General features: G+C 66.0%; 47 protein-coding genes and 1 other RNA gene (1 of these 48 running past the window's edge). 16 read left to right on the forward strand and 32 right to left on the reverse strand.

Annotated features, from left to right (window positions below; translation table 11 throughout):
- Positions 1 to 62 precede the first annotated feature (62 nt).
- Positions 63 to 1,673 (forward strand): phytoene desaturase family protein, encoded by a 1,611-nt coding sequence (locus BMY71_RS07065; protein WP_092682696.1) that lies wholly within the window; start codon positions 63 to 65, stop codon positions 1,671 to 1,673.
- A gap of 176 nt (positions 1,674 to 1,849) precedes the next feature.
- Here BMY71_RS07065 and BMY71_RS07070 read toward each other — a convergent pair whose 3' ends face one another.
- The gene (locus BMY71_RS07070) at positions 1,850 to 2,119 is read right to left on the reverse strand and encodes a hypothetical protein (protein ID WP_139202611.1); all 270 of its coding nucleotides are present in this window, start codon (positions 2,117 to 2,119) and stop codon (positions 1,850 to 1,852) included.
- A 377-nt stretch (positions 2,120 to 2,496) separates the two neighbouring features.
- Between BMY71_RS07070 and BMY71_RS07075 the strand changes: the two genes are divergently transcribed.
- Positions 2,497 to 3,384, forward strand: coding sequence for a 50S ribosomal protein L11 methyltransferase (locus BMY71_RS07075; protein WP_011503768.1), 888 nt, complete (start codon positions 2,497 to 2,499; stop codon positions 3,382 to 3,384).
- Between the two features lie 3 nt (positions 3,385 to 3,387).
- Here the strand turns inward: BMY71_RS07075 and BMY71_RS25210 are convergent, their stop codons facing one another.
- Positions 3,388 to 3,795 (reverse strand): hypothetical protein, encoded by a 408-nt coding sequence (locus tag BMY71_RS25210; protein ID WP_244526003.1) that lies wholly within the window; start codon positions 3,793 to 3,795, stop codon positions 3,388 to 3,390.
- Here BMY71_RS25210 and BMY71_RS07085 point away from each other — a divergent pair.
- Both BMY71_RS07085 and BMY71_RS07090 read left to right on the forward strand, forming a co-directional pair.
- Complete coding sequence (locus BMY71_RS07085) at positions 3,754 to 5,583, forward strand: aminopeptidase P family protein (RefSeq protein ID WP_092682698.1); 1,830 nt, start codon at positions 3,754 to 3,756, stop codon at positions 5,581 to 5,583. The genes BMY71_RS25210 and BMY71_RS07085 overlap by 42 nt on opposite strands.
- A gap of 301 nt (positions 5,584 to 5,884) precedes the next feature.
- Entirely contained in the window at positions 5,885 to 7,174 is a 1,290-nt protein-coding gene (locus tag BMY71_RS07090) for a multidrug effflux MFS transporter (protein ID WP_092682700.1), read from the forward strand.
- A gap of 228 nt (positions 7,175 to 7,402) precedes the next feature.
- Here BMY71_RS07090 and ligA read toward each other — a convergent pair whose 3' ends face one another.
- Positions 7,403 to 9,550 (reverse strand): NAD-dependent DNA ligase LigA, encoded by a 2,148-nt coding sequence (ligA, locus tag BMY71_RS07095; protein ID WP_092682702.1) that lies wholly within the window; start codon positions 9,548 to 9,550, stop codon positions 7,403 to 7,405.
- Positions 9,551 to 9,694: 144 nt separating this feature from the next.
- On the opposite strand from ligA, the gene BMY71_RS07100 reads away from it, so the two are divergent.
- Positions 9,695 to 9,982, forward strand: a complete 288-nt coding sequence (locus BMY71_RS07100) for a GIY-YIG nuclease family protein (RefSeq protein WP_092683129.1) — start codon at positions 9,695 to 9,697, stop codon at positions 9,980 to 9,982.
- Positions 9,983 to 10,153: 171 nt separating this feature from the next.
- Here BMY71_RS07100 and recN read toward each other — a convergent pair whose 3' ends face one another.
- The 8 genes from recN to BMY71_RS07140 form a co-directional block, all read right to left on the reverse strand.
- On the reverse strand, positions 10,154 to 11,839 hold the full coding sequence (gene recN / locus BMY71_RS07105; RefSeq protein ID WP_092682704.1) for a DNA repair protein RecN: 1,686 nt from the start codon (positions 11,837 to 11,839) through the stop codon (positions 10,154 to 10,156).
- 12 nt (positions 11,840 to 11,851) lie between these two features.
- Complete coding sequence (locus BMY71_RS07110) at positions 11,852 to 12,757, reverse strand: outer membrane protein assembly factor BamD (RefSeq protein ID WP_011503775.1); 906 nt, start codon at positions 12,755 to 12,757, stop codon at positions 11,852 to 11,854.
- 245 nt (positions 12,758 to 13,002) lie between these two features.
- The gene (lpxC, locus tag BMY71_RS07115) at positions 13,003 to 13,965 is read right to left on the reverse strand and encodes a UDP-3-O-acyl-N-acetylglucosamine deacetylase (protein ID WP_092682706.1); all 963 of its coding nucleotides are present in this window, start codon (positions 13,963 to 13,965) and stop codon (positions 13,003 to 13,005) included.
- Positions 13,966 to 14,311: 346 nt separating this feature from the next.
- Positions 14,312 to 16,099 carry a cell division protein FtsZ gene (ftsZ, locus tag BMY71_RS07120; protein ID WP_011503777.1) on the reverse strand — a complete coding sequence of 596 codons (1,788 nt, stop codon included), beginning with the start codon at positions 16,097 to 16,099 and terminating at the stop codon, positions 14,312 to 14,314.
- Between the two features lie 93 nt (positions 16,100 to 16,192).
- A complete protein-coding gene (gene ftsA / locus BMY71_RS07125; RefSeq protein WP_041805398.1) occupies positions 16,193 to 17,518 on the reverse strand; it encodes a cell division protein FtsA in 1,326 nt (441 codons plus the stop codon).
- A complete protein-coding gene (locus tag BMY71_RS07130) occupies positions 17,515 to 18,507 on the reverse strand; it encodes a cell division protein FtsQ/DivIB (RefSeq protein WP_092682708.1) in 993 nt (330 codons plus the stop codon). The genes ftsA and BMY71_RS07130 overlap by 4 nt, the downstream gene beginning before the upstream one ends.
- Before the next feature lie 279 nt (positions 18,508 to 18,786).
- Positions 18,787 to 19,776, reverse strand: coding sequence for a D-alanine--D-alanine ligase family protein (locus BMY71_RS07135; RefSeq protein ID WP_092682710.1), 990 nt, complete (start codon positions 19,774 to 19,776; stop codon positions 18,787 to 18,789).
- 170 nt (positions 19,777 to 19,946) lie between these two features.
- On the reverse strand, positions 19,947 to 21,266 hold the full coding sequence (locus tag BMY71_RS07140; protein WP_092682712.1) for a glycosyltransferase family 87 protein: 1,320 nt from the start codon (positions 21,264 to 21,266) through the stop codon (positions 19,947 to 19,949).
- Positions 21,267 to 21,559: 293 nt separating this feature from the next.
- Here BMY71_RS07140 and BMY71_RS07145 point away from each other — a divergent pair, with 293 nt between their 5' ends.
- Positions 21,560 to 22,396 carry a bestrophin-like domain gene (locus tag BMY71_RS07145; RefSeq protein ID WP_011503782.1) on the forward strand — a complete coding sequence of 279 codons (837 nt, stop codon included), beginning with the start codon at positions 21,560 to 21,562 and terminating at the stop codon, positions 22,394 to 22,396.
- A 57-nt stretch (positions 22,397 to 22,453) separates the two neighbouring features.
- On the opposite strand, the gene murB is transcribed toward BMY71_RS07145, so the two are convergent.
- The 11 genes from murB to rsmH form a co-directional block, all read right to left on the reverse strand.
- Positions 22,454 to 23,386 carry a UDP-N-acetylmuramate dehydrogenase gene (murB, locus tag BMY71_RS07150; protein ID WP_011503783.1) on the reverse strand — a complete coding sequence of 311 codons (933 nt, stop codon included), beginning with the start codon at positions 23,384 to 23,386 and terminating at the stop codon, positions 22,454 to 22,456.
- 37 nt (positions 23,387 to 23,423) lie between these two features.
- On the reverse strand, positions 23,424 to 24,827 hold the full coding sequence (gene murC, locus BMY71_RS07155; protein WP_011503784.1) for a UDP-N-acetylmuramate--L-alanine ligase: 1,404 nt from the start codon (positions 24,825 to 24,827) through the stop codon (positions 23,424 to 23,426).
- 132 nt (positions 24,828 to 24,959) lie between these two features.
- Entirely contained in the window at positions 24,960 to 26,060 is a 1,101-nt protein-coding gene (gene murG, locus BMY71_RS07160; protein WP_092682714.1) for an undecaprenyldiphospho-muramoylpentapeptide beta-N-acetylglucosaminyltransferase, read from the reverse strand.
- Positions 26,061 to 26,064: 4 nt separating this feature from the next.
- Entirely contained in the window at positions 26,065 to 27,210 is a 1,146-nt protein-coding gene (ftsW, locus tag BMY71_RS07165) for a putative lipid II flippase FtsW (RefSeq protein ID WP_011503786.1), read from the reverse strand.
- A 150-nt stretch (positions 27,211 to 27,360) separates the two neighbouring features.
- Positions 27,361 to 28,773, reverse strand: coding sequence for a UDP-N-acetylmuramoyl-L-alanine--D-glutamate ligase (murD, locus tag BMY71_RS07170; protein ID WP_092682716.1), 1,413 nt, complete (start codon positions 28,771 to 28,773; stop codon positions 27,361 to 27,363).
- Positions 28,774 to 28,930: 157 nt separating this feature from the next.
- Entirely contained in the window at positions 28,931 to 30,016 is a 1,086-nt protein-coding gene (gene mraY / locus BMY71_RS07175; RefSeq protein WP_011503788.1) for a phospho-N-acetylmuramoyl-pentapeptide-transferase, read from the reverse strand.
- Between the two features lie 10 nt (positions 30,017 to 30,026).
- Positions 30,027 to 31,466, reverse strand: coding sequence for a UDP-N-acetylmuramoylalanyl-D-glutamyl-2,6-diaminopimelate--D-alanyl-D-alanine ligase (locus BMY71_RS07180; protein WP_092682718.1), 1,440 nt, complete (start codon positions 31,464 to 31,466; stop codon positions 30,027 to 30,029).
- Positions 31,463 to 32,935 (reverse strand): UDP-N-acetylmuramoyl-L-alanyl-D-glutamate--2,6-diaminopimelate ligase, encoded by a 1,473-nt coding sequence (locus BMY71_RS07185; protein WP_092682720.1) that lies wholly within the window; start codon positions 32,933 to 32,935, stop codon positions 31,463 to 31,465. Before BMY71_RS07185 ends, BMY71_RS07180 begins: the two co-directional genes overlap by 4 nt.
- A gap of 115 nt (positions 32,936 to 33,050) precedes the next feature.
- Positions 33,051 to 34,805: a peptidoglycan D,D-transpeptidase FtsI family protein gene (locus BMY71_RS07190; RefSeq protein WP_011503791.1), complete on the reverse strand. Its 1,755-nt coding sequence runs from the start codon at positions 34,803 to 34,805 to the stop codon at positions 33,051 to 33,053.
- Positions 34,802 to 35,182: a cell division protein FtsL gene (ftsL, locus tag BMY71_RS07195; RefSeq protein ID WP_041806048.1), complete on the reverse strand. Its 381-nt coding sequence runs from the start codon at positions 35,180 to 35,182 to the stop codon at positions 34,802 to 34,804. The genes BMY71_RS07190 and ftsL overlap by 4 nt, the downstream gene beginning before the upstream one ends.
- Complete coding sequence (gene rsmH / locus BMY71_RS07200; protein WP_092683131.1) at positions 35,182 to 36,180, reverse strand: 16S rRNA (cytosine(1402)-N(4))-methyltransferase RsmH; 999 nt, start codon at positions 36,178 to 36,180, stop codon at positions 35,182 to 35,184. Before rsmH ends, ftsL begins: the two co-directional genes overlap by 1 nt.
- Positions 36,181 to 36,680: 500 nt before the next feature.
- On the opposite strand from rsmH, the gene BMY71_RS07205 reads away from it, so the two are divergent.
- Complete coding sequence (locus BMY71_RS07205) at positions 36,681 to 37,547, forward strand: N-acetylmuramoyl-L-alanine amidase (protein ID WP_092682722.1); 867 nt, start codon at positions 36,681 to 36,683, stop codon at positions 37,545 to 37,547.
- A gap of 73 nt (positions 37,548 to 37,620) precedes the next feature.
- An RNA gene (gene rnpB, locus BMY71_RS07210) (RNase P RNA component class A) lies at positions 37,621 to 38,050 on the forward strand.
- A 117-nt stretch (positions 38,051 to 38,167) separates the two neighbouring features.
- On the opposite strand, the gene BMY71_RS07215 is transcribed toward rnpB, so the two are convergent.
- The 3 genes from BMY71_RS07215 to BMY71_RS07225 form a co-directional block, all read right to left on the reverse strand.
- Positions 38,168 to 39,970 (reverse strand): ABC transporter ATP-binding protein, encoded by a 1,803-nt coding sequence (locus BMY71_RS07215; RefSeq protein ID WP_092683133.1) that lies wholly within the window; start codon positions 39,968 to 39,970, stop codon positions 38,168 to 38,170.
- Positions 39,971 to 40,301: 331 nt separating this feature from the next.
- A complete protein-coding gene (locus BMY71_RS07220; protein WP_092682724.1) occupies positions 40,302 to 41,888 on the reverse strand; it encodes a DHA2 family efflux MFS transporter permease subunit in 1,587 nt (528 codons plus the stop codon).
- A 26-nt stretch (positions 41,889 to 41,914) separates the two neighbouring features.
- Positions 41,915 to 43,174 (reverse strand): HlyD family secretion protein, encoded by a 1,260-nt coding sequence (locus BMY71_RS07225; RefSeq protein ID WP_092683135.1) that lies wholly within the window; start codon positions 43,172 to 43,174, stop codon positions 41,915 to 41,917.
- 172 nt (positions 43,175 to 43,346) lie between these two features.
- Between BMY71_RS07225 and BMY71_RS07230 the strand changes: the two genes are divergently transcribed.
- Complete coding sequence (locus BMY71_RS07230; protein ID WP_092682726.1) at positions 43,347 to 44,003, forward strand: TetR/AcrR family transcriptional regulator; 657 nt, start codon at positions 43,347 to 43,349, stop codon at positions 44,001 to 44,003.
- Positions 44,004 to 44,042: 39 nt separating this feature from the next.
- On the opposite strand, the gene BMY71_RS07235 is transcribed toward BMY71_RS07230, so the two are convergent.
- Complete coding sequence (locus BMY71_RS07235; protein WP_092682728.1) at positions 44,043 to 45,257, reverse strand: extensin-like domain-containing protein; 1,215 nt, start codon at positions 45,255 to 45,257, stop codon at positions 44,043 to 44,045.
- Between the two features lie 109 nt (positions 45,258 to 45,366).
- Positions 45,367 to 47,322: a methyl-accepting chemotaxis protein gene (locus BMY71_RS07240; RefSeq protein WP_092682730.1), complete on the reverse strand. Its 1,956-nt coding sequence runs from the start codon at positions 47,320 to 47,322 to the stop codon at positions 45,367 to 45,369.
- Positions 47,323 to 47,532: 210 nt separating this feature from the next.
- Here BMY71_RS07240 and BMY71_RS07245 point away from each other — a divergent pair, with 210 nt between their 5' ends.
- Complete coding sequence (locus tag BMY71_RS07245) at positions 47,533 to 47,769, forward strand: hypothetical protein (RefSeq protein WP_011503801.1); 237 nt, start codon at positions 47,533 to 47,535, stop codon at positions 47,767 to 47,769.
- Positions 47,770 to 47,794: 25 nt separating this feature from the next.
- Here the strand turns inward: BMY71_RS07245 and BMY71_RS07250 are convergent, their stop codons facing one another.
- Complete coding sequence (locus BMY71_RS07250) at positions 47,795 to 51,169, reverse strand: autotransporter outer membrane beta-barrel domain-containing protein (protein ID WP_092682732.1); 3,375 nt, start codon at positions 51,167 to 51,169, stop codon at positions 47,795 to 47,797.
- Between the two features lie 348 nt (positions 51,170 to 51,517).
- Between BMY71_RS07250 and BMY71_RS07255 the strand changes: the two genes are divergently transcribed.
- The 5 genes from BMY71_RS07255 to BMY71_RS07275 all read left to right on the forward strand — a co-directional run bounded on the left by BMY71_RS07255 (position 51,518) and on the right by BMY71_RS07275 (position 54,965).
- A complete protein-coding gene (locus tag BMY71_RS07255) occupies positions 51,518 to 52,471 on the forward strand; it encodes a LysR family transcriptional regulator (protein ID WP_011503803.1) in 954 nt (317 codons plus the stop codon).
- A 36-nt stretch (positions 52,472 to 52,507) separates the two neighbouring features.
- A complete protein-coding gene (locus tag BMY71_RS07260; protein WP_092682734.1) occupies positions 52,508 to 53,140 on the forward strand; it encodes an HAD-IA family hydrolase in 633 nt (210 codons plus the stop codon).
- Between the two features lie 167 nt (positions 53,141 to 53,307).
- A complete protein-coding gene (locus BMY71_RS07265; protein ID WP_092683137.1) occupies positions 53,308 to 53,601 on the forward strand; it encodes an ArsR/SmtB family transcription factor in 294 nt (97 codons plus the stop codon).
- Complete coding sequence (locus tag BMY71_RS07270) at positions 53,598 to 54,653, forward strand: permease (protein ID WP_092682736.1); 1,056 nt, start codon at positions 53,598 to 53,600, stop codon at positions 54,651 to 54,653. Before BMY71_RS07265 ends, BMY71_RS07270 begins: the two co-directional genes overlap by 4 nt.
- 75 nt (positions 54,654 to 54,728) lie before the next feature.
- On the forward strand, positions 54,729 to 54,965 hold the full coding sequence (locus BMY71_RS07275) for a thioredoxin family protein (protein ID WP_011503807.1): 237 nt from the start codon (positions 54,729 to 54,731) through the stop codon (positions 54,963 to 54,965).
- Here BMY71_RS07275 and arsB read toward each other — a convergent pair.
- The 4 genes from arsB to BMY71_RS07295 all read right to left on the reverse strand — a co-directional run bounded on the left by arsB (position 54,962) and on the right by BMY71_RS07295 (position 57,503).
- The gene (gene arsB, locus BMY71_RS07280) at positions 54,962 to 56,005 is read right to left on the reverse strand and encodes an ACR3 family arsenite efflux transporter (protein WP_092683139.1); all 1,044 of its coding nucleotides are present in this window, start codon (positions 56,003 to 56,005) and stop codon (positions 54,962 to 54,964) included. The two genes, BMY71_RS07275 and arsB, sit on opposite strands and share 4 nt — an antisense overlap.
- 196 nt (positions 56,006 to 56,201) lie before the next feature.
- Positions 56,202 to 56,627, reverse strand: a complete 426-nt coding sequence (gene arsC, locus BMY71_RS07285; protein ID WP_092682738.1) for an arsenate reductase (glutaredoxin) — start codon at positions 56,625 to 56,627, stop codon at positions 56,202 to 56,204.
- Positions 56,627 to 57,154: an arsenate reductase ArsC gene (locus tag BMY71_RS07290; RefSeq protein WP_092682740.1), complete on the reverse strand. Its 528-nt coding sequence runs from the start codon at positions 57,152 to 57,154 to the stop codon at positions 56,627 to 56,629. The genes arsC and BMY71_RS07290 overlap by 1 nt, the downstream gene beginning before the upstream one ends.
- Positions 57,147 to 57,503 carry an ArsR/SmtB family transcription factor gene (locus BMY71_RS07295; RefSeq protein WP_041805402.1) on the reverse strand — a complete coding sequence of 119 codons (357 nt, stop codon included), beginning with the start codon at positions 57,501 to 57,503 and terminating at the stop codon, positions 57,147 to 57,149. The genes BMY71_RS07290 and BMY71_RS07295 overlap by 8 nt, the downstream gene beginning before the upstream one ends.
- 113 nt (positions 57,504 to 57,616) lie before the next feature.
- Here BMY71_RS07295 and BMY71_RS07300 point away from each other — a divergent pair, with 113 nt between their 5' ends.
- Positions 57,617 to 57,671: the 5' end (the start) of an ArsR/SmtB family transcription factor gene (locus BMY71_RS07300; RefSeq protein WP_011503812.1), read on the forward strand. It continues 263 nt past the right edge of the window; only the first 55 of its 318 coding nucleotides appear in the window; it begins with the start codon at positions 57,617 to 57,619; its stop codon lies off the right edge, out of view.

The following is a 57,671-nucleotide window of genomic DNA, read 5'->3' on the forward strand; positions in this document are numbered from 1 at the left end:
GTGTGGACACCTTGTGGCCGGCGGCGACGCCGGGGCCATTTCTCGACCATTCTGGAACACCAATGTCCGATCCCGACGTGCTGATCATCGGCGCCGGCCATAACGGCCTCACCTGCGCCGCCTATCTGGCGCAGGCCGGGCTCAAGGTGAAGGTGGTCGAGCGCCGCAGTGTGGTCGGCGGCGCTGCGGTGACGCAGGAGTTTCATCCTGGCTTTCGCAACTCGGTTGCGGCCTATACGGTCAGCCTGCTCAACCCTCAGGTGATCGCCGATCTCCGATTGCACCAGCACGGGCTGCGCATCGTCGAGCGCCGAGCGCAGAACTTCCTGCCTGCGCCGGGCGGCAAATATCTGCTGACGGGCTCGAAATACACCGCGAAATCGGTGGCGCATCTGAGCCGCCACGACGCCGGCAAAATCGACGGCTTCACCGCCGAACTGGAAACGATCGCCGACGTGCTGCGGCATTTCGTGCTGCGCGCGCCGCCCAATCTGGTCGAGCGTTTCGGCGTCGGCGCGATCCGCGAAGGCGTCGCGGCGCTGGGAACAGCCAACCGCCTGCGCGCGCTGTCGCTGGAACAGCAACGGCTGCTGCTCGACCTTTTCACCTGTTCGGCCGGCGAGATGCTCGACGCGCGGTTCGAGAACGATCTGGTCAAGGCGCTGTTTGGCTTCGACGCGATCGTCGGCAATTACGCAAGCCCCTACGCCGCCGGTTCCGCCTATGTGATGTTGCATCACGCCTTCGGTGAAGTGAACGGCAAGAAGGGCGTCTGGGGCCACGCAATCGGCGGCATGGGCGCGATCACCCAGGCGATGGCGGCTGCGGCCCGCGCCGCGGGGGCCGAGATCGAAACCGGCGCCGGCGTGCGCGAGGTGCTGGTCGAGCGCGGGCGCGTCGTCGGCGTCACCCTCGACGACGGCCGCAGCCTGCGCGCCAAATACGTCGCCGCTAACATCAATCCGAAACTGCTCTACACCCGGCTGCTACCGAAGGACGCGCTGCCGGTCGATTTCCTCCGCCGTATGCAGGCGTGGAAGAACGGCTCCGGCACTTTCCGGATGAATGTTGCGCTATCCGGCCTGCCCTCGTTCGAGGCGCTGCCCGGTGCGGGCGACCATCTCACCGCCGGCATCATTATCGCCCCCAGCCTCGACTACATGGACCGGGCTTACATCGACGCCCGTCAGCACGGCTGGAGCCGCGAACCGGTGGTCGAAATGCTGATCCCCTCGACGCTGGACGACTCGCTGGCGCCACCCGGCCAGCACGTCGCCAGCCTGTTCTGCCAGCACGTCGCGCCGCAATTGCCCGACGGCGTCTCCTGGGATGATCGCCGCGAGGAGGTCGCTGATCTGATGATCGCGACCGTCGATCGCTACGCCCCCGGCTTCGCCGCCAGCGTGCTCGGGCGACAGATCCTGTCGCCGCTCGATCTCGAGCGCGACTTCGGCCTGCTCGGCGGCGACATCTTCCACGGCGCGCTGAGCCTGAACCAGCTGTTCTCCGCCCGCCCGATGCTCGGCCATGCCGACTATCGCGGCCCGCTGAAAGGGCTCTATCACTGCGGCTCCGGCGCCCATCCCGGCGGCGGCGTCACCGGCGCGCCCGGCCACAACGCCGCGGCAACGATCCTCAACGACCACCGCAGCCTGTTCAAAGCGCGTGGATAAATCTGTGCGTAACGCTGTGGATATGCTGTGGAAAAGCTGAGCTTAAAGCTGTGCGCGAAGCTGTTGATAGGGTGTGGGCGCCCTGGGGATAAGCTCGGACACTACAAGTCCTGATCAACGAGACGGACGGCTGATCGAGAGCTGATCCGTCTCGCGTGACGGCGCGCCCCTCTCGATCACCCTTTCAGGCACCGCCGCGCTGCGGCAATCTGGGCCCAGGAAAATCCGTTCTTGACGGCCCAGGTGATCGACTTGGCGCGGCCGTGTTCGGCGACGTGGTGGCGAATAGTTGCGCAATCGATCGCAGGCGGATCGGAGGGTTGCACCTCCTTGGCAAATGCCGCTTGCGAGCCGGCCAGCACGACGCACGCACCGACGGCAAATGTCGCTAGCATGCGACTGGAACGGGCGCGGCGGCCCGAGAAAATTCTGCTGGTGTTAGTCATTCCGCCTTCCCTGTTGCATCCGCTCATCTCGAGCATTGGGGCGGCGCCGTTGCTCGGATCGATGCATCGGCGGCGGACAAACGACCGCAGCCGCGATCCATTCCACACACTCCTCCCGTGCTTCAACGCCGGAACGGTCCCAATGGATCCAGAACGCGGCTTGGCAGCATCGCAATGCTGGCATGCAGGCGCCTATTGCTGCCGCCGGGGCCGTGCGTCGGCGCCGCCAATTAATCGTTACCGACGCCGAATCCCTGGTCTTCACCCCTGTGCATAAGTCATGGACAAACCCTGCCTTTCCGGCGCAGAAGCTGGGGACGCCGCGTTGCGAAATCACTTCATCGGCGGCCACCCGGCCACCAAACATCGGACCCGACATGACCGAAACCGCTTCCACCCGCGCCAGCTTCGTGATCGGCGACGAGGCCGCTGCACGCCGGGTCACCGACCTGCTCGGCGAGAGCTTCGACGATGGCGAGCTGGCGATTGCGGCTTTCGAGCGGCCAGACCGGAGCTGGGAGGTCAGCCTGCATTTCGGCGAGATGCCGAACCTCGACGGTGTCCGCGCTTTGGTCGCGCAGGCCGCCGGCGACGCCGCGGCGGCGGCCATGACGGTCGAGAGCATCGCAGCCAAGGATTGGGTGGCGGCGAGCCTCGAGGGGCTCGTCCCCGTCCCCGCCGGCCGCTTCGTGGTGCACGGCAGCCACGACCGCGCGCGCATCCCGTCCAACAAGCTCGGCATCGAGATCGAGGCCGCACTCGCCTTCGGCACCGGACATCACGGCACCACCCGCGGCTGCCTGACGCTGCTCGATCTGGTGCTACGCGCCGGCCCGCCGCGCAGCGTGCTTGATCTCGGCACCGGCACCGGCGTGCTGGCGATCGCGGCCGCCAAGGCGCTGCGCCAGCCGGTGCTGGCGACGGATATCGACCGGCAATCGGTTGCGGTCGCGAAGGAGAACGCCCGTCTGAACGGCGTCGGCAATCTGGTTGAGGCAGTGCATGCCACCGGATTCTCGGCGCCGGTTTTTGCCGCATGGGGGCCGTTCGACCTGGTGCTGGCGAACATCCTCGCCAACCCGCTGCGCCAGCTCAGCACCCCGATGTCGCAGCATCTCGCGCCGTCTGCGCTGGTGATCCTGTCCGGCCTGCTGCAACCGCAGGCGCAGAGCGTGATCGCGGCCTATCGCGCACGCGGATGCGTGCTGTTGCGGCAGATCGTGATCGAGGGTTGGAGCAGTCTGTTGCTGGCGAAGACGTTCTGAGGACTATTCAGCCGGCTTCTTTTGGAAGCGGACGTCGGTGCTGTTTTTCGGCGGCGCGCGCTTGACCCGCGCCTCGACAAACCGGCCCAGCATCTGAATGATCACACCGCGCTGCTTCTTTTCGACGTGTTCGACATTCGCAATCGGGTTCGGACGAACGGGCGCGGCGATCTTCTCGAATGAAAAAACAGGCATGTGCATCCCCTCATCGTTGAGTTGAGACACTCCCGGGTTTCTCCCGGACGCGCTATCAGAGTGCATATGCACCCGCGCCTGTCGCTGCAGGCCCGATAAATCAAGCATAATTCGTGCCAAAAGCAACGCTTTTCTCGGCATGATCGTGTGGCGCACCAGTGAGGAACAGGGACAATGTTCGAAGCGCATTTCCAGACCTTCGATGAGCCGGAACATGGCGTCGCCCTGAGCGCTCGGCTGGCCGCGTTCCGCGAGGAGCTGGCGCGCCGGACGCTCAATGGATTCATCGTTCCGCGCGCCGATCAGCAGCAAAACGAGTATGTTCCGCCGTCTGAAGAGCGGCTGGCCTGGCTCACCGGCTTCACCGGATCGGCTGGTCTCGCAGTGGTGTTGGCCCATCAGGCCGCTGTGTTCGTCGATGGACGCTACACGCTGCAGGCGGCCAAGCAGGTCGACGGCGAGGCGTGGACGATCGAGTCGCTTGTCGAACCGCCGCCGGAACGCTGGCTGGAGCAGCATCTGAAGCCGGGCGACCGCCTCGGATTTGATCCGTGGCTGCACACTTCTTCGGCAGTGGAGCGAATGCAGGCGGCCTGCGCCAAGGCCGGCGCGGAGCTGATCGCGATCGACGGCAATCCTGTCGACGCGGTGTGGACCGAACGACCGGCCCCGCCGCTCGGCCAGGTCAGCGTCCACGGCGTGGAGTTTTCCGGCGAGAGCGAAGCCGCCAAGCTCGACCGGATCCGCAGCGAACTCGACCGGCTGAAGGCCGACGCGCTGGTTCTGTCGGATTCGCACGCGGTGGCCTGGACCTTCAACATCCGCGGCGCTGACGTCGCCCATACGCCACTGCCGCTGTCCTACGCGCTGGTGCCGACGCAGGGACGGCCGACCATCTTCATCGATGCGCGCAAGCTGTCGAACAGCGCCCGCGACCATCTCGAACAGACCGCGCAGGTGGCGGAGCCCTCGGCGCTGGCGCCGGCGCTGCAGGCGCTCGCCGCCAGCGGCGGCGCGATCGCGCTCGACAGCGCCACCGCTGCAGACGCGCTGACGCGGCTGATTACCGAGGCCGGCGGCAAGCCGCTGCGCGGCGCCGATCCGGTCGCGCTGCTGAAAGCGGTGAAGAACGTCACCGAAATCGAGGGCACGCGCACCGCGCATCGCCGCGACGCCGTGGCGCTGGCGCGCTTCCTGGCTTTCATCGACCGCGAGGCGCCGAAAGGCACGCTCACCGAAATCGACGCCGTCGAAGCGCTGGAGAGCTTCCGCCGCGACACCGGCGCGCTGAAGGACGTCTCCTTCCCGACCATCTCGGGCACCGGGCCGAACGGCGCGATCGTGCACTATCGCGTCACCCGCGCCAGCAACCGCCGCATCCATCCCGGTGATCTGCTGCTGATCGATTCCGGCGCGCAGTATCAGGACGGCACCACCGACGTCACCCGCACCATCGCGATCGGCGAGCCGAGCGATGAGATGCGCGACCGCTTCACCCGGGTGCTGCGCGGCCATATCGCGATCGCGCGTGCGGTGTTTCCCGACGGCGCCACCGGCGCGCAACTCGACACGCTGGCGCGGCAGTTCCTGTGGCAGGCCGGAATCGATTTCGACCACGGCACCGGCCACGGCGTCGGCAGCTATCTGTCGGTGCACGAAGGCCCGGCGCGAATCTCCAAGCTCGGCACGACGCCGCTGAAGCGCGGCATGATCCTGTCGAACGAACCCGGCTACTACAAGACCGACGGCTTCGGCATCCGGATCGAAAATCTCGAGCTGGTGGTCGAGGCGACGATCGACGGCGCCGAGAAGCCGATGAACGCATTCGAGACGTTGACGCTGGCGCCGATCGACCGCCGCCTGATCGACCTCGAACTGATCAGCGCCAAGGAATTGGCCTGGCTGAACGACTACCACGCCCGCGTCCGGCGCGAGGTTCGCCCGCATCTCGACGGCCCGACGCAGCTATGGCTCGACGAAGCGACGGCGCCGCTGGAGCGGTGATCGCTGCCACGCGCACCGTCATTCCGGGGCGCTCGCGCCAGCGAGCGAACCCGGAATCGAGAGGTTGTAGCAGCGCCTCCGTCACCAGGTCGGGATTCCGGGGTCGCGCTACACACGCCCCGGAATGACGAATGAGAGGACGGCGGCGCGCATCCCGGAATAACGCCCCTCGTTGCGCAATGCACCCGATCGCACCCGCCTTTCGCATGGCCGTATGCCGAAAACGGCCTGTTAGCGATCCCGCGGCAGGGTACAGTTGCTTCTCTCCGCACAACCGCACCCCGGTCGGAACCAACACTGCATGCACGGAATGACCGGCAACAGCCGCACGATCGACGCAGGTCGCCTCGACCTGCCGCCGTCGAAGCTGCTGCTGTTGCTGCTCGTGCTGATGAACGGCGCTGCGCCGATCGCGCTGTACATCTTCGTGCCGGCGCTGCCGATCCTCGCCAGCGATCTCGGCAGCGACATCTCGGTCGCGCAGATGACGGTGTCGCTCTACATGGTCGGGCTGGCGTGCTCGCAACTGATCATGGGGCCGCTGTCGGACCGGTTCGGCCGCCGTCCGGTGCTGCTCGGCGGGCTGATGCTGATGGTCGCGGCGAGCATCGGCTGCATCTTCGCGCAGACGCTGCCGCAACTGATCGCCGCGCGGTTCCTGCAGGCGCTCGGCGGCGCCTCGGGCATGGTGATCAGCCGCGCCATCATCCGGGATCTGTACAGCCGCGACCGCGTCGGCGGCATGATCAGCCTGGTGATCGCGGTCATGATGATCGCGCAGATGCTGAGCCCGCTGTTCGGCGGCGTGATCGAGACCGCGCTCGGCTGGCGCGCCATCTTCTACGTCGTCACCGCCGGCGCGATCATCGTGACCGTCGCGATCGCCCTGGCGCTGCCGGAAACGCGCCGACGCGGCGGCCCGACTGCGCCGGGCGGCTTTCGCGGCGATGTCGGCAGCCTGTTCAGGAGCCGCGCCTTCATCGGCTATGTGCTGTGCCAGGTGCTGGCGTCGGCGATCATCTTCACCTTTGCGGGCGGCGGACCCTACGTCGTGGTGACGCAGATGGGCCGCAGCAGCGCCGAATACGGCGCGTGGTTCGCGAGTTCGGGCTTCGCCTATCTGATCGGCAATCTGTTCTGCGTCAGGTTCTCGCCGCGATACTCGCTCGACAGGCTGATCTGGTTCGGGCTCGCGCTGCAGATCGGCGGCGCGCTGCTCAACGTGCTGTGGGGCGTGCTCGGATACAATCAGGTCCCGAGCTGGCTGTTCATCACCCACATGGTGATCATGTTCGGCAACGCCAGCGTGATGGCGAACGCCTCCGCCGGCGCGATCAGCGTTCGGCCGCAGGCGGCCGGCACCGCGTCGGGGCTGATGGGTTTCACCCAGATGGGCTTCGGCGCGCTGTGCTCGCAATTCGGCGCCTGGCTCGGCGGCCATTTCGCCACGCCGCTGCCGCTGAACATCGCCGTCATGGGCCTGGCGATCGCCTGCGCATCGGCGATGATCTTCCTGGTCCCGCGCGGCAATCTCGTCGCCACCGAGGAGCTGATCGAACGGGCGGAAGGCGAAGAGCCACCGGTGATGTGAGGCCGATTCCTATCCCTGAGCCATTCCGGGGCGCTCGCGCAGCGAGCGAAACCGGAATCTGATACGCGCACGGCCTCGGCAAGATTCCGGGTTCGCGCTGCGCGCGCCCCGGAATGACTCGCGGTGGCCGAGACCTCCACAAACAGCTCTGGGATACTGGGTCGCCCGCCTGCGCGGGCGATGATGTGGGAGGATGGGCGACGGTGGGAGGATGCGCGCAGAGCCGCGCTATCCCCCGATCAGCGCCAGCCACTCGTCTTCGGTCAGCACCGCGACGCCGAGGTCGCGCGCCTTGGTCAGCTTGGAGCCGGCGTCTTCGCCGGCGACGACGTAGTCGGTCTTCTTCGACACCGAGCCGGCGACCTTCGCACCCAGCCGCTCAGCCGCCGCCTTGGCCTCGTCGCGGGTGAATTTCGTGAGCGCACCAGTGAACACCACAGTCTTGCCGGCGACGGCAGTGTCCTGCTTGGCCTGTTCGACCGGCAGCACCTCGATCTCCCTTAGCAAGGCGTCGAGCGCCCCGACATTGCGCGGCTCGGCGAAGAACTCGACCACGGCCTCGGCGACGACGTCGCCGATCCCGGCGATGTTGTCGAGGTCCTGATAGGCTTCCGACGTATTGCCCTCTGGCGTCTGGCCTTCCGCGGCGGCGCGCATCGCGGCGAGGAACACATCGATCGAGCCATAGTGCCGCGCCAGCAGCTTGGCGTTGCCCTCGCCGACGTGGCGGATGCCGAGCGCGAAGATCAGGCGGTTCAGTTCGATGTTGCGCCGCGCGTCGATCGCCGCGAACAGATTGCGCACCGAAGTCTCGCCGTAGCCTTCGAGGTTCTCAAGCTTGAGCTCAGCGTTGCGCGCCTTCAGCGTAAAGATGTCGGCCGGCGCCTTGACCCAGCCGCGCTCGTGAAACAGCACGATCTGTTTCTCGCCGAGCCCGTCGATATCGAAGGCGAGCCGTGAGACGAAATGCTTCAGCCGCTCCACCGCCTGCGCCGGGCAGATCAGCGCGCCGGTGCAGCGCCACACCGCCTCGCCCTCCTCGCGCGCGGCATGACTGCCGCAGACCGGGCATTTGTGAGGGAATTTGTACGCGGGCAAATCCGCCGGCCGCTTGTCGAGCACGACAGTGACGATCTGCGGAATCACGTCGCCGGCGCGTTGCACGACGACGGTGTCGCCCTCGCGGATGTCGACGCCGTCGCGCAGCGGCGAGCCGTCGCTGCCGACGCCCTTGATGTAGTCCTCGTTATGCAGCGTGGCGTTCTGCACCACCACGCCGCCGACGGTGACCGGCTGCAGCCGCGCCACCGGCGTCATCGCGCCGGTGCGGCCGACCTGGATGTCGATCTTCTCCAGCACCGTGGTCGCCTGCTCCGCCGCGAATTTATGCGCGATCGCCCAGCGCGGACTACGCGACACAAAGCCGAGCCGCGCCTGATAGTCGAGCCGGTCGACCTTGTAGACCACGCCGTCGATGTCATAGGGCAGCGCCGCGCGTCGCTCGCCGATCCGGCGATAGAACGCCAGCGCATCGTCGACGCTGTGACACAGCGTGATCTCGGGATTGACCGTGAAACCTACTTCTCCAAGCCAAGCCAGCATGGCGTGTTGGGTCGGCGATTCCATCGGATAGTCGCTCATCTCGCCCCAGGCATAGGCGAAGAACTTCAGCGGTCGCGACCGGGTGACCTCCACGTCCTTCTGCCGCAGCGAACCGGCGGCGGAGTTGCGCGGATTGGCGAACACGGTGTCGCCGGCCTCTTCCTGCCGCTTGTTGAGCGCGAGGAAGTCGTGCTTCAGCATATAAACTTCGCCGCGCAGCTCGCAGGCGGCGGGGATTGTCTTCGCCTTCAGCGTGGTCGGAATGTCCGCGATGGTGCGGACATTGGCGGTGACGTCCTCGCCGGTGAAGCCGTCGCCGCGCGTCGCCGCGCGCACCAGCGTTCCATTCTCGTAGCGCAGCGACAGCGACAGCCCGTCGATCTTCGGCTCGGCGACGATCGCCGGAATGTCCTCGAGCTTGAGGAAGCGCTGCACGCGCTCGACGAACTCCCCGACCTCATCGTCCGAAAACGCGTTGCCGAGCGACAGCATCGGCACCGCGTGCTGCACCTTGGAAAAGCCGCGCGCCGGCGCCGCGCCGACCGTCTGGCTCGGCGAGGATGCGCTGAGCAGTTCGGGAAATTTCGCCTCGATCGCCTCCAGCCTACGCCGCAACGCGTCGTAGTCGGCGTCCGGAATTTTCGGCGCGTCGTCCTGATAGTACGCTTTGTCGTGCCCTTCGATCGCCAGCCGCAAACGCATCAGCTCCACCTTCGCCTTTGGCTTGGTGAGCTTGTCGATGTCGGGGGCGGCAGTCTTCGACTTTGAGATCATCTGCTGGCACTTGAGATCCGGGTCCGCAAGCTCACGCTTGCGCCCCGGAATGACGTCGGGGGTTAGGCATTGAGTTTACCGCGAGTCATTCCGGGGCGCTTGCAAAGCAAGCGAACCCGGAATCTCGCCGCGCACGAGGCGCCGATGGCCTATTATGTCTATCTCCTCGCCAGTCGGAAAGACGGTCCGCTGTATCTTGGCGTCACCAACAACCTCGTCCGCAGGGTCTACGAGCATCGCACCAAGGCGGTCCCAAGCTTCACGTCGCGATACAACATCACGAAGCTGGTGTGGTTCGAAATCTACGACGACCCGATCTCCGCGATCACGCGCGAGAAGGAGATCAAGAAGTGGCGGCGGGCGTGGAAGGTGGCGTTGATCGAACGAGAGAATCCGGGGTGGGAGGATCTGTACGACGGCATCGCGCAATGACGCAAAGCTGGGTGCCCTGAACCTCGGGATTCCGGGTTCGCGCCTATCGGCGCACCCCGGAATGACGGTGCGTGGGGCAACACCTGTCAACGAGTCATTCCGGGGCGGCCGCCGCGGGAGCGGCGGGCGAACCCGGAATCTCGACCGTCGTGGCACTGCGGTTGAAGAATCTTACCCCGCCGCCTTGATCAGCCGGTCCGCCGCGGCCCTTGCCTCGGCGGTGATCTCGGCGCCGGCGAGCATCCGGGCGATTTCTTCGCGGCGGTGATCTTGCTCCAGCGCATTGACGCGGGTGGCGACGCGCTTGCCCTTGTCGAGTGCGTCCTTGGAAATCAGAAGATGCTGGTCGGCGCGGGCGGCGACCTGCGGGGCGTGCGTCACCGCCATCACTTGTACCTTGGACGCCAGCCGCGCCAGCCGGCCGCCGATCGCATCGGCGACCGCGCCGCCGACCCCCGTATCGATCTCGTCGAACACCAGCGTCGGCGCCGACCCCTTGTCCGACAGCACCACCTTCAGCGCCAGCAGGAACCGCGACAGCTCGCCGCCGGAAGCGACCTTCATCAGCGGACCGGGGCGCGTGCCGGGATTGGTCTGCACCCAGAATTCAACGCGATCGATGCCCTGCGGGCCGGGCGTCGCCGGATCGGCCTCGACCTGGGTCATGAATTTGGCCCGTTCGAGCTTCAGCGGCGCGAGTTCGCCGCTCACCGCCTTGTTGAGCTTCTCGGCGGCCTTGGCGCGCGCCGCGGACAGCTTGGCCGCGGCGGCGCTGTAGCGCCCGTCGGCCTCGGCCGCCGCCTTCTCCAGCGCCGTCAGCTTGCCCGCACCGGCGTCGATCAGCGCCACGTCGGCGGCGTATTGCGCGGCCAGCGCCGCGAGACCATCGACCGGCGTCGAGTATTTGCGCGCCGCGGCGCGCAACGCGAACAGCCGCTCCTCGATCCGCTCCAGTTCCAGCGGATCGAAATCGGCGGCGGCGAGCGCAGCGTTGAGATGCTGGTCGGCTTCTTCCAGCGCGTTGATCGCGGCGTCGATCGCCCGCACCGCCGGCTCGATCAGCTGCGGCGCGCTGCCGGCGCGGCGCTCCAGCCTCCGCACCGCGGCGGCGAGGGCTGCGACCGGCGAATGATGGCCGCCGACCGCCTCCTGCGCTTCGCGCAGATCGGAAGCGATCTTCTCGCCCTGCATCATCACCGTGCGGCGGTCCGCCAACGCGGTCTCCTCGCCGTCCTGCGGCGCGAGCTGTTTCAGTTCATCGGAGGCGTGGCGCAGATAGTCGGCCTCGCGCGCGGCGCGCTCCATGCCGGCGCGGTGCTCGTCGAGCGCGGCGCGAGCGCTGCGCCGCCCCTCCCACAGCGTCTCCAGCGTGGCGACGTCTTTCTCCAGCCCGGCGAAAGCATCGAGCAGCCGGCGGTGGGTGGCGGCGTCGACCAGCGCGCGTTCGTCATGCTGGCCGTGGATCTCGACCAGCGTCGCGCCGACCGATTTCAGCGTTTGCACGCTGACCGCCTGATCATTGATGAAAGCGCGGGTGCGGCCGTCGGCGAGCTGGACCCGACGCAGGATCATCTCGCCGGAATCTTCAACATCGCGGTCGTCGAGGCCGTTGGCGGCGAGGATTGTGAAAGCCGGGTGGCCCTTGGCGAGGTCGAAGGTCGCGGTGACCTGACCGTGTTCGGCACCATGGCGGACCAGAGCGGCATCGCCGCGGCCGCCCAGCGCCAGCGCAAAGGCATCGAGCAGGATCGACTTGCCCGCGCCGGTCTCGCCGGTCAGCACCGCGAGGCCGCGGGAGAACTCGATATCGAGCCGCTCGATCAACACGATATCGCGGATCGACAGGCGCGAAAGCATGACAGACAGGTCCTATCCGAGACCGAGCTTCTTGAAGGACTTGCTGATCCAGGAGCCCTTGTTCTCGGTTGGTTCGAGTCCACCGGACTTTACAAGATTATAGGCGTCTTTGTACCAGCGGCTGTCAGGAAAGTTGTGGCCAAGCACCGCGGCGGCGGTCTGCGCCTCGCCGACGATGCCGATCGTCATATAGGCCTCGGTCAGCCGCGCCAGCGCCTCCTCGACGTGACGCGTGGTCTGATAGCGGGTGACCACGGTCTTGAAGCGGTTGATCGCCGCGGTGTAGTCGCGCTTTTGCATGTAATAGCGGCCGACATCCATCTCCTTGCCGGCGAGCTGGTCGCGAGCGCCTTCCAGCTTCTGTTTGGCCTGGTTGGCGTATTCGGAGGTCGGATATTTGCGGATCACCTCCTCGAGGGCGGCGATCGCCTTCTCGGTGCGGCCCTGGTCGCGGGAGACGTCCGGAATCTGGTCGTAATGCGAGGCCGCGATCAGATACTGCGCATAGGCGGCGTCCGGGCTGCCGGGATGCAGGGTGACGTAACGGGTGGCGGAGCCGATGCAGCTGTCATAGTCGCCGGCCTGATAGAACGAATAGGCCGACATCAGCAGCGATTTGCGGGCCCAGTCGGAATAGGGATGCTGGCGGTCGACTTCCTCGAATTTCTTGGACGCCGCTTTCAGGTCCTTTTCCTTGTTCATCAGGTACAAGCCCTCATTATAGAGCTTGTCCGCCGGCTCGTCGTTGAACTTGTCCTCGTCTTTCGCCAGGAACTTGTCCCAGATCGCGCCGGTGCCGCAGCCGCCGAGCGGCAGCGCCAGCATGGCCAGACTGGCCATCAGGGGAAGGCTGCGCCAAAACCGATCGCTTCCGCGAGAGACCAGCCTGTTTCGCAGTCCGAGCCGCTGTGCCGACATCAATTCCAACCTGACAAACTGGAGAACGGTGCGCCCCGGCATTCGATCAAGCCGCAATGGCAAGAGCCACCAACCTGCTCCCGAAGCATGAAGTCAACAGCCGGCTGTGTAGCCGAAAACGGTGACTTGACCAACCGGTTACGCAGGCATTCCGCCGGGAATAAGGCGACCTGGAGGCGGTGACCGGCAAGCGGCGAACGGGTCGGGCTGGAGTGTCGAGGCAGTGAACGGTCCGATCCAGCGGATCAGGACATGTCCGGTCCATAGGCCGGGGCCACCATGCCGCCGGCCAGGCGGGTGACGGCCTCGGCGTGCCCGCGCACCGAGCGGCGCGTCGTCTCGGCCTCGATCACCCGGAAATTGGTGCGATCGGCCAGGAGCGCGGTCAGCACCGAATGGTTCAGCTTGTGGCCGCCCCGCATCGAGCGATAGGCTCCCAAAATCGGCAAACCAGCCAGCGCCAGATCGCCGATCGCGTCGAGCAGCTTGTGGCGGGCGCATTCGTCGGCATAGCGCAGGCCTTCGGCATTCAGCAGCCGCTCGTCGTCGAACACCACCGAGTTTTCGAACGACGCGCCGAGCGCGTAACCCATCTCCCACAGCCGGGCGACGTCGCTCATGCAGCCGAAGGTGCGGGCGCGGGCGATTTCGCGGCGGAAGGCCTCCGGCTCGACGCCGAGGGTATAATTCTGCCGGCCGATGACCGGATTGGCGAAGTCGATCTCGACCTCGACGCGGAAGCCGCCGGCATAGGGCCGAAGCTCGCCGAACGAATCGCCGTGCGATACGCGGACCGGTTTGAGAATCTGGATGAAGCGGCGCGGCGCAGACTGTTCGCGGACGCCGGCCTGATCGATCGCGGCGACGAAGGGAGCGGCGCTGCCGTCCATGATCGGAACTTCGGGACCATCGACCTCGATCGTGGCGTTGTCGACGCCCATGCCGCGCAGCGCGGCGAGAACGTGCTCGGCCGTCGAAACCAGCGGGCCGTCGCTATCGCCCAGCACGGTGGCGAGTTCGGTGGCGACCACCGATTTGGCGTTGGCCTGGATTTCGCGGTCGCCGCCGTCGAGACCGGTGCGGACAAAAATATAACCCGCGTCGATCGATGCGGGCCCGATGGTGAGATTGACGGGACGACCGGAATGTACACCTACGCCCGTCACCGTGGCTTGCGAACGCAGCGTTGTCTGCCGGCTGAACTTCATGCGTAAACTGCCCACCAATGACCACCTGTCAGCCTATGCCGGACAATGTGTCCGGCCGACTCGACCGTGTGTCCCCAAGTCCCGGAAACCATAGCACTGCCTCAAAGAGCGCCAACTCACGCTTTTTTACGGATTGTTACCCCAACTTCGCCGCATTACCGCCGCCGCTTCCTCGATCTCCGACCAATTCCGTGGCAGGTCCGCTTCAGTTCCGATCCCGAATAAACGTCATTTAACAAATATAAACAGCAACTTACACAAATTCGAACGACTTCGCAGCGCACAAAATAATGACCCCGGAGGCTGCCCTCCGGGGTCATGTCATCGTTACAAATGAGGCACCGGCTCAGTTCGCCTGCCGCCGCAAGAAGGCGGGGATATCCAGATGGTCGTCACCCTGTGGCGCTTGGGCCACAGGCGCCGGGCGGCCATGCATGTCGAGACCCTGCGGCGCCGAACGCTTGGCATATTCCGAAACCGGGTCGAGGCCGGCCATCTGATCGGCGATGCTGCGCTGCGGGCGACGCTCCGGTAGCGGCGGCATTTGCGGCGCCGCGGGAGCTGCGGCAGCGCGAATCGGGGCCGCCGGGTCCGCTTCGTCATCACGTCGGCTGAGCCCGTTGGCCAGACGCTGCAACAATGACAGGCGAGTCTTCTGCGGCTCGTCATCGGCCTCGCTGCGGGCGGCCTGCCGGATCTCGTTCTGGGCCGGAACCGGGAGTTCGTCGAACCGCGGCATCCGCGGAGCGCGAAGCGCGGCGCGTTCGGCCTGCTGCGGGATGAAGGAGTCCGGAGCGTCCTGCTCGTCGGCGACCGACCGGGACTGGTCGAAATCCGGGAACAGCGACGGCTTCTGCGGGATCGCGCGAACGGTGACGTCGCCATAGGACGCCGGCTGAACCGGAGCCTGGGCGATTTCCGCAGCCGGCATCTGCTCGTTGCTGACGGCGGCGGCAATCGCGGCGAGCGCAGCCCGTTCGACGTTGGCGGCGCGCGGCGCTGCCGGGGCAGCCGAGACCGGCGCGGCAGCCTGCCCTGCACGGGCGGCGGCGGCTTCGGCAATGCGCTGGTTGTCGGCGCGCAGCTTGGCGGTCAGTTCAGCCAGACGGCTGTCAGCCGGCGCAGCGTTAGCCGCCGCGCCGGCCGCGGCTGCGTTACGCGACAACTGCGCCTGCTCGATGCCGGTCGCCACGACCGAGACGCGGATGATGCCGTCGAGGCTCTCGTCGAAGGTGGCGCCGACGATGATGTTGGCGTCCTGATCGACCTCCTCGCGGATGCGGGTGGCGGCTTCGTCGACCTCGAACAGCGTCAGATCCTTGCCGCCGGTGATCGAGATCAGCAGGCCGCGGGCGCCCTTCATCGAGGAATCGTCGATCAAGGGGTTGGCGATCGCGGCTTCCGCGGCGGTCAGCGCGCGCTTCTCGCCGGAGGCTTCGCCGGTGCCCATCATCGCCTTGCCCATCTCGCGCATCACGGCGCGGACGTCGGCGAAGTCGAGATTGATCAGACCTTCCTTGACCATCAGGTCGGTGATGCAGGCGACGCCGGAATACAGCACCTGGTCGGCCATCGAGAAGGCGTCGGCGAAGGTGGTCTTCTCGTTGGCGACCCGGAACAGATTCTGGTTCGGGATGATCAGCAAGGTGTCGACCACCTTGTGCAATTCGGTGATGCCGGACTCAGCGGTCCGCATCCGGCGCGCGCCTTCGAAATGGAACGGCTTGGTCACGACGCCGACGGTGAGGATGCCCATCTCGCGCGCGGCTTTGGCGATCACTGGGGCTGCGCCGGTGCCGGTGCCACCGCCCATGCCGGCGGTGACGAATACCATGTTCGCGCCGGTGAGATGATCGCGAATCTCGTCAATGACTTCCTGCGCTGCAGCAGAACCGACATCGGGCTGCGAACCGGCGCCGAGGCCCTGCGTGACCTGGGTGCCCATCTGCACCAGCCGCTGCGCCTTCGACATCGTCAACGCCTGCGCGTCGGTGTTGGCGACGACGAAATCCACGCCGTCGAGGCCGGCGGTGATCATGTTGTTGACCGCGTTGCCGCCGGCGCCGCCGACGCCGAACACGGTGATCCGGGGCCGCAGCTCGCGAATGTCAGGAACGTTGAGATTGATGGTCATGGTTGCCTCTCGATTACGCGCGCGTTGGTTCGTGAAGTCCCGGGCTATCGGCCAGGGTGATCTTTGAAAGCGGAAGGGGGCGGAAAAGAGTCATCAGAAGCCCTCGCGTAGCCAGCGGCCGACCTTGCCGAAGTAACCGGCGCGACCAGCGGTCCGGACGTGTCGGGAGTACCGAGGCTCGATATGCTCGAGATGGGCGTATTGCGGATACACCAGCAGGCCCGAGGGAACCGCGAAGGATGCGCTCTTGGCTTCGGTGGGAAGCCGGCCGAAGCCGAGCGGACGGCCAACCCGCACCGGGCGGCCTAGAATGCGCGTGGCGAGTTCGGGGATGCCGGTGAGCTGAGACGCGCCGCCGCTCAGAACCACGCGCGCCCGCGGTTCTGCAGCAAACGGCGAATCCGCAAGCCGGTCCCTGACCATCTCAAAAATCTCCTCGGCGCGATGCCGGATGATGTTCGCGATCGTCGCGCGGGAGATCACCTGCGGGGTATCCCGCTCATTGTCCCCGGCGGCAGGGATCGACATCAGCTCGCGCGCATCAGAACCGCCAGTTAGCACCGTGCCATATAACGTCTTGATTCGCTCGGCATCCGCAATGCATGCGCCTAGTCCACGCGCGAGATCCATCGTGATGTGGTGACCGCCGAGTGCAAACCCGCTGGCGTGGACGAAGCGACCGGCCGAGTAGATCGCCATCGTCGTCGTGCCCGCCCCCATCTCGATCAACGCGGCGCCGATATCGGCCTCGTCGTCGGTCAGCACTGACAGGCCGGCGACATAGGGGCTTGCCGCCATCGCCTCGACATTGAGATGACAGCGCTCCACAGCAAGCATCAAATTCTTGGCGACGGTGGCGTCTGCGGTGACGACATTCATGTCGACGCCGAACTGCCGCGCGACCATGCCGCGCGGATCGCGAATGCCTTTGACTCCGTCGAGCGTGTAGCCGACCGGCAGCGCGTGCAGCACGGCGCGGCCCGGCGCGGTCGCGTGATGCATCCCGGTCGACGTCACGCGGCTGACGTCGTCGGCGGTGACCGCACCGCCCTTGATATCGGCGGCGGCTTCGATCAGCTGGCCCTGCAGCCGGCCGGCCGACACCGACAGCAAAACGGACTCGACACGCACCTTCGCCATCCGCTCCGCGAGCGCGACGGCGTGGCGGATCGCCTTCTCGCATTCGACCATATCGACGACAGCGCCGGCCTTGACGCCGCGCGACTGGATCTGGCTGTAGCCGACCAGCTCGATGGCGTGGCTGCGGCCGCGCAACGCGTCCTTCGGCGGGGTCGGTTTGAGCCGCGCGATCATGCAGGCGATCTTGCTGGTGCCGATGTCGAGCGACGCCACCATCGCAGTCCGATGCGGCGGCATCGGGCGGGTTTTCGGCGTCTGAGTGCGATCGAAGCCGGTCACGCGTCACCAGCCTTCTTTTTGGACTTCTTGTCTTTGAACAGTTCTTCGCGCGCTTTCGCAGCGTTGTCCGACAGCCGCACGGTCAATCGATCGGGCAGCCGCATGTCGATCGCGGTGATGTCGCGCGAGAACAGCTTGTCGTCCTGGTCGAGCTTGGTCAGCATCGCCAGCGAATTGCCGACGTCGTGCTCCGGCAATCGGATCACCAGCCCGTTGGTCAGCCAGATATTCCAGCGCCGCTCGCCGATCAGGGCGGCGGCGCGGGTCTGTGCTTGCACCTGCGGATAACGTGCGAGCAGCGCAAGGAAATCTTTCGCGCGGTTGCCTGCTCCGCTGCCCACCACCAGCGGCAGCGACATGAAGCGTCGCGCCACATAGGGCTCCAGCACGGCGCCGTCATCGGCGATCACCGCGGCGCGGCCGTCGAGCTGCCAGCGCGCGAACGCCGTGCGCTCGACGATATCGATCTGCAGTTCGCCGGGATAGAATTTCAGCACCGTGGCTTCGGCAATCCACGGATTGCCCTTGAGCTTGTCGCGCACCGCCGCAGCGTCGAGGAACAACAGCGACGAGCGGCCGTTGACCCCGCCGATCGCCAGGATTTCGTCCTGCGTGAGCTGCTTGCGACCGCTGATCGCGACCTGCTCGATACGGAATCCCGCGATGTTGGCGACCGCGTTGCGGGCGTCGTCCATGGCCTGGACGAATTCATCGATATGGCCGCCCTTGACGATGCCGAGCCCGGCGCTGCCGAGCAGGATCACGGCGGTGGCGACGACGCCGATCCGGCGCGGGGTGTATTTCTCGAGCAGCGCGATGACGCCGCTTGGCTGTTCCGGGCGGGCGAGGTGAGACGGGCGCGGCGGCGGCGGCCTGCGTCGGGACAGCTTGTGACGCAGCAATGCGACGGCCGCAATGGCGACCGCTTTCAGGTCAGACTGAAACCCCGACAGTCGCGACGACCAGGCGAGGCGCCCTCCACCATGCATTGCTAACGCTCGTACATGTTATGCCCGCAACCAACCGGGCTCAGGCGCAAGTGGCGTCTCGGCTCTGCACGGAAGTCTGATCGCGAAACGGAAAGTCCGCCCGGTCACGCCTCGGCAGCCGAGCGCCATGATGCGCGGCCAGCGTTAACCTTCGACCCTCCTGGTAAACAAAAAGTAAAGGCGCCCGGCCCAGGCCAGGATTTGTTATGTTTCATGAGGGATTTGGGCCATCGCGGTGATATTTTGCAGCGGGTTCCAGCGGAACCCGCACCGCAGGAGTTAACGTCGGACGCTTCGTTCGGCGATCGCGATCTGGCCGCGCAGGAAGTCGTCGAATGAGATCCCCTGAGCCTTCAGCGCTTTGGGGTAGAGCGACGCTTTGGTCAGGCCCGGCAAAGTGTTGGTCTCGAGAAAGATCGGGCCGTCGGCGGCGACGATGAAGTCCGATCGCGAATAGCCGCGGCAGCCCATCACCCGGTGCGCCTTCACGGCATAATCCATGATCACCGCGGAAACCTCGGGCGTGAACCGGCCCGGACAGATCTCCTGGGTCGATTTGGCGAGATATTTCGCTTTGTAATCGAAGCCGCCGTCGGCCGGCACGATCTCGACCGGCGGCAGCGCCAGCAGCGCGCCGTCAGCCTGTTCGAGCACACCGCAAGTCGCCTCGACGCCGCAGACGAACGGCTCGATCAGATAGTCCTCGGTCTTGGCCGCGTTGCGCACCGCGACCAGGTCCTGTTTCGCGTCGATGAAGAACAGGCCGTAGCTGGACCCGTCGCGGGTCGGCTTGGCGATCAGGCGGCCATACGTCGCGAGCGCTCTCTCCGCATGGTCGAGCGTGATGCCGGCCGGCGCGCGGATGCCGGCGATCGCGGCGAAGCGCTTGGCGGCGATCTTGTCGAAAGCGACGTGAGAGGCCGCGGCCCCGGAACCGGTAAACGGCACGCCGCGCATTTCGCACATCGCCTGCAGTTCGCCGTTCTCGGCGACGCCACCGTGGAGACCGAGCACCAGCAGGCGCTGTTCCGTCGCCGCGCGATCCAGCGCGCGTTCGAGCGGGCCGATGCCCTCACCCGCCGGATGAAACGACTCCTCGAAGGGCCGCGTATGCGCGAGCAGCGCATCGGCTGACACGACGTGCACAAGGTCGTCGTCGTTCCAGAACCACAGCTCGGCGTCGGGCAACGCCGCGTGCAGCGCCTGCGCCGAAGCCACCGACACCAGCCGCTCTTTGCTGGTGCCGCCGAATAGAATTGTCTGTCGCATCGATCGGTCCGCCGCGCGGTCCCTGTTGGATCAGAATGGTCCGTGAATTTCCGCGGGCCGGCGCCGGCGCAATGTCCTCGATTTGTCTGATTCGGAGAAGCCGCGACCCGAGGTTTTCGAGCGACGTGGGCGCCGGTTTACGTCAGCTCAGCCATGCGTCGCACGAGAATCTATCGCGCACGTCGCAGGCAGACCATGCCCCAGCCGAGCAGCGCCACGATCGCGAGCGTCGCCAGCCCGATCACGCGCAACGGCTGCCACACCCCGCCTTCGGTGCCGACCATGCCGAGCCACATCAGGCCAGCCCACGTGATCAGCAGCGGCACGACCTTCACTGCTCCGCTACGCCGCCACGCGTCGAACTGCACCACCGCCACCAGCGGCGCGACGAACGCGACGTAGTTCGGTTGCGACACCGAGAGCATCACCGGCAACGCCGCGCACAGGATCGCGCCGCCGATCAGCAGCGCCTCGGACGCCGGCGGCTGCGGACCGGTCAGCCGCCAGAACCGGCCATGTCCGATCCACAGCAGCGCCCCGGCGAAGGCGACGTTGAAAACCAACTGCCCGGCTGTTGCGAAGGCCGGCAGCGTGTCCGCCCCGGGCAGACCGCCCGCGCCGATCCGCGCCAGCATCGCGCCGATGCTCAGCATGTCATAGGACGTGAACGTGATCTCGGCGGCGATCTTGTCGTTGGGCACGCCGGTGAAGATGCCGCTGAGATGCTGCGTCCACATCGCTGTGTAGAGCTTCACCACTTCGGCGGGACCAAGGCACAGCATCGGCACCACGAACAGGAACACCAGACTGAAGCCGGCGGTGGCGAGCACCGTCTTCACATCCCGCCGCAGCAACGGAAACAGCAGCAGCGCCAACGGGAACAGCTTGATGGTGAAACCGATCGCCAATGCGCAGGCGGCCGCATAGATCCGGCCCTGAACATAGAGCACGAGGAAACCCACCATCGTCAGCAACACCAACGCGCTCGGCTGACCACGGCCGAGCCCGTCGCCGAAGAACGGCAACAGCATCGCCAGCGGTCCGATCCGCAGCATCCACCACGCATTCCAGTTACGCTGTTCGAATGGCGGCGTTGCGCCCCGTTCGAGCGCCCTCGCCCACCAGTCGATCGCGAGCAACAGCGCGAGCGCACTGATCGCGTACCAGACCGCCACCGCCATCTTCAGCGGCAGCGCCCAGGCCGGTTGCGGAAAGCCGTCGAGCGGATACGCGAACGGCCCCATCAACAGCGCGAAGGTCGGCGGGTAGTGATAGGTCCAGCCGTGATGATCGGCAACTTCATATAACGGATAGCCGGTCCACACCGCCCATCCGGCGCGGAAGAACACCTGAACGTCGCCGAGCCCCTGAACCGCCGAGCGCTGCACCACGATCGGCAGATAGATGCACAGCGCCAGAGCGACGCCGGCGATCAGCGCGATCTCATACCAGTGCAATTGCCGCAAGCGCGGCGCGAACTGTCTTTGCAACGAGATCGCTCCAGTGAAAGCCCCGGTGCGGATGCCACACCGGCTTGGCGGAACCGTGGCGGTCCGGTGTGGCAGCCTGTGCGGAACTCACCAGAGGGGACGGTAAAGACTGACACGGCGTTCTTGCACCTGTCTATCGCCTCGAAGCTGCGCAGCCAGCCGGGCGGAGTTCCACTCGATGGACGGAACGCGCGGAAACCGCCAATGTCCGACGCGCAAAGCTGGACCCGCCGCCGATTCGGCAGCGATGCCGTGAAGCCGGCAATGCGACGATCTATGCTACGGGAACCAAGATGATCAGGGCCTGGCTCGACCTACCCACCATCGGCACCTTCGTGACGCTGGCGCTGCTGTATTACGGCATCGCCGGTTTGCTCGTCATCGTGACTTTCGTTTCGCCGCTGCGCGGACCGATCTCCAGGCTGAACGGCGTGGTCGGGCCGTTCTTCTCGTCGGTGGCGGTGCTGTTCGGATTGCTCACCGGCTTTCTCGGCTACGACGTCACCGAGCGCAATCGCCAGGCCGCTCGCGCGGTGCAGAGCGAGGCCGGCGAACTACAAAACGTCTATACGCTCAGCATCGCATCTGTCACCGACATGCGCGCGATCCGGATTGCGCTCAAGGGTTACGCTGCATCCGTGCTCGACGACGAATGGCCGGCGACCCGCGGCGAGAGCGCGCCGCGCACCAATGCGGCCTACGATAGCTTTTTGAGCTCACTCAGCGAGCCCGCGATCAGCCGCGACGCCAGCGCCGTGGTGCATGCAGCCATGCTCAACGCCGCGGTGCGGGTCGGCACCGCGCGCAACGCACGGCTCAGCCTGTCGACCGATCGCACCAGCGATCTGAAATGGATCTCGGTGCTGATCCTCGGCGTGATCACGCAGGTGGCGCTGACGCTGGTACACCTCGATAAGCCGCGCGCGATGCTCGCGGCGCTGACGGTGTTCGCCACCGGCGCAATCGTCGCACTCGGATTGATCGCGCTTCAGGAAGATCCGTTCAGCGGCGTTTTCCGGGTGTCGTCGGTGCCGATCGAGCGCCTGTTGTTACTGCCCGACACCCCGCAGACGCCAGGAGGCCCGCTACCTCTGACGCCGCCGACGTCACCTCCGGCACCGGCGAAATAGAGCCTGATCCCGAACTGGACGCCGGTTATCGGAAGAGATCAGGCCCGATCAACAAGCTCAGCGCGCCGCGTCGACGGCCACGCCGATCCGCTTGATTTCCCACTGCAACTCGATGCCCGACTGCGCCTTGACGCGTTCACGAACGGTTTCGCCCAGCGTCTCGATGTCTGCTGCGGTCGCGTCGCTGGTGTTGATCAGGAAGTTGCAATGCATCTCGGAGACCTGCGCGCCGCCGACCCGCAGTCCACGGCAGCCAGCGGCGTCGATCAGTTTCCACGCGCTGTTGTCGGGCGGATTCTTGAAGGTCGAGCCGCCGGTCTTCTCGCGCACCGGCTGCGCCAATTCGCGATGCGCCTGCACCTCGTTCATCTTGGCGCGGATCGCATCGGGGGACGCAGGCGTACCGCGAAACCGCGCCGAGGTGAAGATCAGCGCCGGATCCGCACCGCTGTGGCGATAGCTGAACTGCATGTCGGCGTTGCCCAGCACGCGCCGGTTGCCGCTGCGGTCGAACGCGGTGGCGTCGATCAGCGCGTCTTTGGTTTCGCGGCCATTGGCGCCGGCGTTCATCCGCAACGCGCCGCCGACCGTGCCGGGAATTCCAAAATAGAATTCGAGTCCGCCGAGTTTGGCGGCCGCCGCCGTCTCGGCGACGCGCTTGTCGAGCGCGGCCGCGCCGGCATATACGATCTCGCCATCGGCACGCGTGTCTCCGAAGCCGCGCGGCGCGAGCCGGATCACCACACCCGGCAGTCCGCCGTCGCGCACGATCAGATTGGAGCCGACGCCGATACACAGCATCGGCACCTCCGTCGGCAATCGCGACAGGAAGTAACCGAGATCGTCCTCGTCCGCCGGCGTGAACAGCGCCTGCGCCGGGCCGCCGACGCGAAACCAGGTCAGCGGCGCCAGCGGCTCGTTGCCGAGCAGCCGGCCGCGCAACGACGGCATCGCCGCTTTGAGGTCGGGCGTGATGTCGGGAAAGCTCATTGGCGCCGTCGCCGTCGACGCATGAGAACGCTCGCCATCACCCCAGCGCCTTCAATTCGCCGGGCAGCGCATAGGCCCATTGGGTGATGTTGCCGGCGCCGAGGCAGACCACATAGTCGCCGCTCCTGGCGACGCCGGCGACCACGCCCGCCAGCGACGCGGAATCCTGCAACGGGATCACTTCGCGATGGCCGTGGGCGCGCAGGCCGAGCACGAAATGATCGCGGTCGATGCCGGCGATCGGCGCCTCGCCGGCCGGATAGACGTCGGCGACGATCACGGTGTCGGCGTCGTTGAAACAGGTGCAGAATTCCTCGAACAACGACTGCAGGCGCGTGAAGCGATGCGGCTGCACCACGGCGATCACCTTCGCCGAGGTCGATTGTCGCGCCGCCTTCAGCACCGCCGCGATCTCGACCGGGTGGTGGCCGTAATCGTCGATGATGGTGACGCCGTTCCATTCGCCGGTCTTGGTGAAGCGTCGCCGCACGCCGCCGAACGCCGCCAGCGCCTTGCGGATGGTGTCGTCGGACAGGCCGAGTTCATGCGCCACGGCAATCGCAGCCACGGCATTCAGCGCGTTGTGCGGCCCCGGCATCGGCAGCATCAGATCGGTGATCTCATGCGCGGTGCCGGCCTTGCGGTCGCGGAACGCGACCTTGAAGGTCGAGCCCGCGCCCGAGGGTTTGAGATCGAGCAGCCGTGCGTCGGCCTGCGGATTCTCGCCATAGGTGATGATGCGGCGATCCTCGATCTTGCCGACCAGCGCCTGCACCACCGGATGGTCGATGCACATCACCGCGAAGCCATAGAACGGCACGTTCTCGACAAAGATCCGAAACGCGTCCTGCACCGCATCGAACGTCTTGAAGTGATCGAGATGTTCGGGATCGACATTGGTGACGACGGCGACGTCGGCCGGCAGCTTCAGGAAGGTGCCGTCGCTCTCGTCGGCCTCGACCACCATCCAGTCGCCGGCGCCAAGCCGCGCATTGGTGCCATAGGCGTTGATGATGCCGCCGTTGATCACGGTCGGATCGACGTCGCCGGCGTCGAGCAACGCGGCGACCATCGAGGTCGTCGTGGTCTTGCCGTGGGTGCCGGCGATCGCGATGCAGCTCTTCAGCCGCATTAGTTCGGCCAGCATCTCGGCGCGGCGCACCACCGGAATGCGCTGCGCACGCGCCGCCAACAGCTCCGGATTGTCACGCTTGATCGCGGTCGACACGACGAGCACGTCGGCGCCGGCGATGTTGTCGGCCTTGTGGCCGACGCTGATGGCAATGCCTTTCTCGCGCAGCCGATTGACGTTGGCGCTCTCGGATGCGTCGGACCCCTGCACGGTGTAGCCGAGATTGCACAGCACCTCGGCGATGCCGCTCATGCCGATACCGCCGATCCCGACGAAATGAATGGGTCCGATCTCGCGCGGCAGTCTCATGGGCGGTTCCCTGGAATCATCGTCCGATCCGGACGGCAGAACAGCGCGGGCGGCCCGAGTCGGGCCGGTGCGCCCCCCTTGGATGCCCCGCTTCCGCCGGGCGTGACAAGCGTAAATTGGGCTTGAAAAACGCTAAATTCGTGCCACTCGCATCACCAGATCGGCGAGCCGGTCGGCCGCGTCGAGCCGGCCGACCGTGCGGGCCACCGTCGCCATGGCCGTGAGCTTCTGCGGATCGGCGGCGAGCGCGGTGATCTCGGCCGCCAGCCGCTCGGAAGTGAAATCGCCCTGCACGATCCGGATCGCGCCGCCGGCATCGGCCAACACCCCGGCATTGGCGAACTGGTCCTGATCGAGCGCGCCGGGCAGCGGCACCAGGATCGACGGCCGGCCGATCGCGCCGAGTTCGGCCACGGTGCCGGCGCCGGAGCGCGACACCACGAGCTGGCTCGCGGCCAGCCGCGCCGGCAGGTCGGAGAAAAACGGCGCGAGTTCGCACGCGATCTTCAACCGGTCGTAGACCGCGCGGACCCGGGACATGTCTTCGTCGCGGACCTGCTGGGTCAGCGCCAGCCGCCGGAGCAGCGCCGGATCGAGTTTGTCCAGCGCTCCCGGCACGATATCGGCCATCACCCGCGCGCCCTGACTGCCGCCGACCACGAGCAGCCGCAGTGGCCCCTCTGCATCGAGCGGCGCAAACGGCACCGCGGCGGCGGCGAGGATGGCCGGACGCATCGGCGTGCCGGTGGTGGTGGTCTTGGCGGCGAGTTCGGGATCGCGATCGAGCACGCCGGGCAGCGAGGTCGCGATCGCGCTGACCCGGCGCGACAGCAGCCGGTTGGCGCGGCCCATTACCGCATTGGCGTCGTGGATCAGGGTCGGGATGCGCAACGCGCGCGCCGCGAACAACGGCGGCAGCGTCGGATAGCCGCCGAAGCCGATCACGGCGGCCGGCCTCAGGCGCATCATCAGGCCGATCGCCAGCGCCGTGCCGGCGCCGAGCATCACGCCGGTGCGCGCCAGCGCCCATGGCGTCCTGCCGCGCACGGTCTCGCTCGGCACCACGTCGATCATGTCGGCGGAAAACAGGCCGCTGTAGCGCATCGCGCGGCTGTCTGTGACCAGGCGCACGCGCAGGCCACGCTTCATCAGCACGACACCGAGCGCTTCGGCGGGGAACAGATGCCCGCCGGTGCCGCCCGCCGCCAGAAGGATGAGAGGCGCTTCGCTCATGGCGTCACGCGTAGCCCGCCGCCGCGGCGCCCATGGCATTGACCTCGGTCTTGGGCCGCTGCCGCGTCAGCGCCAGCATCATGCCGACACTATAGGCCAGCGACACCATCGACGAGCCGCCATAGGAAATGAATGGAAGCGTCATCCCCTTGGCCGGGATCAGCTGCAGATTGACCGACATGTTGATCGCGGCCTGGATGCCGAACAGGATCGCCAGCCCGGACGCGGCGAAGCGCGCGAACAGATCGTCGGACCGATAGGCCCGCGACAACGTCCGCATCACGATGAAAGTGAACAGCGCCAGCAGCGCCAGGCACAGGATGATGCCGAACTCCTCGGCCGCGACCGCGAACACGAAGTCGGTGTGACTGTCCGGCAGGCTGCGCTTGGCAATGCCCTCGCCCGGCCCAAGCCCGAGCCAACCGCCATTGCTGAACGCTTCACTGGCCATGTCGACCTGGAAAGTATCGCCCGACGCCGGGTTCATGAACCGCTTGATGCGACCAGCGACGTGCGGAACGAACAGATAGGCGGCAAACAGCCCGCCTGCTGCGACGCCGGCCAAGCCGAACACCCAGACGATCCGCATCCCGGCGATGAAGAACAGCGCGCCCCACACCATCAGCACCAGCATGGTCTGGCCGAAATCCGGCTCCAGAATCAGAAGCGTCACCAGCGTCAGCAGCAGCACCAGCGACATCGACGTCGCCGGCATTTCCGGCCGCCGCGCTGCTTCCGAGAACAGCCACGCCGCCAGCACCACGAAGGCCGGCTTGGCGATTTCCGAGGCCTGGATGTTGACGCCGAGCAGGGTGATCCAGCGCCGCGAGCCCTTCACTTCCGGGCCGAACATCAACGTCGCGATGATCAGCACGATGCTGACGGCGAACACGATCAGCGCGGCGCGCCGGATCTGTCGCGGCGACAGGAACGACACGCCGATCAGCACGATCAGGGACGGCAGCAGGAACAGCACGTGGCGATTGAAGAAGTGGAACGGATCGAGCCCGATCCGCGTCGCGACCGGCGGGGACGCCGCCAGCGACAGGATCACGCCGGCCAGCATCAGCGCGATCAGCGCCGCCAGCAGCACGCGGTCGACGGTCCACCACCATTCGCTGAACGGGGTGCGTTGTTCACGGGAAATCATCGGCCGTCCTGGGCAAAGGGTTCGCCCATTGGTGCGCTTGCGTGGTTGCCAAGAGGTTAACAGGATTGGACGGAAGCGAGGTTGTGAACCGGCAACCAGAAAAAGCTGTCATCCCCCGCGAACGCGGGCGATGACCTCGGTGGTTGTGGATCACACCACCAGCTTCACGCCGGGGAGCGCCGTCACCAGATCACGAAACTTGGCGCCGCGGATCTCGAAATTGCGGAACTGGTCGAACGAGGCGCAGGCCGGCGACAGCAGCACCACGGGCTCGGCCAATCCCGATGCCGCTGCATCGCGCGCCGCAGCCGGCACGGCGTTGTCCAGCGTCTCGCTGATCTCGTAAGCGACCTTTCCCTCCAGCGTCGCGGCAAATTCCTCGGCCGCTTCGCCGATCAGATAGGCCTTGCGGATGCGCGGGAAGTACTCGGCGAGGCTTTCGATGCCACCGGTCTTCGGCTTGCCGCCGGCGATCCAGAAGATCTCGCCGAACGACGACAGCGCCTTGGCGGTGGCGTCGGCGTTGGTGCCCTTGGAATCGTTGACGAACAGCGTGGCGCCCTCACCGCTCGATTGCCGGCCGACCTGCTCCATCCGGTGCGCGAGGCCCGGGAAGCTACGCAGCCCCTTCTGCAACGCGTCGGCGCTGACGCCGAGCGCCAATGCGGCCGCCGCCGCCGCCGCGGCGTTCTGTGCGTTGTGCAGGCCGCGCAGCGAACCGATGCCGCCGAGCCGCGCGATCTCGCGTGAAGCGCCGCCGGCCGAGCTGCGAATGGTCTCATGATCGGCGGTGATGCCGGAGGCCAGCGGTTGCTTCACCGAAATCCGCACCACCTGCTTGCCGGCACGCTCCAGCCGGTCGGCGGCGTCGCGGCCGAAGCCGTCATCGACGCCGATGATCGCCGTGCCGCCGTCCTGCACGCCGGCGACCAGCCGCTCCTTCACCGCGGCGTAGCGCTCGATCGTGCCGTGGCGATCGATGTGGTCTTCGGTGACGTTGAGCAGGATGCCGACGGTCGGAGCGAGCGAGGGCGTCAGATCGATCTGGTAGGACGACATCTCGATCACATGGACGCGGCCGCTACGCGGCGGCTCCAGCGACAGGATGGCGGTGCCGATATTGCCGCCCATCTGGGTGTCGTAACCGGCCTCGCGCATCAGATGCGCGATCAGCGCGGTGGTGGTCGACTTGCCGTTGGTGCCGGTGATGGCGACGAACGGCGCGTCCGGCGCATGCCGCCGCCGTTCGCGGCAGAACAGCTCGACATCGCCGATCACTTCGACGCCGGCCTCGCGTGCCTTCAGGACGCTCCAATGCGGCGTCGGATGCGTCAGCGGCACGCCGGGCGTCAGGATCAGCGCGGCGAAATTGGCCCACGGCAAACTGCGCAGGTCAGCGGTGATGAAATTTGCCTGCGTCGCTTCCACCACGCGGTCGAGATTGTCGTCGCATGCGATCACTTCGGCGCCGCCGGCGCGCAGCGCGTGGCAGCTCGCCAGCCCCGACCCGCCGAGCCCGAACACCGCCACGGACTGCCCGGCGAAGGAGGTTACGGGAATCATTGTATCGCCTCGCGCGCCACCGGCACGGCGTCATCCTGAGGTGCTCGCCGTCTTCGGCAAGCTTCGAAGGTTCGCCGCGCGTGCCCGTTGCCATCTCTCGAGGCTCGCAACAGCTCGCACCTCAGGATGACGCTGCGACGGTCCAGCATGAAATCCCTCACCGCAGCTTCAGCGTCGCAAGGCCGGCCAGCGCCAGCATCACGGCGATGATCCAGAAGCGGATCACGATCTGCGGCTCGGTCCAGCCCTTCTGCTCGAAATGATGATGGATCGGCGCCATCCGGAAGACGCGCTTGCCGGTCAGCTTGAACGACGCCACCTGCACGATGACCGACACCGCTTCGAGCACGAACAGTCCGCCGATCACCGCCAGCACGATCTCGTGCTTCACCGCCACCGCGATCGAGCCCAACATCCCGCCGAGCGCCAGCGAGCCGGTGTCGCCCATGAAGATCGAGGCCGGCGGCGCGTTGAACCACAGAAATCCGAGGCCGGCGCCGAGCAGCGCGCCGCACAGCACCGCCAGTTCGCCGGTGCCGGCGACGTAGTTGATCTGCAGATAATCGGCGAACACCGCGTTGCCGGCGAGATAGGCGATCAGTCCGAAGCTCGCGGCCGCGATCATCACCGGCACGATCGCGAGGCCGTCGAGGCCGTCGGTCAAGTTCACCGCATTGCCGGCGCCGACAATGACGAACGCGCCGAAGATCACGAAGTACCAGCCGAGATTGAGCACGACTTCCTTGAAGAACGGAATCACCAGCGAGCTCGACAGCGAGCTGCGGCCGAGCCACACCAGCGCGAAGCACGCGGCGCCGGCGATCGCGAATTCGATCAGCAGCCTGGTTCGGCCGGAGATGCCGGCATGAGTTTGCTTGGTCACTTTCATGTAGTCGTCGTAGAAGCCGACGAAGCCGAAGCCGAGCGTCACCGCCAGCACGATCCAGACATAGGGATTGACCGGATTGGCCCACAGCACCGTGCCGACCGTCAGCCCCGACAGGATCATCAGGCCGCCCATCGTCGGCGTGCCCTTCTTGGTGACGAGATGCGATTGCGGCCCGTCGCTGCGGATCGGCTGGCCCTTGCCCTGGCGCAGCCGCAGATTGTTGATGATCCACGGTCCGCACAGGAACACGAACAGTGCACCGGTCACCACCGCGCCGCCGGTTCGGAAGGTGATGTAGCGGAAGACGTTGAACGCCGGAATTGAGCTGGAAAGATCGATCAGCCAGTAGAGCATTCAAGCCGCCTTACACCGCAGCGTCATCGCGCGCGGTCTTGCCGGGAAAGCGCTTCTCGAGCGCGGTGACAATCGTTTTCATGCGCGAGCCGAGCGAGCCTTTGATCATCAGCACGTCGCCGGCACGGATCGCCGCAACCACCTGAGATTCGAGCGCGGCCGCGGTCTCTGCATAGCCCCCTCGCTTCCCTGAGGAAAGGGCGTCCCACAAATTGCGCATCAGCGGACCGCAGCAGAACACCAGATCGATTGCGTTATTCCGCACCGACTCGGCGAGGTCGCGATGCAACTCCGGCCCGGCCGGGCCGAGTTCCAGCATGTCGCCGAGCACAACGATCCGCCGTCCCTGCGGACCGACCGGGACCTGGCCGAGCACGCCCAGCGCCGCCACCATCGACGCCGGATTGGCATTATAGCTCTCGTCGATCAGCGTGGCCTCGCTTTGCCCGAATTCGAGCGCGCGGCGGACGCCACGGCCGGCGGCGGGCTGGACGTGCGACAGCGCCAGCGCCGCCAGCGCGAGATCAGCGCCGACAGTTTCCGCCGCGGCCAATACGGCCAGAGAATTCATCGCGATATGCCGCCCGGGAATCCCGAGCTTGTAAGTGACGTCGCGGCCGAAAATCGTCGCATGCACCGCGGAGCAATCGGCGTGCAACGCGACGTCGAGCAGCCGCGCATCGGCCTCGACATCGGCACCGAACGATACGACGCGACCGACGCCGGCCTTGCGGGCGCTGTCGGTGAGCCGCTTGAACATCGCATTGTCGCGATTGAGAACCGCCGTGCCGCCGGGCACCAGCCCAGCGAAGATTTCCGCCTTGGCGTCGGCGATCGCTTCGATGCCGGAGAAGAACTCGAGGTGCACCGGCTCCACCGTGGTGATGATCACCACATGTGGTCGCACCATCTTCACCAGCGGTTCGATTTCACCCGCGTGGTTCATGCCGATTTCGAACACCGCGTAGCGCACGTCCGCCGGACAGCGCGCCAACGACAGCGGCACGCCCCAGTGATTGTTGAACGACGCCACCGAAGCGTGGGTCTCGCCTTGCGCCCCGAGCACGCCGCGCAGCGCCTCCTTGGTCGAGGTCTTGCCGACCGAGCCGGTCACCGCGATGATCTTGGCGTCGAGCCGCGCCCGCGCCGCGCGGCCGAGCTCGCGCAATCCGTCGAGTACGTCGTCGACCACCAGCAGCGGCGCGTCGGCGGCGAACTTGGCGCGCTGCGCCCTCTCCACCACCGCCAGCGCCGCGCCGGCATTCAGCGCGGCGGCGACGAAATCGTGACCATCGTGGACGTCGCCCTTGATCGCGAAATACGCATCGCCCGGCGCCAGCGTGCGGCTGTCGATCGAAATGCCGAACACATCGCGCGGCAGCGAGCCGCTCGCGGCGGCGCGCATCGCCTCCGCCATCGCATCCGAAGTCCAAAGCGGTGGTTTGCTCATCCGGCACTCGTCGACAACGCCGCCGCGGCGGCTTCGTGATCACTGAACGGCAGCACCGTGTCGCGCACGATCTGCCCGGTCTCATGGCCCTTGCCGGCAATCAGCAGCGCATCGCCCGGCGCCAGCGCGGCGATCGCGGTGCGGATCGCCTCGGCGCGATCCCCGATCTCGCGCGCTCCCGGCGCGGCGGCGAGGATGGCGGCCCGGATTGCGGCAGGGTCTTCGCTGCGCGGATTATCGTCGGTGACGATGATGCTGTCGGCGTTCTCGGCTGCGATCGCGCCCATCAGCGGCCGCTTGCCGGCGTCGCGATCGCCGCCGGCGCCGAACACCACGACGAGCTTGCGCTTCGCGTAGGGCCGCAGCGCCTGCAGCGCCTTCGCCAGCGCATCAGGCTTGTGCGCGTAGTCGACGAACACCGGCGCGCCGCGGCGCTCGCCGACGAAATCGAGCCGGCCCGGGGCGCCTTCGAGATGATCCAGCGCCGCGAACGCCGCCGCCGGATCGCCGCCGGCGCCGATCACCAGCCCGGCCGCGACCAGCGCGTTCTCGATCTGGAATTCGCCGACCAGCGGCAGATGCACCGCGGTGCGGCGGCCGGCATGTTCGATCGTGAGCTTCTGCGCGAAGCCGTCGATCGACGCCTCGATCAGCCGGATGCCCTCGCCTGCGTCGCCGTTGCGGCCGACGGTGATCAGCCGCAGCCCTCGCGCACGTGCGGCGTCGATCACTTGCGCCGAACAGTCGTGGTCAGCGGAAATCACCGCGGCCCCGCCGTCGATCACCAGATCGCGAAACAGCCGGAGCTTGGCGTTGAGGTAGTGCGCGACGTCCGGATGATAGTCCATATGGTCTCGCGACAGATTGGTGAAGCCGCCGGCCGCGACGCGAACGCCGTCGAGCCGGAACTGATCGAGCCCGTGCGATGAGGCTTCGAGCGCCAGATGCGTGACGCCTTCGCCGGCGATCTCGTCGAGCGAGCGATGCAGCGCGATCGGGTCCGGCGTTGTCAGTGAACCGTAGACGCTACGCGTCGGGGTGACCAGACCAATGGTGCCGATGCTTGCCGCAGCGTGTCCGAGCCGTTGCCAGATATGCCGGGTGAACGCCGCGACCGAGGTCTTGCCGCTGGTCCCGGTCACCGCGGCGATGGTCCGTGGCTGTCGCGAATAGAAACGCGCGGCGGCCAGCGCCAGCGCGCGGCGCGGATTGCCGAGGGGCACGAACGGCACGGCGAGTTCGCCATCCGGCGCATGATCGCCGGCGACCGCGACCGCGCCGGCGTCGATCGCAGCGGCGATGAAGCGTGCGCCGTCGGTCTTCGCCCCGGCCAGCGCAAAGAACAGATCGCCCGGCTTCACCGCGCGGCTGTCGACCGCAAGGCCGCCGACGTCGAGATCGGCGGCGCCGCGCGGCGAGCCCTGTGCGTCGATCGGGGCGTCGTCGCTGAAGAGATCGCGGAGCTTCATGGTCCTTGTCCGGTCAGCCGGTTCGAATGGGATTCAGCACGCAAACCGGGCTTGTAGCGCAAGCGCGCCCCGGTGCAACACGACTGACGCAGTACCGTCCCGCGCGTTGCGGGTGCTATTGGGCCGTCTTCGATGCCGCAAGAATAAGGCGGTCGGGCGGCGGCAGATCGAACCGCGGCTCGATTCCCAACAGCGGCGCGATTCGTTCGATCACCTTGCCACCGGTGGGCACCGCGTTCCAGCCCGAGGTGATGAAACCATGGGTTTCCGGCAGCGCCTTGGGCTCGTCGAGCATCACCAGCACCTGGAACTGTGGATTGTCGGCCGGCAGCACCGCGGTGAACGAGTTCAGCACCTGCTTCTTGGCGTAACGGCCGTTGATGACCTTTTCCGAGGTGCCGGTCTTGCCGCCGATATAGTAGCCCTTGGCGATCTGATCGGCGGTCCTGGCGGTGCCGATTTCGGCGTTGAGCCGCATCAGATAGCGGATCTTGTCGCTGGTTTCCTTCTTGACCACGCGCTTGGCCATCTTCAGCGCGTCTTCCTCGCTGCGCTTGAGGAAGGTCGGCGGAATGAGGTAGCCGCCATTGACCATGGCGTTGATGCCCATCACCGCCTGCAGCGGGGCGACGGCAACGCCGTGACCGAACGAAATGGTGATGGTGTTGAGTTCGCCCCAGCGCTTCGGCACGATCGGCGACGCGCTTTCCGGCAGCTCCGTGCGCAGCCGGTCGAGCTGGCCGACCTTCTTCAGGAACGCCTTGTGCGCCTCGACGCCCTGGGCGATCGCGATCCGCGCCGCGCCGACATTGGAGGAGAAGGTGAACACTTCCGCGAGCGTGATCGGGCGGCCGAGCGGATGGGTGTCGTGGATCGCGAACTTGCCGTAGCGCAGCGCGCCGCGCGCGTCGTACAGCGTGTTCAGCGTCGCCTTGCCCGAGTCCAGCGCCATCGCCAGCGTCAGCGTCTTGAAGGTCGAACCCATTTCGTACACGCCGGTGGTGAGCCGGTTGATGCGGTCGGGGTCGTTGGCCTCGCGCGGATTGTTCGGATCGAAATCCGGCAGAGACACCATCGCCACGATCTCGCCGGTATTGACGTTTGAGACGAGGCCCGACGCCGCCTTGGCGCTGTACTTGTTCTTCGCCTTCAGCAGTTCGTCGCGCAGCGCATGTTCGACGCGGATGTCGACCGCGAGTTCGACCGGACGCTGCAGCCTGTCGGAAGCGAAACCGGCGCGATGCAGATCGGCGAGGCCGTTGTTGTCGAGCCACTTCTCGATGCCGGCGATGCCCTGGTTGTCGATGTTGACGAGGCCGATCAGATGCGAGACCTCGGTGCCGGTCGGATAGACCCGCTTGTTCTCGCGCAGGAAGCCGATGCCGGGGATGCCGAGCTTCTTGATATCGGCCTGCTGTCGCGGCGTGATCTCGCGCTTCAACCAGACGAAGCCCTTTTTCGACGCCAGCCGCTCGCGGACTTCCTGGGTCTCGAGGTCGGGCAGCGTCGCGGTGAGCAGCTCGACCGCTTCGTCCTGATCGATGATGCGGCGCGGCTCGCCGAACAAGGAAGGCGACTTGACGTCGGTGGCGAGGATGGTGCCGTTGCGATCGACGATATCCGGCCGGGCGGTGGCGATCGCATCCTGCGACGCCGTGCGCCGCGTGCCGTGGCTGTCGCCGAACAGCGCGATCATCGACAGCTTGAAGGCGATCACGCCGTAGACCGCGGCGAACGCCAGCATCGCGAGGCCGACGCGGGCGCGCGCCTTGGCGTCGCGGTCGACGTCGCGCCCATAGATCAGGCTGCGGATCAACCGCTGGCGCCAACCGACGCGATGGCCGACAAGTGGAAGCGACGGATCAATCACTGCGCGGCCTCCGGCGCCGGCAGCGAGCCGGTGATGATGTCGGGATCGATTTTATCGATCATCGACGCGATCGGATCGGGATCGTTCGGATTGACGATGGTCGGCGGCCGCTCCGGCAGGTTCTTCAACTGGTCGAACTGGCGGGCGCTGATCGGCTTCAATTTGAGGTGGCGGTCGGCGAGACCCTGCAGACGCCCCGGCGCGTCGAGCTGGGCCCATTCGGCGCGCAGCCGCGCGATCGCCTCGCGCTCCTTGCGCGCTTCGGCGTGGAGCTGCAGCACCTTCTCGGTGCGCGCAGTCGAATCCATCTTGATCCGGTAGACATAGGCCGCGGCGAACACCAGCATTCCGATCACCGCCAGATGAATGATGCGCATCATCGGCCGGCCCTCATCACCGAGGCCAGCGTCGGCCATCCCGGCAGATCGTCGGGCCTGTGCGCCGGCGCCGCGGTGCGTTCGGCGCCGCGCAGCTTGGCCGAGCGCGCGCGCGGATTGGCGGCGATTTCGGCGTCGCCCGCGACGATCGGGCGCTTGGTCAGCACGGTGAAGCTCGGCGCCGCCTGCGTCAGCTCCGGCAGATGCCGCGAGCCGCCGCCGGTGCGGCTGCGGTCGCCGAGGAAGGTCTTGACGATGCGGTCTTCCAGCGAGTGGAACGACACCACGGCGAGCCGCCCGCCAGGCTTCAGCACCCGTTCGGCAGCGGCGAGCGCCTGATACAATTCGTCGAGCTCTTCGTTCACGAAGATCCGCAGCGCCTGGAACGTCCGCGTCGCCGGGTGGATCTGCCCAGGCTTGCTGCGCACCACCGTGGCGACGATGTCGGCCAGCGCCTTCGTCGTTGCGATCGGCGCGTCCTTGCGCGCGGCAATGATGGCGCGGGCGACGTGGCGGGAATATTTCTCCTCGCCGAAGATATAGATGATGTTGGCGAGGTCGGCTTCAGACGCATGCGCGACCACGTCGGCCGCGGTCGGGCCGTCATTGCCCATCCGCATGTCGAGCGGCCCGTCGAGCCGGAACGAGAAGCCGCGATCGGCTTGATCGACCTGCATCGACGACACGCCGATATCCATCACCACGCCGTCGACGGCCTCTGCGCCCTGCGCTTCGCAGACATCGGCGAGATTGGAGAAGCGATCCTCGACCAGCGTGAGCCGCCCGCTTGTGCTCTGCACCAGGTCGAAGCCGTCGGCGATGGCGTTGCGGTCGCGATCGATCGCGATCACCCGCGTGTCGGCCGCCTCCAGGATCAGCCGCGTATAGCCGCCAGCGCCGAAGGTGCCGTCGACATAGACGCCGCCGTCGCGCGGCGCGAGCAAGCCCACCGCCTCGACCCCCAGCACCGGAATATGGCGCGGCCGCGTTTCGGTCATGCGTCCGGCCCGGCCGGCAAGGCCGTCAGCCCGGTCCGTGCCGTACGGAGGCCGGGTCCGGCGCAATTCGGCTGCAATGTCGGCGGCAACGGGCGCATCGTCTTTCGAAACTCCCAGTTCCACGACGGGATCAGCCAGAGCGCCGGCGACCGATCCTGGAGAACCCGGCGGTCCGGCTGGAATCTGTAGGATTGCCATCGGCTTATGGGTTTTCAGAGGGAGGCCCGGCGATCACCGGCGGTTCGGCTCTTCACCCCTCAGTAACGTCCCTTAGCCTTAAGAAAACGTTGACACCGAGGGTCAGGATCGCCGGACAAATTGCTCTACAGGCGATTGGCCACGGGTATCGAAGTGATGCGGCCCGTCCACAGTCCACAGAAAATGGCAAAATCATGAAACAGGCGCGTTGCGGTCAATTGTAATGACCGGGATAGTGAACGGGCGCTGCGGCTCGTCGCACCCGCACTGTCGCCGTTCTCCTGCCGGGTTTGGATCGTCTGATGCTGTCAGGTTCGCTCGCGTCTGCGGGTCACGAGTCGAAACGTCGACGTGTCGTCCCACTGCCCAAGGGCATCGTGGCCATGCAGACCTTCATGCCTGACTCCTCGGTCGTGTCCGACGTGATTCCGTCGCCGAATTTCGGCGAGCGCAACAAGGCCCGCCGGCCCGACATGATCGTCCTGCACTATACCGGGATGCCCGATGTCGAGGGCGCGCTGACACGGTTGTGCAAGGCGGGCACCGAGGTGTCGGCGCATTACGTCGTGCTCGAGGACGGCCGGATTCTGCAATGCGTGCCGGAATCCAAGCGCGCCTGGCATGCCGGCGTCGCGAAATGGGCCGGCGAGGACGACATCAACTCCTGCTCGATCGGCATCGAGATCATCAATCGTGGGCACGATTGGGGCTACCCTGACTACCCGCTCCGGCAGATCGCCGCGGTAATCACGCTGTGCCGCGGCATCATCATCCGCCGCAACGTGCCGCCGCATCGGGTGCTCGGCCATTCCGATGTCGCGCCGTCGCGCAAGAAGGACCCCGGCGAGAAATTTCCGTGGCGCTCGCTCGCCGCCTCCGGCGTCGGCCATTGGGTCGAGCCGGCGCCGATCGAGGCCGGCGCCGGATTCAGGCTCGGCGCCGAGGGCGAACAGATCCGGGTGATGCAGCAGGCGCTGGCCGATTATGGCTATGGCATCGCCGCCACCGGCAAGTACGACCCGGCGACCGTCGAGGTCGTCTCAGCGTTCCAGCGTCACTTCCGACCGGAGAAGGTCGACGGTGTCGCCGACGGCTCGACGCTCGCGACGTTGCACGCTTTGCTCGGCGAGCTGCCGATCGACGTCCGCGCCACCGCTGCGCTGACCTGAACCGGTCCCGTCCCAACGCATCACCCGACGTTACGCCTTGACGCCGCAGCATCCAGCCCGCATGGCTGTCGCGTCAGTCGGCCGGACGGCCGCTCCGGCAAGCGCCGAAAGGCCGCCGGGGAGGAAAGTCCGGGCTCCATCGACATACGGTGCCGGATAACGTCCGGCGGGGGCGACCCCAGGGAAAGTGCCACAGAGAACGAACCGCTTCCCCCTCCCCTCGGGGTGGGGGCGAGTAAGGGTGAAAAGGTGCGGTAAGAGCGCACCGCGTCGCCGGCAACGGAGACGGCATGGTAAACCCCACCGGGAGCAAAACCGAATAGGGACGGCATCGCGGACAGTTCGCTTTCGGGCGATAACTCCGCAGGGCGATGTCAGGCTCGCCGTCCGGGTAGGTTGCTCGAGGCCATGTGCAAACATGGTCCCAGAGGAATGGCCGTCACGTATCGGCTGCGCAAGCAGCCGGTGCCCTCCAGAACCCGGCTTACAGGCCGACTGATACTAATTCCGTCAAGCGTTTTCGGCTCTCTGCTTCACGTGGAGAAAACGCGGCAAGATGAATGAGGGGCCGGCGCCTACACCGGCCCCTCGCCATTTTCTCTGCCAGGCATCAGACCGCCTCACTCCGCGGCAGACAACCGGCCGCTCTCCATCGCTTGGCGCTCGAACAGCCCGCGATAGAGCCCGTTCGGGCGTGCCGCCAGCGTCGCGTGCGTGCCCTGCTCGACGATGTCACCGCGGTCGAACACCAGAATGCGATCGAGGCTACGCACCGTCGACAGACGATGCGCGATCACGATCGCGGTCCGGCCCTTCATCAGGCGCTCCATCGCCTGCTGGATCAGCATCTCGGATTCGGAGTCGAGGCTGGACGTCGCCTCGTCGAGAATCAGGATCGGTGCGTCGGCCAGAAATGCGCGCGCCAACGCCACCCGCTGCCGCTCGCCGCCGGACAGCTTGACCCCGCGCTCGCCGACCAGCGTGCCGTAGCCGCCGGGCATCCGCATGATGAAATCATGGGCGTTGGCCAGCCGCGCCGCCTGCTCGACCTCCGCGAGGCTGGCGTCGGGCCTGGCATAGGCGATGTTCTCGGCCAGCGATCGGTGAAACAGGATCGGCTCCTGCTGCACGATCGCGATCTGGCTGCGCAGCGATTGCTGGGTGGCCAGTGAGATGTCCTGTCCGTCGATCAGGATACGGCCGGCGGTGACGTCATGGAGCCGCTGCAGCAGCTTGACGAAGGTGGTTTTGCCCGAGCCGGAGCGGCCGACCAGGCCGACGCGCTCACCGGCGTCAATCTGCACGGCGAGCCGATCGTACAGCGGCGTGGCGTGACCGCCATAAAGGAACGTCACGTCCTCGAACACGATGCGCCCGCCATGCACGCGGATCGGCTGCGCACCGGCGGCGTCGACGATGCCGATCGGCGCGTCGTGAATCGCGACCAATTCCTCCATGTCGTTGATCGAGCGCTGCATATTGTTGATGTGCATGCCGATATCACGCAAGTAACCGTGGATGATAAAGTAGCTGGTCAGCACGTAGGTGACGTCACCTGCCGAGGCTTGGCCGTCCAGCCACAGCCACAGCGCGCTGCCGACGACGGCGGCGCGAATGATCAGCAGGATCGTGAGCTGCGCCGTGCTCGTGTAGTTGTACCGGAACCAGGTGCGGCTCGTCCGCGACCGCCAGCGTGCAACGGCCCTTGCCAGCCGCGTGTCCTCACGCGTTTCGGCGCCGAAGGCCTTGACCACCGCGTTGCAGGTCAGCGCATCGGCCAGCGTCCCGCCGACCCTGGTGTCCCAGACGTTGGAGATCCGCGCAGCCGGAGCCACGTAGCGCGTGGAGAACAGCACCGTCATCGTCACATAGGCGACAGTGCCGAGCGCGATCACTGCGCCGAGCAAGGGCCAGTGCAGGCCGAGCAGGATCATCGAGCCGACCAGCACCAGGAGCGACGGCGCCAAAGCCATCAGCAGCGTGTCGTTGAGCAGATCGAATGCCCACATCCCGCGGGTGATCTTGCGCACCGTCGAGCCGGCGAAACTGTTGGCGTGCCAGTCGGTGGAGAAGCGCTGCACCCGCGCGAACGCGTCGCGTGCGACATCGGACATCATGTTCAGCGTGAATGGCACGATCGCCTGCAGCCCCACGAGGCGCAACACCATCGCCAGCAGGCCGAGCGCCACGATGGCGCCGAACGCGGTGAACGCCGCGCGGCGCGCGTCGGGATCGGACGCGCCGGCAGTGACCGCGTCAACCAGATGTCCGGAAAACAGCGGCATGAACAGGTCGGCGACGGTGGCGCCCAGCAGGCCGGCGACCACCGTGGCCATGCGACCCGGCTGGTTGCGCCAATGGCGGAAGACGAAGGACAGCACGACGCGGATCGCGTCGGCGCTCTTGCCGGTTGAACGAGTCATGGCATCATCCGGCTGCGTCGAGGCGCAAGCCGGCTCCAATTCAAGGGCCCGCAACGGCGACGCCGCGCGCAGGCACGATCAGTAACGGGTGGTAGTGGAAGTGTTGCGCCCGATCGGATGTTCGAATCCGACCCCTCGCCGACCTAACGTGCGGTCAAGGCGCCAAGGATCGGCTGCGAATGCGGGAGCGCGATATGCGACGACATATTCTTCATGCACATCCTCCCGATTCCTGTCGGCAACCCACGTGAATGATCACGATCTAACGGTAGATGGATAAGAATTGCGGCAATTTTAGTACGGGACGCCGCGAGCGCAGAAATTCCGCGGATCAATGCCCGCCCTCTGCCGCCACCATCGGGTTCGCCGGCTTGGCGAGCAGGAACACCAGCGTGCTCAGCCCGACATAGAAGAACGTCAGTATAAAGAAGGTGTCGCCGAAGCTCATCGTCACCGCCTGGCGATGGACGATCATGTTGAACTGTTTCAGCGCCATCATCGAAGCGTCACCGAGGCCCTGGAAGCGCTGGGTCAGCATATTGAGAAAATCGACCGCCTGCGCGTTGCCCCAGGTGACCTTGTCGTGCAGTCGGGAGATGTGAAAGTCGGTGCGGCCGTCGAGCGCGGTGTTGATCAGCGCGAGGCCGAGCGCGCCGCCGAGATTGCGCGTCAGATTGAACAGGCCCGACGCGTTCTTCACCCGCGCGGCGGGCAGCGTGCCGAGCGAGATGGTGTTGACCGGCACCATCGCCATCATCATGCCGACGCCGCGGAAGATCTGCGGCCACAACAGCTCGTAAAAATCGTAGTCGCGGGTGATCCAGGTCATCTGCCAGGTGCCGCCGGCGAACAGCAGCAGGCCGATCGCGATCAGGATCCGCATATCGATCAGCGCCATCAGCCGGCCGACCAGCGGCGCCGTGAGGAACATCGCGATGCCGGAGACGAACATCGTCTCGCCGATCATCAGCGCGCTGTAGCCGCGCACTTCGGCGAGGTAGCGCGGATAGATGTAGGTCAGCCCGTAGAGCCCGATCCCGACGCAGAACGAGAACATGCAGCCGAACGCGAAGTTGCGGTTGGCGAAGGCGCGGATATCGACGATCGGCTCGCGTGCCGTCAGCACCCGCCAGAAGAATGCCACCGCGGAAACCACGCAGACGATCGCGAAAATCAGGATCGACTCGTCGTTGAACCAGTCGTTGCGCGGGCCTTCTTCGAGCACGTATTCGAGCGAACCGAGGAAGCCGGCCATGAAGCCGAGCCCCCACCAGTCGAAATGATCGAGCAGTTCGTAATGCGGCTCGTCGAAATCGACCAGCGCCAGCACGCCGATGGTGATGCCGATGCCCGGCACGATGTTGATGAAGAACAGCCAGTGCCACGACATCAGGTCGGTGATGTAGCCGCCGACCGTGGGACCGATGGTCGGCGCCAGCGTCGCGACCAGGCCGATGATCGGCCCGACCAGATTGAACTTGCTGCGCGGAAACACCGTATAGGCCGAGGCGAACACGGTCGGGATCATGCCGGCGCCGAGGAAGCCCTGGATCGCGCGCCAGACGATCATCTCGGTGATCGTCGACGTGAAGCCGCACATCAGGCTGGCGAAGGTGAAGCCGGCCGCCGAGATCGCGAACAGGTTGCGGGTGCCGAGTGCGCGCGACAGGAAGCCCGACAACGGGATCGCGATCACTTCGGCGATTAGATACGAGGTCTGCACCCAGGAGACTTCGCTGGAGCTGGCGGAAAGTCCCGCCTGAATCTCGGACAGCGACGCCGAGACGATCTGGATGTCCAGGATCGACATGAACATCCCGAACACCATGATCAGGAACGCGACCAGCCGACTGACTGGGACGTGTTCCGACGGCGCCTCGGGCGTCGCCGCGCCTGTCGCTGTGGTCGATGCCGACATCGGCGCTCCTCGGCTCGCGGCGGCGGTCAGTTCGCCGGCTTGGTATCGACGCGGACGTAGACCGACATGCCGGCGCGCAGCAGATTCTCGCGCGCCACCTCGGCCGGAACGCGGATCCGCACCGGCACGCGCTGCACGATCTTGGTGAAGTTGCCTGTGGCGTTATCGGGCGGCAGCAGCGTGAACACCTGACCGGCCGCGGGCGCCAGGCTGTCGACCGTACCCTCGATCTTGCGGCTGGAATAAGCGTCGACCGAAATGTCGACCTTCTGGCCGGGCTTCAGCCGGCCGAGTTGGGTTTCCTTGAAGTTGGCGTCGACATAGACCCCGTCGAGCGGCACGATGTTGGCGAGCCGCTGTCCGGCTTGAATGAAGTCGCCCGTATTGACGAGCCGGTTGGAGAACACGCCCTCGACCGGCGCGCGGACATTGGTGAAGTCGAGATCACGCTCGGCCTTGGCGAGCGAACTCTGCAGCTCGACGAGCTGGGCGCGTGCTTCGTTCTGCTGCGCCTTGGTGACCTCGACATTGTCACGCGCGGCATCGAACGCGGCCTTGGCGGCGGCCACCGAGGCGACGCCCTGGTCACGGCCGGCTTGAGACACCTCGAAGGTTGCGCGCGAAGCGAACCCCTTTGTGCTGAGCGCCTGCTGGCGATCGAAATCGAGCGCCGCGCGCTTGGCCGCGGCCTCGGCGGAGTCGCGCTGCGCTTGCGCCTGCTCGACGGCGCTCTGCAGCGCGGAGACTTGCCGGCCGATCCGTTCGATCGTCGCCTGCTGGGTGGCGATCCTGGCGCGGGCGGCGTCGACCGCGATCTTGTAGTCGCCGTCATCGATCTTGAACACCACGTCGCCCGCTTTGACGACGGCGTTGTCACGCGGCAGGATCGCGGCGATATGACCGGCAACGCGAGCGCCGAGCGTGGTGTTGTTGGCGCGCACATAGGCATCGTCGGTCGCTACCATGAAGCGGCCGACCAGCATGTAATCGATGCCGTAATACGCGGCCGCGGCCAGCGCCGCGATGCCGACGCCGATCAGGACCAGCCTTTTCTTGCCGGGCTTCCTTGCTGCCGGCGCGGGCTTCGCAACCGGCGCGACCATCTCGTCGTCCAGCTCCGGCTCCGGCGGATCGGCGAGCTTCAGCGTCGCGGGATCCTCCAGCAACGAGCGCAGCGTCTCCGCCTGCGACGGGGCTTGCGGCTGCGAGACATCGGCGCCGGATTCGGCGGACGCGCTGTCCGGCCCGGCGCGACGAACTCGGGCAGCCTGATCGCGTCCGGACATCATTGTCTCCTGCACTTCACTCATACGCACGCCGGCCCGGCGCCGCTAGGACCGGTTCTTAGCTACCATTGACCGAACGGTTCGGTCAAGATAAGGTTGCGTATGAATTGTTGGCAGATCGCCCCTTTCAGCGGCGTTTCCGTCGCACCGATTCCGAGGACATCCTGAAGTAATGGTTGAAACCCAGGCCGCCACCTCCGTTCAAGGCCACGATGAGGACTGCGCCAAGCGCCGTCAGATCATCAAGGGCGCGCGCACGGTGTTCCTCGAACAGGGCTTCGACGGCGCCAGCATGGGTGAGATCGCACGCGCTGCGGGAGTCTCCAAAGGGACGCTCTACGTCTACTTCACCGACAAGAATTCGCTGTTCTGCGAGATCATCGAACAGGAGAGCATCGCCCAGGGGATGCTGTCGTTCGACTTCATGCCGGAGCGCGACATCGAAACCACGCTCAAAGTGTTCGGCACTGCCTACATCAAATTGCTGTGCAACCCGCGCGGGGCATCGGCGATCCGCACGGTGATGGCGATCGCCGAACGGATGCCGGACATCGGCCGACGCTATTACGAGCGGGTGATCGCAAACTCGCTCGGCCGGTTCGCGCGCTATCTCGACCAGCAGGTGAAATCCGGCACGCTGGTCATCGACAATTGCGACCTCGCCGCGGCCCAGTTTACCAAATTGTGCCAGGCGACGCTGTTTCTGCCGTTCATTTTTCAAATGACGGAAACACCCTCCTCCGAGCGCATCGCCGAGGTGGTGGACAGCGCCACGCGAATGTTCCTCGCCGCCTATCGCGCCAAGCCGGACGACGCCAGGCCGAGCTGACGCGAGCGGGACGACGATTCGAAGATAAGTCAGCCTGAACTAATCGTCTTCGGCTTCCTCGCGGTCGACCACTTTCGACCGGGCCGCGTTGCGGCCGATTGAGCCGGTCACGCCAGACCAGTTGCTGGCGTAGGGGTTGCGCTGCTGCAGCCGCGCCGCGACCTCCTCGCCCGACACCGCCGCCGGCTTGCAGATACTGCGCGCGCTGCGCCGCCGCATCAGATCGACGTGAATGTGATCGTAGTGATAGATATTCGAGCCCGGCGCCAGCACCGTGTTGAACACCTGGCACGCCGAATTCTGCACGTCGCGCAGGAACGCCTGCTCTTCCGGCAAGCCCTTCCAGCCGCCCTTGATCGTGACGCGACGGCCGTCGGCCAGCACGAAGGCCGAGATGTCGAGCGCGTTGCCGAAGGCGTGCTCGGAAATATGCGCGTTCGGATTGCCGTTCATGCCGCGGCACGAATACGCAGAAATCTGCTTGATCTCGGCGACGCGCACGCCGAACCAGCGCATCGCCGATGGCTGCACGGACTCCGCGAGCCAGCGATCCAGCGCCGAAACGATCGGGCACGCCAGTGTCGCGGTCGGCTTGATCGCGACCGGGCCGACCGAACCGGTGATATTGCCTTGCGCCGGACCGAGGCGTGGCAGCGGTCGCTGGACATCGTCCGGATAGCGGCCAGCCGGCGCCCGCGTGTCGTTCGGATCGCGCGAATAGCCGGTGACGTTCTCCGCGGGCGGACGATCGGCCGGCAGATCGATGTCCTGGCCGGCCGGCGCCACACCCGGCGCAGTCAGCGACACCGGGCCGTTGCCGCCGCGATAGCCATCGTTCGGCGCGCCGTAGCCCGAGCGCGCGGAGGCGCCATAGGCCGGCGGTTGCACCTGCTGATTGGGAGTGCTGCGCGCCGGCACGGCATAGGATGGCTGCGCGCCCGGCCAGTTGGGCTGGCTGGCGCGGCCGCCGATCGCAGCCGGCGGGCGCAAATCGTCGGCAAAGCCGATCACGCTGCCTTCGCCGAGCGCGGCCACTTTCAAGGGAAATTCGGCGCCGCAAACGCCCGGGCCGGAAATCGGATCGATCCGGACCAGTTCCGGGGTCTCTTTGAGGACACCCGATTTCAGACAAGCGACCTCGGCCTCGGTCCGCCACGGTTCACGCTCGGCGGACTGAAACAATCCGCGTCCGCAACCAGCAAGCGACACAAGGACGAAGGAGCCGACGAGATACAAACGAACTCCGCGCGTCATGCACGCACAGTCCATCAATCTGATTAAAGAGAATTGAACGGTATCGGTTTAGCGCCAGTTAACCACGCGGTCGCGAGACCAAACGCCTCGCGACGTGGAACAACGGCGATCAGGCAGCGCGGACTTCGCGCAAGAACGTCTCGACCTGAGTCTTCAGTGTTTCGCCGGTGCGCGACAATTCGCTCGCGGATTCGACGACCTGACCGGCAGCCACGCCGGTCTCGCGCGCCGCATCGTGAACGCCGCCGATGTTGCTCGAGACTTCGCTGGTGGACCGGGCGGCCTCGGCGACGTTGTGCGCGATCTCACGCGTCGCAGTGCCCTGTTCGCGCACCGCGCTAGCGATTGCCGTGGCGATTTCGTTGACGCGGCCGATGATGGTGGTGATGCCCTCGATCGCCGTTGCCGAGCTTTGCGTCGCAGACTGGATCGAGCCGATCTGCGAAGATATTTCCTCGGTCGCTTTCGATGTCTGTTCGGCCAGCGCCTTGACCTCGGCGGCAACCACCGCGAAGCCGCGGCCGGCTTCACCGGCCCGCGCCGCCTCGATGGTGGCGTTCAGCGCCAGCAGATTGGTCTGCGCGGCAATGTCGCTGATCAGCGTCACCACCTCGCCGATCTTCTGCGCGGCTTCCGCGAGCCCCTTCACCTCCGCATTGGTGCGGCCCGCCTGGTTGGCTGCCTCGCTCGCGACGTGGGCCGACTGATCGACATGTTTGCCGATTTCGGCAATCGAAGCGTCGAGTTCCTCCACCGCGGCGGCGACCGCCTGCGCGTTCGAAGTCGCCTGCGTCGAAGCGGCGGTCGCCGCAATGATCCGCCGCTCGGATTCCTTCGCGGTGCCGGCCATCGAATCCGCCGTGCCGCGGAGTTCCGTTGCCGCCGAGCTGACCAGTTCGACCACGCCACCGACGTTGGATTCGAACCGCGCGGCGAGCTCCAGCATCGTCTGGCGCCGTTCGTTTTCATGGGCGATGCGCTGCTGATCCTGCGCCGCCCGCAGACGCTCGGTTTCGATCAGGCTTTCCTTGAACAGTTCGACGGTGCGAGCCATCGAACCGACCTCGTCACGGCGGTCGCAACCCGGCACCAGAACGGCGTGGCGGCCCTGGATGATCTCGGACATCGCCCCTTCCAGCGCCCGGATCGGCTTCGCCATGCCGCGGCCGAGCCAGGTCGCGACCACAGCTGCGGCCATCGCCGCGCCGAGCGTCGCCAGTCCAAGCCATTGCAGCGCGCCCGTCGTGAGCGCGGAATAGGCGGTGGCGTCGCGCACGATCTGCAGCACCGCGATCGGCTCGCCCGAGAACTTCTTGATCTGACCGAAGGTCATGCCCGTCGTCTTGCCGTCATCCTCGCTCTTGCGGATCACCAATTCGCCCGCCATCGCGCGGCGGATCGCGTCGACATCCGGCGTCAGGCCGGGCATCGATGACGCAATCACTTTCACGCCAGCAGCGGTCGGCTGCAGGATCGCGACATCGACCTGGAACCTGGCCTTCATCCGCTCGACGAAGTTCTTTCCGAACGGCGTCCCGACATCCACGGTGCCGACCAGCCCCTTGTCGTCGACGATCGGACTGGTGCCGAACACGGTCAGGCTGTCTGCACCCGGCTCGATGCCGCCATGGGACTTGGCCAATGACAGCGTATCGACCACCATCTTGCGGCGATCGGCGACGTTATCACCGAACGAATCCGGCTTGTGGATACGCATAAGCGTCGTTGCCGGCGGAACCTGGACGGTGACCAAATCGAGGCCGCGTGCAGCAAGTTTGGAGTGAGCTTCCTTCAATATCTTCAATACGGCATTGCGATCGCCGGCACGGACGACCTCCTTCACCGCCTGCATGGCCGCGATGGTTTCGCTGACAGCCAGCGTCGTGCGGGTCTCCGCCTCGAGCGCGCCGATGAGATTGGCATAGTCGGAACGTAGTTCGCGTTCCAGCGCGACGTCGATCGTCGCCTGTTGCCGCCAAAAGCTGAAGCCAGCCAGCATGGCGCACGACCCAATGGCCACAAGAATGATCGCGACGATCATCCGCGCCGAAATCGATTTCAGCATTGAAGGCTCCCCGCCTCTGGCATCGCCGATCGCTGCCAAGAATGAAGACTCGGAAGTCGTTTACGTCGATAGTTAAAACATTGTCTTAACTTACTAATCAGGCAGACTGCTATTCACACAATCCGACATAAGCGCGCCCGGTAAGGTTGATCGGTTAGGTTAAGCCGGCAATTTCGTTGACCGTTCCGGCCGCGATGGTCAATTGGCGGCATGATCAAGGACGACGACTACGAACTCGACTCCGCCGGCAACAGAGTGCTGATCGGCCTTACATCGGACGAGACCGCCGAGTTCTTCCGGCTGGACGAAATCATCAGCAAGAGCGGCCCGCCGCCGGTCAACGACAACGACTGGTACCGACCAGAAGACCGCCGCTGGCTCGAACTCTACGAAAAGCACGAATCCGCCCGCCGCCCATTCCTGAAGAGCAGCAAGACCGTTCATTGAGCGGTGCGATCCAGCGGCTCGACCATCACCAAATGTAGCGCAGCGTCCCCTTGCCGGCATAGCTGCGGGTGACGTCTGAAAATTCGCCCTCGAAGGCGGCCGCGAGCGAGAGCCCGTTCAGCCACGCGATCTCCGCTGACACCGTGGTCAGCGCCGCGTCGCGCGCCGGCCGGGCGCCGTCGACCACGAAACTTGCGCCCGGCAGCGCCTGGAAGGTCGCTGCGATCGAACGGTCGACGTTGAAGTCGTGCGCCCAGGCGGCGCGGCCGCGCAGCGTCAGCAGGGCATTGCTGAGGGCGTAGGACTTGTCGCTGCGCAGGCCGAACTCGCTGCGAGTCGCGGTGACGGTCTTCGACGCGTAGCTCAGCGCGAAGGCATTCGCGCCACTCAGCATTTGCTCGGCATAGGCCGGCAGCTCGAAAGCCGTGACCTGCGTGGCTGCATAGGGCGTGAGACCGATGCCGCCGAACGCCGACGCGACAGAGCGATGGCCGGCTTCGAGCCGACCGGAAAATGCATGGGCGTTGAAGCGGCCTTGGAGCTGATTGATCCCGCCGACCGCGACGCTTCGTTCGGTGGTGATGTCCTGCCAGCCATAGGCCGCGGCGGCGGTGAGATAGGCGGCACCGACGCTGTGGCGCACGAAGCCGCCAGCCTGGATCAGATCGGACCGGCCGGACCCCAGACCGTTAGCGAGGCCGAAACTGGTGGCGCCGCCCGCCATTGCGAAGCCGGCGACGGTCTGCGGCGACAGCCAGTAGTCGGCGCCGGCTGCGATCCCGTAGAGCCGGCTGGTCGCGGTGGTGCTGCCGAGCGTCGCGTTGCCGTCGGTAGTCTGCGCGCCGCCGAAGCCAGCGGCCCATGTCACCCAACGCGGTTCGAAAGAGGGCCTCGCGACCGCTTTGGCCATCATCGCATGGGCGTCGCGCGCAGAGTTGCTGCGAGCGTCCGCGCCGCCGGCCGCATAGGACATCGCGCCCGGCGTTTGATCCACCGGCGCACGGCCGTTACTGAACGGATCAGTCAGCACGCCCATGAACAGGTTCATCGCGTTGAACGTCGACTGCTGCGCGCCGGTCGGGGTCTCGCCCGACGCAAGGCTCAGCCCGGCCGGCGTCAGACCACCGAACACGATCGGAATGCTGCCGGTCCGCGCGAAGTAGCCGCTCAGCGCGTTGGCGACCTGGGTCTGGTTGCCGTTGAGGCCGCTGTTGATCGCCAGCGGCGACACCGGCGGCGTGGGTGTCGGCGGCGCCGGGGGCGTCGGCGTGAAGTCGAGCACCAGATTGAGATAGGCATTGTTGGCATCGTAGCCGAGGCTGGACTTGAAGCCCGACGGCAGGTTGCTGTTCACCACCGATCCGAACGTGCCGACGATGCCGCCGGTGGCGTTGAGGATGGTGTACTGCCGCTCCACATAGCTGCCGCTGGCGAAGATCGCGTTCACCGTGGCGCCCCCGAGCGTCGCGGTGCCGGTGACGTTGGTGCGGTCGGCGGTGGTCGGCGAGAATTCGACCATGTAGCTCGAGGCCGCGGTGAAGACGAGATTGCCGCTCACGTTCAGCGTCCCGATCGAATTGCCCGGCGCCAGCGCGCCGCCGTTGATCGAGGTGTTGCCGACGGTGCCGGCGCCGCCGAGCGTGCCGCCGGCATTGACGGTGGTCAGCGCCGAGGTTGCGATCGAGCCGTTGACCGAGAGCGTGCCGGCATTGACCGTGGTGGCGCCCAGATAGGTGTTGATGCCCGACAGCGTCTGGTGGCCGCCATTGAGGATGACACCGCCGGTCGGCGCGCCGAAGACCGGCTTGATGATGCCGGCGAAATCCGACGCCGCGTTGGTGATCACCAGATTGTTGTTGCGCAATGTGAGGATGCTGCCGGCGACGCCGCGCAGCGATTGGATGGTGGCGTCTCCGCCCGCATTGGAGATCCCCAGCGTGGCGCCGCTGGCCGCGAGATCGACCTCGCTGGAGGCGGCGATGGCGCTGACATGTCTGAGGTCGAGGGTCGCCGACGCCGAGCTGAGCGTGGTCGGGCCGGTATAGGTGTTGACGCCGAACAAGTTCAAAGTCGAATTTTGCCCGACGGTCAGGCCGCCGCTGCCGTCGATGACGCCGCTGAAGTTGTTTCCGAAGGCAAAGTCGGTGCGCTGGACCGTCAATGTTCGGCTGCCGAGATGGACCGCCGTGCTGCTCAGCCCCCCTTGCAAGCCCTTGATCGAGATGCCGGCGTTGGCCCCGGAAATGTCCAGCGTCGTATTGGCCTGCAAGTTGACGCTTGCACCGCTGAAGTCGGCCGCGCCGGCCAAAGCCAGCGTGCCTCCATCGACTTGCATAGCGCCACTGGTCGGGCCGGTGCCGCTGAAGCTGAAGGTGCCGGTGCCTTCCTTGTAAAACCGCATGAAACCGCCTGTGACGGTCCCGGAGAAGCTGGTTGATGAGTTGTCGGCTCCGAATGTAAAGCCATTGCTCGACGCACCGACATTTATCGTGCCGGCGCCGGCCAGCGACGCCACAGTCTGTTGCGTGTTGCCGAGCTCGAGCGTGGCCCCGGCGGAAATCGTCAGCGCCGAAGCGCTGCTGAGGACGTTGTTGGCGGAGGTCTGCAGCGTGCCGTTCAGGATCCGCGTTGCGCCGCTGTAGGTGTTGGCGCCGGACAGCATCAGCGTGCCGGCGCCGTTCTTGTTGACCACGCCGATGCCGGAAATCACGCCGCCATAGCTCGTCGTATCGGAGCGGGTGAAGGTGAGGTTGCCGTTGTTCAGCACGTCGCCGGTGATCGAGCCGCTGGTGCCGCTGTCGCCGATCGTCAGGAACGCGTTGGTATTGACGTCGGTGCCGCCGCTGAAGGTGTTGGCGCCGGTGAGGTAGTTGAAGCCGCTTGAGACGAGCAACTGACCTGCGCCGCTGATCGCGCCGCCGATGGTGCCGCCCCCCATGGTCGCGAGGGTCCCAAGCGCGATATCGGTCCCGACCGAGCCGGAGTCCAGATGCAGCAGATTTGTCGCGATGGCGCCCGCCCCGGTCACGCTGGACGCGCCCGTGAGGGTCAGGGTGTTGAGGACCAGTGTCGCGCCGGCATTGATGCCGAGGGTAGCGCCTGACATCGTAATCTGCCCGGCATTCGCCGTGGTCGCGGCCACCACCGGGGCGGTCGGCGTGGCGGCGATCGTCGAAACGTCGGCCGCGGTCGGCGCGACGCCGGTGCTCCAGTTGGCGCCGTTGGAAAAGTCGGCGTCGACGGCGCCATTCCAGGATTGCGCCAGCAACGCCTGCGGATAGACCACGATGCCGGCCAGCGCGGTCGACAGCAGCAATTGCTTGATCCGTGTAGCGGCGACGGACGCGATCCGCACCCTGCCCTTCGCAATCTCGCCACCCATCACCGTCGGCACGTCCATCGTCGCGTCTCCCCAAAGCGTCGCCGTTCCGACGCACGCGGGCGCGCCGGCCGGGTTTTGCATTTATTGATGGCGTAAAGTTCAGCCGCGTGCGGCGCTGCCGCGTGCGAGTCTGCCCCGCCCCACGGGGAAACACTAAGAGAGGTGCAAGGTGATGAGAAATTGTGTCTTTGAATGCCCACCATAGCGACGGTGAATGATTGCAGCCGCGGCGGCACGCCGATGGTTGCTGGTCGACTGCGACGATTCGCCGTGGCCAGCGCGGTTTCGGCTCATCTATCTATCAGCCGCGCGAATGTCTGAACGGCGCGCTGCACTGCAATGCTTCTTGGGGACTGAAGGGGGCCGATGGCGACGATCAACCTGCGCAATGTCGATCTCAATCTGCTGATCGTGTTCGATGCGGTGTACTCCACCGGCAATATCAGTCACGCCGCCAGGCAGTTGGCGCTCAGCCAGCCGGCCGTTTCGAACGCGCTGACGCGGCTGCGCGAGCATTTCGACGATCCGCTGTTCGTGCGCGCCGGCCGCGGGGTCAAGCCGACGCTGCGCTCGCAGCAGATGATCGACCCGGTGCGCGAGGCGCTGCGGCTGATCCGCCAGCAATTCGACGGTGACCGCAGCCTCGACCTCGCCTCCTACAAGCGCACGTTCCGGATCGTCATCGTCGATCCCCTGGAAGCAATGCTGATGCCGACGCTGATGCGCGAGATCACCGCGCACGCGCCCCAGGTGGCGATCGAATCCCGACCGCCCTGGAACGCCAACGTCACCGACGACATCATCGCCGGCACGCTTGATCTCGCCTGCTACACCTTTCCGGTGAGCGCGCCGGGGCTGGTATTCAAGACCATCTGCCCCTGCGACCACATCATCGTCGCGCGGCGCGATCATCCCGGGATCAGCGCCAGGCTGGACGTCAAGACTTTCCTGTCGCTCGACCAGGTCGCGCTGATTCCGGAATTGCGCGGCCACACCAATATCGATCGCGACATCACCACGCGCGGCGGCAACCGGCGGATCGCCTATATGGTGAACAAGGTATGGTCGATGCCCGGCATCGTCGGCAGCACCGACCTGATCGCAGTGATGCCGCGACGTTTCGCCGAACTGATGGCGCCGAAGTTCAATCTCCAGATCCACGAGTCGCCGGTCCCGATCTCGCCGCAGGACTATCACATGATCTGGCACGAGCGGAACACCGACGACTCCGGCCACAAATGGCTACGCGACACTCTCCTGAAAGCGATCCACGCCGAAGCCGCGCCGACCGGACTGGCCGCGGCCGCGGCCGCATGTTAGCCGTACCTCCAATCAACAGCGGGAGGACGGAACAGGATGGTCGAGGCGGTGATCTGGGATTTCGGCGGGGTGCTCACCTCCTCGCCGTTCGAGGCGTTCGCACGGTTCGAGAGCGAGCGCGGGCTGCCGGCCGACATCATCCGCCGCACCAACGCGACCAATCATTTCGAGAACGCCTGGGCGAAGTTCGAACGCACTGAAGTCGATCTCGACACCTTCGATGCGCTGTTTGCGGCGGAATCGCTGGCGCTGGGCGCCGAGGTTCGCGGCAAGGACGTGCTGCCCCTGCTGTACGGCGAATTGCGACCGGAGATGGTCGAGGCGCTGCGGATCGTCGGCGAGAATTTCAAGACCGGCTGCATCACCAATAATCTGCCCGCCAACGCCATCGGCTCGGCATCGGGCCGCACCCTGTACGTCGCCGAGGTGATGGCGCTGTTCGATCACGTCATCGAATCTGCGAAGATCGGACTGCGCAAGCCCGACCCCAAGATCTACCAAATGATGACCGACGCGCTCGGCGTCGCCCCGAACAACTGCGTCTATCTCGACGACCTCGGCGTCAATCTGAAGCCCGCGCGCGAGATGGGCATGACCACCATCAAGGTGGCCAGCGCCGATCAGGCGATCGCCGAGCTCGAAGCGGCGACCGGACTGACGCTGCGCTAGCGCAGACCGCCCGCGTCCGTTCACGACCGACCGATCACACGCCCCGGGCTTGACGTCTGGCGCGCGTGCAAGTTCGCGCCGTTCTCAGCCCAAAGTCGGATTGAGCGCCCTCCCGCTCACGCGCATTGATGCGCTTATCCGCATATGCAGCAGAACGGATGACTGACATGGATGCGATCTCGATCCTGAGTGCCCTGGCCGAGCCGACGAGGCTCGCGGCACTGCGGCTGGTCTGGGACGGCCGCGAGCACTGTGTCTGCGAACTGATGCGGTCGCTCGGCGTGACGCAGTCGCGGATGTCGCGGCACATGGCAGTGCTGAAAATGGCCGGCCTCGTCGTTGACCGCCGCGACGCGCAATGGGTGCGCTATCGCCGTGCGCCGGATCTGCCGCGCGAGATCGTCAGTCTGGTCGATGCGGCGCTGGCGCTGCCGCAAAGCCGCGAACGGCGGGCAGCATGAGCTTCAACACCGTCATCGCACCACAACCTCGCCGTCCGTCACCAGCCTTGTGGGTCGCACTCACAGGACTGGCGCTAATTGCCTGGGGCTTGGTCTACAGCCAGTTGCCCGCCCTGGCCGATTGGCTGGTTGGCCTGCTGCCGGTCGAGCCGTCCAGCCCGCTCGGGGCAGCGCTGCGGTTCTTCGCCTACGACACGCCGAAAGTGTTGCTGCTGCTGACGCTGATCGTGTTCGCGATGGGCGTGGTGCGCAGCTTCTTCTCCGCCGAAAAGACCCGCGCCTTGCTCGCCGGCAGGCGCGAAGGCATCGGCAACGTGCTGGCGGCTGGCCTCGGCATTGTCACGCCGTTCTGCTCCTGCTCGGCGGTGCCGCTGTTCATCGGCATGATCAGCGCCGGCGTGCCACTCGGCGTCACCTTCTCGTTTCTGATCTCGGCGCCGATGGTCAACGAGGTTGCGCTCGGCCTGCTGTTCGGGCTGCTCGGCTGGGAGGTGGCGCTGACCTATCTGCTGTTCGGCCTCGCGGTCGCGATCGTCGCCGGCTGGTCGATCGGCCGTTTGCATCTCGAGCCGTGGCTCGAAGGCTGGGTCCGCGACATCCGCTCCGGCGCCGTCGTGCTGCCGACCGAGCATTCGTCGATCGTCGATCGACTGCAGGCCGGCCTCGACGCCGTGCGCGACATCGTCGGCAAGGTCTGGCCGTGGATGATCGCCGGCATCGCGGCCGGCGCCTTTATCCACGGCTATGCGCCCGCCGAACTGCTGGCCTCGCTCATGGGCCGCGACGCATGGTGGTCGGTGCCGGCGGCGGTGCTGATCGGCATCCCCATGTATTCCAACGCCGCCGGCATCATTCCGGTGGTCGAGGCCCTGCTCGGCAAGGGTGCTGCGCTCGGCACCGTGCTGGCCTTCATGATGTCGGTGACGGCGTTGTCCCTGCCGGAACTGATCATCCTGCGCAAGGTGCTGACGCTGCGGTTGATCGCAGTGTTCGTCGCGGTCGTCGCGTCGGGCATCGTCGCCGTCGGCTTCCTGTTCAATGTCCTGTTCTAGAGCATGAACCCGGAACCTGGAGACCGGCTTTCGGAACAGATCATACTTCAACAATTACTAAGATCGGAGATTACCATGAGAGAGGTCAAAGTGCTCGGCCCCGGTTGCGCCCGCTGCGGGACCACCGCGGAGATGATCCAGCAGGCCGCCGACAAGCTCGGCATCGCGGTCAGCGTCGAGAAGGTGACCGACTACGCGGTGATTGCGGGCTACGGCGTGATGTCGACCCCGGGCATTGTCATCGACGGCAGACTGGTCCATGCCGGTGGCCTGCCGAAGGCCGACGACATCGCCAGTTGGCTGGAGGCCTAAGCCTCGCGCGTCACGTTCGGCTGATCTTCGTACCACCCCTTCGAGCGGTTGACGATCCACACCACCGTCAGCATCACCGGCACCTCGATCAGCACGCCGACCACTGTGGCGAGCGCGGCGCCGGATTCGAAGCCGAACAGGCTGATCGCGGCGGCGACTGCAAGTTCGAAGAAGTTGCTGGCGCCGATCAGCGCCGAGGGTCCGGCGACGCAATGCTGCTCGCCGCTGACCCTGTTGAGCAGATACGCGAGACCGGCGTTGAAATAGACCTGGATCAGGATCGGCACCGCGAGCAGCGCGATCACCACCGGCTGCCGGATGATCTGCTCGCCCTGAAAGCCGAACAGCAGCACCAGCGTCGCCAGCAAGGCGAGCAGCGACAGCGGCTGCAGCCGGCCGAGCAACCGCTGCAACGCCGCCTCGCCACCGCTCGCCAGCACGCGCCACCGCAACGCTTGCGCGATCACCACCGGCACCACGATGTACAGCACCACTGACAGCACCAGCGTGTCCCACGGCACGGTGATCGCCGACAGCCCGAGCAGCAGGCCGACGATCGGCGCGAACGCGAACACCATGATGGTGTCGTTGAGCGCCACCTGGCTCAGGGTGAAATGCGGTTCGCCTTTGGTCAGGTTCGACCACACGAACACCATCGCCGTGCACGGCGCCGCGGCGAGGATGATCAGCCCGGCGATGTAGGAGTTGATCTGATCGGCCGGCAGATACGGCCTGAACAGATAGCCGACGAACAGCCAGGCCAGCGCCGCCATCGAGAACGGCTTCACCGCCCAGTTGATGAACAGCGTCACGCCGATGCCGCGCCAATGCTCGCGCACCTGCCCCAGCGCGGCGAAATCGATCTTCACCAGCATCGGGATGATCATCAGCCAGATCAGCGCCGCGACCGGCAGATTGACCTTGGCGACCTCGGCTGCGCCAACGGCGTGGAACAGGCCGGGCACGACATGGCCGAGCGCAATGCCGGCCGCGATGCACAGCGCGACCCACAGCGTCAGATAGCGTTCGAAGGTGGACATGGCGGCCTCGTCTTGGTTACTTCGTCGCAGCGAAGCGACAATCATGGAAAACCGCCGTCATCCCCGCAAAAGCGGGGATCCAGTATTCCAGAGCGCCTGCATTCGATTGGAGCGCTCTGGAATAATGGGTCGCCCGGTCAAGCCGGACGATGACGTTGTGGATCGTTGCTGCGCTCTGCCCTCACCACAAAATTCATCACACCGTCGCGACACGGCGGCCGTTGGCGTCGATCACCAGCTCGCCGTCCTCCTTGAAGAATTCCCCCTGCTGCGGCGGCAGCAGATCGAGCACGTGTTCGGACGGACGGCACAGCCGCACGCCCTTCGGCGTCACCACCAGCGGCCGGTTGATCAGGATCGGATGCGCGATCATCGCGTCGAGCAGGTCGTCATCGCCGAGCGATGGGTCGTCGAGCTTCAGCTCCGCATAGGGCGTGCCCTTTTCGCGCAGGACTGCGCGCGGCGTCAGCCCTGCGCGCGCGATCAGTTGCGCGAGCAGCGCCCGGCTCGGCGGGGATTTCAGATACTCGATCACATGCGGCTCGATCCCGGCATTGCGGATCAGGCCGAGCGTGTTGCGCGAGGTGCCGCAAGCGGGGTTGTGATAGATGACGACGTCCATCACGCCACCTCCGGACGGCCGCTGCTGGCGCCTGCCGAGTGACCGATCTCGCGCAGCTTCGCGCCCAGCGCAACGCCGTCGAGCCGCTTGATCGGCAACGCCGTAAAGACGGAGATCCGGTTTTTCATGAAGCGGAACGCCTGCACGAAGGCGCGCTCCTTCTCGATGTCGCTGCCTTCAACGGCCGCAGGATCGTCGATACCCCAATGCGCCGTCATCGGCTGACCGGGCCATAACGGGCAGGCTTCGCCGGCGGCGTTGTCACAGACGGTGAACACGAAATCCATCACCGGGGCATCCGGGGCGGCGAATTCGAGCCAACTCTTCGAGCGAAGCTGGTCGGTCGGGTAGTTGCTGTCCGCAAGGACTTTCAGCGCGAGCGGATTGACCGTGCCCTTAGGCTGGCTGCCGGCCGAGAAGGCGTTGAATCGGCCAGCGCCATCCTTGCGCAGGATGCTTTCGGCGAGGATCGATCGGGCGGTGTTGCCTGTGCAGAGAAACAGCACATTGAAGATGCGGTCAGACATCGGCGCTTTCCTTCGGCGAACAGCACGGCTGAAGATCGGCAATCAGCGGCGCGCACAATTCGGGGCGGCCGCCGCAGCAATCCTTGATCAGAAACAGCGTGACCTCCTGAAACCGTTTCAGGTCGGCGCGATAGACGATCGAGCGGCTGCGCCGCTGCGCGTTGATAAGTCCGGCGCGAGCGAGGATCGCCAGATGCGACGACATCGTGTTCTGCGGCACCGCCAGCGCCTCGGCGATCGCGCCGGCCGCAAGCCCCTCCGGCTCGTTGGCCGCCAGCAGCCGAAACGCCTCCAGCCGCGTTGATTGCGCCAGCGCCCCGAGGGCCAGGATTGCTTCTTCTGATTCCATATATCCAGACTTATCGATATTATATCCGGAGTCAAGCATTCGCCGCGGTTTTTATTTCGATGATGCTAGAAATATAGTTTGACGGACGTCGGGTTCGAGAGCAGTTTCGCGCGATGAAGATCGATGACGTCGCCAAGAAATTCGAAGCGCTGGGCAACCCGACCAGGC

Origin of the sequence: Rhodopseudomonas pseudopalustris (genome assembly GCF_900110435.1) — a bacterium.
Lineage (GTDB): Bacteria > Pseudomonadota > Alphaproteobacteria > Rhizobiales > Xanthobacteraceae > Rhodopseudomonas > Rhodopseudomonas pseudopalustris.

Bases quoted from the DNA above. Each gene is read 5' to 3' on its own strand.
- BMY71_RS07065 (WP_092682696.1), top strand. From the start codon at position 63: ATGTCCGATCCCGACGTGCTGATCATCGGCGCCGGCCATAACGGCCTC.
- BMY71_RS07070 (WP_139202611.1), bottom strand. From the start codon at position 2,119: ATGACTAACACCAGCAGAATTTTCTCGGGCCGCCGCGCCCGTTCCAGT.
- BMY71_RS07075 (WP_011503768.1), top strand. From the start codon at position 2,497: ATGACCGAAACCGCTTCCACCCGCGCCAGCTTCGTGATCGGCGACGAG.
- BMY71_RS07085 (WP_092682698.1), top strand. From the start codon at position 3,754: ATGTTCGAAGCGCATTTCCAGACCTTCGATGAGCCGGAACATGGCGTC.
- BMY71_RS25210 (WP_244526003.1), bottom strand. From the start codon at position 3,795: ATGTTCCGGCTCATCGAAGGTCTGGAAATGCGCTTCGAACATTGTCCC.
- BMY71_RS07090 (WP_092682700.1), top strand. From the start codon at position 5,885: ATGCACGGAATGACCGGCAACAGCCGCACGATCGACGCAGGTCGCCTC.
- ligA (WP_092682702.1), bottom strand. From the start codon at position 9,550: ATGATCTCAAAGTCGAAGACTGCCGCCCCCGACATCGACAAGCTCACC.
- BMY71_RS07100 (WP_092683129.1), top strand. From the start codon at position 9,695: ATGGCCTATTATGTCTATCTCCTCGCCAGTCGGAAAGACGGTCCGCTG.
- recN (WP_092682704.1), bottom strand. From the start codon at position 11,839: ATGCTTTCGCGCCTGTCGATCCGCGATATCGTGTTGATCGAGCGGCTC.
- BMY71_RS07110 (WP_011503775.1), bottom strand. From the start codon at position 12,757: ATGTCGGCACAGCGGCTCGGACTGCGAAACAGGCTGGTCTCTCGCGGA.
- lpxC (WP_092682706.1), bottom strand. From the start codon at position 13,965: ATGAAGTTCAGCCGGCAGACAACGCTGCGTTCGCAAGCCACGGTGACG.
- ftsZ (WP_011503777.1), bottom strand. From the start codon at position 16,099: ATGACCATCAATCTCAACGTTCCTGACATTCGCGAGCTGCGGCCCCGG.
- BMY71_RS07130 (WP_092682708.1), bottom strand. From the start codon at position 18,507: ATGCATGGTGGAGGGCGCCTCGCCTGGTCGTCGCGACTGTCGGGGTTT.
- BMY71_RS07135 (WP_092682710.1), bottom strand. From the start codon at position 19,776: ATGCGACAGACAATTCTATTCGGCGGCACCAGCAAAGAGCGGCTGGTG.
- BMY71_RS07145 (WP_011503782.1), top strand. From the start codon at position 21,560: ATGATCAGGGCCTGGCTCGACCTACCCACCATCGGCACCTTCGTGACG.
- murB (WP_011503783.1), bottom strand. From the start codon at position 23,386: ATGAGCTTTCCCGACATCACGCCCGACCTCAAAGCGGCGATGCCGTCG.
- murC (WP_011503784.1), bottom strand. From the start codon at position 24,827: ATGAGACTGCCGCGCGAGATCGGACCCATTCATTTCGTCGGGATCGGC.
- murG (WP_092682714.1), bottom strand. From the start codon at position 26,060: ATGAGCGAAGCGCCTCTCATCCTTCTGGCGGCGGGCGGCACCGGCGGG.
- ftsW (WP_011503786.1), bottom strand. From the start codon at position 27,210: ATGATTTCCCGTGAACAACGCACCCCGTTCAGCGAATGGTGGTGGACC.
- murD (WP_092682716.1), bottom strand. From the start codon at position 28,773: ATGATTCCCGTAACCTCCTTCGCCGGGCAGTCCGTGGCGGTGTTCGGG.
- mraY (WP_011503788.1), bottom strand. From the start codon at position 30,016: ATGCTCTACTGGCTGATCGATCTTTCCAGCTCAATTCCGGCGTTCAAC.
- BMY71_RS07180 (WP_092682718.1), bottom strand. From the start codon at position 31,466: ATGAGCAAACCACCGCTTTGGACTTCGGATGCGATGGCGGAGGCGATG.
- BMY71_RS07185 (WP_092682720.1), bottom strand. From the start codon at position 32,935: ATGAAGCTCCGCGATCTCTTCAGCGACGACGCCCCGATCGACGCACAG.
- ftsL (WP_041806048.1), bottom strand. From the start codon at position 35,182: ATGCGCATCATTCATCTGGCGGTGATCGGAATGCTGGTGTTCGCCGCG.
- rsmH (WP_092683131.1), bottom strand. From the start codon at position 36,180: ATGACCGAAACGCGGCCGCGCCATATTCCGGTGCTGGGGGTCGAGGCG.
- BMY71_RS07205 (WP_092682722.1), top strand. From the start codon at position 36,681: ATGCTGTCAGGTTCGCTCGCGTCTGCGGGTCACGAGTCGAAACGTCGA.
- BMY71_RS07215 (WP_092683133.1), bottom strand. From the start codon at position 39,970: ATGACTCGTTCAACCGGCAAGAGCGCCGACGCGATCCGCGTCGTGCTG.
- BMY71_RS07220 (WP_092682724.1), bottom strand. From the start codon at position 41,888: ATGTCGGCATCGACCACAGCGACAGGCGCGGCGACGCCCGAGGCGCCG.
- BMY71_RS07225 (WP_092683135.1), bottom strand. From the start codon at position 43,174: ATGTCCGGACGCGATCAGGCTGCCCGAGTTCGTCGCGCCGGGCCGGAC.
- BMY71_RS07230 (WP_092682726.1), top strand. From the start codon at position 43,347: ATGGTTGAAACCCAGGCCGCCACCTCCGTTCAAGGCCACGATGAGGAC.
- BMY71_RS07235 (WP_092682728.1), bottom strand. From the start codon at position 45,257: ATGACGCGCGGAGTTCGTTTGTATCTCGTCGGCTCCTTCGTCCTTGTG.
- BMY71_RS07240 (WP_092682730.1), bottom strand. From the start codon at position 47,322: ATGCTGAAATCGATTTCGGCGCGGATGATCGTCGCGATCATTCTTGTG.
- BMY71_RS07245 (WP_011503801.1), top strand. From the start codon at position 47,533: ATGATCAAGGACGACGACTACGAACTCGACTCCGCCGGCAACAGAGTG.
- BMY71_RS07250 (WP_092682732.1), bottom strand. From the start codon at position 51,169: ATGGACGTGCCGACGGTGATGGGTGGCGAGATTGCGAAGGGCAGGGTG.
- BMY71_RS07255 (WP_011503803.1), top strand. From the start codon at position 51,518: ATGGCGACGATCAACCTGCGCAATGTCGATCTCAATCTGCTGATCGTG.
- BMY71_RS07260 (WP_092682734.1), top strand. From the start codon at position 52,508: ATGGTCGAGGCGGTGATCTGGGATTTCGGCGGGGTGCTCACCTCCTCG.
- BMY71_RS07265 (WP_092683137.1), top strand. From the start codon at position 53,308: ATGGATGCGATCTCGATCCTGAGTGCCCTGGCCGAGCCGACGAGGCTC.
- BMY71_RS07270 (WP_092682736.1), top strand. From the start codon at position 53,598: ATGAGCTTCAACACCGTCATCGCACCACAACCTCGCCGTCCGTCACCA.
- BMY71_RS07275 (WP_011503807.1), top strand. From the start codon at position 54,729: ATGAGAGAGGTCAAAGTGCTCGGCCCCGGTTGCGCCCGCTGCGGGACC.
- arsB (WP_092683139.1), bottom strand. From the start codon at position 56,005: ATGTCCACCTTCGAACGCTATCTGACGCTGTGGGTCGCGCTGTGCATC.
- arsC (WP_092682738.1), bottom strand. From the start codon at position 56,627: ATGGACGTCGTCATCTATCACAACCCCGCTTGCGGCACCTCGCGCAAC.
- BMY71_RS07290 (WP_092682740.1), bottom strand. From the start codon at position 57,154: ATGTCTGACCGCATCTTCAATGTGCTGTTTCTCTGCACAGGCAACACC.
- BMY71_RS07295 (WP_041805402.1), bottom strand. From the start codon at position 57,503: ATGGAATCAGAAGAAGCAATCCTGGCCCTCGGGGCGCTGGCGCAATCA.